Source organism: Foetidibacter luteolus, from assembly GCF_009650435.1.
Lineage (GTDB): Bacteria > Bacteroidota > Bacteroidia > Chitinophagales > Chitinophagaceae > Foetidibacter > Foetidibacter luteolus.
The window spans coordinates 1-42619 of the sequence record NZ_VVIP01000066.1; the positions used below are offsets into that span (position 1 = coordinate 1).

The following is a 42619-nucleotide window of genomic DNA, read 5'->3' on the forward strand; positions in this document are numbered from 1 at the left end:
CGTGAGTAGGGGGTAGCTTTTCATTCAACATTCATTATTCCTTGTTCCTTGTTCGATATTCATCTTTTCCCTTACTTTTGAAAGAACGGTTGCAGTGCTGTTGGCTAACCTTGCTTTTGCCCCTGATATTACGTGTATGATACAACCGTAAATACCCAATCAGCAGTAATGAATACTTCAGTTGTAGTTGTTGGAAGCTCCAATACAGATATGGTGATTACCACCAGCCGCATACCGGTACCCGGCGAAACTATTTTGGGCGGCCAGTTTGCATTACATGCAGGCGGCAAAGGCGCCAACCAGGCTGTGGCGGCGGCAAGGCTGGGTGGCCACGTTAGCTTTATTGCCAGGCTGGGCAACGATTTATTTGGCAGGCAGGCTATTGATAACTTCAAAAAAGAAAATATCAATGTGTCACACGTGTTTACAGATGCCAGCCATCCATCGGGTACAGCAATGATAATAGTTGACAGCCATGGTGAAAACTGTATTGTGGTGGCGCCCGGCGCCAATGCACACTTGTCTGTAACTGATATTGAAAACGCGGCCTATGCAATTGCCAACGCCGCTGTAATTGTAGTGCAGCTTGAGATACCCATAGAAACGGTTTGCGAAATAGCTAAACTGGCAAAGCAACGGCAGTTAAAGTTGTTACTAAACCCGGCGCCGGCCTGCGAACTGCCGGCTGAAATTTACGATGGGCTTTACATGATTACACCCAATAAGAAAGAAGCGGAAATGCTTACGGGTATAACCATCACCAATATAGAAAGTTGCCGGCAAGCTGCTGCTGTTTTTACAGGGCGTGGAGTGCAGCACATCATTATAACCATGGGGGAGGAGGGTGCTTATGTGCATACCGCTGGCGGTGGTTATATAGTACCTGCACAAAAAGTAAAAGCGGTTGATACCACAGCGGCCGGTGATGTTTTTAATGGCGCTTTGGCTGTAGCCATTGCTAATGAGGAAGATATTAAAACTGCTGTAGCTTTTGCCTGCAGGGCTTCGGCCATCTCTGTTACAAGGGCGGGGGCGCAGGCCTCGGCGCCGTACCTGCACGAAATTGATGTTAGTTAACACCATACAAACAACCTGATATGTTTATTGTACAAAGCTACCCTGTTGCGGTTTTGTTTTGCTTTATCACCATGTTGTGCTGGGGCTCCTGGGCCAACACGCAAAAGCTGGCGCAAAAAACCTGGCGGTTCGAGCTGTTTTACTGGGACTATGTGGCCGGTATTTTACTATTCTCCATCATTTCTGCATTTACCCTGGGCAGTATGGGCAGCCAGGGCAGAAGTTTTATTGCAGACCTGCAACAAGCCGACAGTGCCAACATAGGAAGTGCCTTTTTGGGTGGTATTATTTTTAACGCGGCCAATATATTGTTTTCAGCGGCTATTGCCATAGCAGGCATGTCAGTTGCTTTTCCCGTGGGTATTGGCCTTGCGCTGGTGCTGGGTGTTATGGTTAATTATGTTTCGTCGCCTGCCGCCAACCCCGCATTCTTGTTTGCCGGTGTGGCGTTTGTTGCCGTGGCTATCGTGCTTAACGCGATAGCTTACAGCAGCGCATCGAAAGGGGGCCAAAAAGTGTCTGCCAAAGGCATTGTTATTTCGCTGCTGGCAGGGTTGCTTATGTCTTTTTTTTACCGCTTCATCGCGGCTTCTATGGACCTGGATAATTTTGAACAACCTGCAGCGGGTAAAATGACGCCTTATACGGCAGTTTTTATTTTTTCAACCGGCATTTTCGCCAGCAATTTTTTGTTCAACACCATCCTTATGAAAAAGCCGCTGGATGGGCCGCCGGTATTTTACAGCACTTATTTTAAGGAAAAATTAGCCACCCATGGGGTAGGCGTATTGGGTGGTATTATATGGGGTATCGGCAATTCATTTAACCTTATAGCTGCGGGCCGTGCCGGTGCTGCTGTTTCTTACGGGTTGGGGCAGGGCGCCACGCTTATTGCGGCGTTGTGGGGTGTATTCATCTGGAAAGAATTTAAAAATGCACCGCAGAAAATTAATGTTTTGCTGGGTTGCATGTTCGCCTGTTTTATAGCAGGCCTTGCATTGATTATTTATGCGGGACTGTAAATAAACCAGCGGAAGTTTTATGGAACGGACAGTAGTATTTCAATGAAGCATCGTTGAGCAATCTTGCGTGACGAAGCAGCAAGATTGGAACACTTGTACGTCCGGTTTTTCATGGCGGCATTTAAGCGGGTACCATTCCCGCTACGGAATCATTATAAGCCTAACTTATTATCTACATCATTATGAAAAAAACACTGTTATTGCTTTGCTCGGTTTTTATAGCCGTCTTTATTGCGCAGGGCCAGCCGCAAACGCCTGTTAAAGTTATTTTCGACTCAGATATGGGCCCGGATTATGACGATGTAGGCGCTATAGCCATGCTGCATGCATTTGCGGATGAGGGCAAGGCGGAGATACTCGCTACCATTGCCAGTACCAAGTATCCCAATGTAGCAGCGGTATTCAGTGTATTGAATACCTACTTTAACCGGCCACAATTACCCATTGCCGTGCCCAAAGGCAATGCCCTGGAGTTAAAAGATTTTCAGCACTGGACTGACAGCCTGGTGGCCAACTACCCGCATTCCATTAACAGTAACGGTGAAACACCCGGCGCGGTTGAACTTTACCGAAGGATATTATCCGGCCAGCCGGATGGCAGTGTAACTATTGTAACTGTAGGCTTTCTTACCAATCTTGCCGCTTTGATGCAATCGCTGCCGGATGAATTTTCTCCACTGCCCGGCAAAGAGCTGATTGCTAAAAAAGTGAAGAAGCTGGTAAGTATGGCAGGCAGGTTTCCTTCCGGCAAAGAATTTAATGTTGACCGTGATTTTACTGCATCCAAATATGTTTTTGATAACTGGCAAACGCCGGTGATATTGAGCGGCTTTGAAATTGGCGAAAAAATAAAGTGCGGGCTGCCGCTAATAAACAATCAATCAGTTGTGCATAGCCCGGTGAAAGATGTTTTCCGCATCAGCATACCACTTGCGGAAGAAGACAAAGATGGCCGCAAAAGCTGGGATGAGACAGCGGTACTGGTAGCCGTAGAGGGCCATGAAAAATTCTACACATTACAACGTGGCAAAATGATAGTAAGCGGCAGCGATGGCAGCAATACCTGGGTAAACGATGCGAATGGCAACCATTATTACCTGGTTGAAAAAGTACCCCCGGCAGAGGTGCAGCAATTGATAGACAAGCTAATGATGCACCAGCCAGTTAAAAAGTGAAGACTTTAGCTTGTGCAGAATTTATGCAGTTGCAAAAGAATACCGCCGGATGAACTTATTGATTGCACTTAATTTACTCATTAAAAACTGCCACATGAAATTAACTCTTTACAAACTGCTCGGTACGCTTGCTTTTATTGTTGCAGGCAATATTACAACAGAAGCCCAGGATGGTACTCCTGATGCCACATTTGGCGCCAATGGCCAGGTAATAACCGATGTTGCTGGCGTAGCCGATTACGGAGCAGCTATTGCTGTGCAAACAGGTGGGAAAATTGTTTTGGGTGGCCATACAACCATTGCGAGCAAAAATTACTTTGCGTTGGTCAGATATCAGCCGGATGGAGCTATTGACAGCACTTTTGGTACAAATGGTAAAACAATTGCCGGGTTTGATGGTAATAATTTGCTGAGCTTATCTGCAATCAAGCTTCAACAGGATAGTAAGATCATTGCGTTGGGTTACCTGAATACCGGCGGCGTTGTTTTAATGCGGTTTACAGCAGATGGGGTTGTTGACTCAAGCTTTGGAACAGGCGGCAGGGTTTTAACTGATAACATTAACGGAGAAGAAACTATTTGTTACGATCTGGCTGTTCAAAGTGATGGCGGTATTATTGCGGTAGGCAATGCAGGATGTGATGTGGCGATGTTCTGTTATAAACCGAATGGAACACCTGATTCAACTTTTGGTGTTAATGGTATAAAAGTAATTGATGCCGGAGGTTGTGATAAGGCAAGTGCGATAGCTATACAGCCAGATAAAAAAATTGTAATGGCAGGTATCTGCCAGGAAGGGGCATTGGGCCATTTCCTGGTATTGCGCTGCAACATAAATGGCAGCCTTGATTCAACTTTTGGCACAAACGGCAAAACAATTAATGACATCAGGCAGTATAATGCGGCTTACTCATGCATATTGCAGCCTGATGGAAAAATTGTAGCGGGCGGATTGGCCAAGTTTATTTCCCTCGCTTCTTTTGGTATAGCCAGGTATATGCCCAATGGAACCCTGGACTCATCTTTTGGCACCAATGGCAGCACCTATGTTCAGTTGCCCGGCACCAATTATCCAAAATCTGTGGCCCTGCAAAAAGATGATAAGATCATATTTTCAGGAACAACCAACAATGGTGGTGCTTTTTCCATTGATGTTTTGCGTTATAATAGTAATGGCGTTATAGATTCAACTTTTGGCATAGATGGCCTGGCAGGTACAGTAATTGGCAGTGTTACTTTCGGGAATGCTTTAGTTATGCAGGATGATGATAAGATACTTGTGGGCGGCTATTCTTCCTTTACATCAACCGGTAACGATTTTGTAGCGGTCCGCTTTAATAACAGTATTGTATTGCCCGTAAAGTTAACCAGCTTTACAGGCGTTGCTGTTAAGCGGGCAATAGAGCTTAACTGGATGACTGCATCGGAAGTGAGCAGCAGCCACTTTATTATAGAAAAGAGGGGGTCTGCAAATAGTTTCAACGCTATCGGAAGGGTAAACAGCAGTGGTAATTCAAGCCAGGTAAGGCAATACAGTTACCTGGATGTGAAGCCAGTTAGTGGAGATAATTTTTATCGCCTGAAGCTTGTTGATAAAGATGGAAAATTTATGTACAGCAAAATAGTGACTGTTGCTTTTGGCAATGAACCTTTTATAATTGCGTACCCAAATCCTGCCAGGTGGGCTGTAAAATTAGGCGGGCTAACTGCCGGCAATTTGTTGTATTTGGTGGACATGTCTGGTAAAGTTGTTAACCAGTATACTGCAAATGGCAGTAACTATACTATCAACATTCAACACCTTAAGGCAGGCTTGTACGTTATACGGGTAATGCGAATGGGCAAATTAACAACACTTAAGATAGTAAAAGAATAATATTCAAAAGTAGGTTGGTCACCGGTAAGATAAGGTAAACAAATCTTATGCTACCCTGCGGGCAAAGCCCAATAGCAATCCTTTTGCTGAATGGCTGCCGGATGGAAATGGAAACCCCGCTGAGGGGCTGTGTGTCAGCCTCTGTGGCGGAGTTGTAATGGACAGCCGGAACTAAAGATGCACAATGTTACCACCGGTGAAAGCCCCAAAAACCATTCATGCAGTTTGCTTATTTTCTCCGGGCCATCACCAGTTCGTGAATGAATTTTAGTTTTTCTATAGCTGCATTGCTTAATACAAAAGGGTAAATATCGTGCAGGCCCATGCTGCGGTTAAGGCTGTTCATCGCCAATGTTACAGGCAGCCAGAAACTGATGATTTTGCTGAAATCTTTTATTTCGTATGGGTCTGTTTTAATATTGCTGCTGAAGCGGGCTGATATTTTGGTTTCTATATTAATACCGAAAGCGAAAGCTGTTTCTACAGTGTCAACAATGTGCATGTAGTGAGCCCAGGATTCAGCCCAATCCTCCCACGGATGGGCGCTGGCGTACGCACTGATAAAACGCAGGCTCCAATCAGGCACAGGCCCCTGGCTGTAATGGCGGTTAAGGGCTTCAGCGTAATCCTGCTGTTCATCGCCAAACAGGTTCCTGAATTTTTGGAGCGTTGCGGGGTTGGTGCTTACAAGCCTGTCCCAGTAATAATGCCCTATTTCGTGCCTGAAATGGCCAAGTACTGTACGGTAAACCTCATCCATTGATTTGCGGGCCATTTCTCTTTCTATATCATCGGCTTCGGCAATGTTGATAGTGATAAGCCCATTATCGTGGCCGGTCAGTACTTTTTCATTATCGTCCGTAAGCTCGTCAGCGACAAAATCAAAAGCAAGACCGGTTTCCGGCTCTTTTATTTTGTTGTTCAGTGGCAGTTTCATGCGCAATAAAGCATAAGCCAGCCGGTGTTTGGCAGATTCTATGGTAGCCCACCGCTGGGCATATTCGGGTTGCGTAAGGGCCGGAATGGTGCGGTTAAGATCGCAGGCTTTACAAAAAACGGATTCGCTGTCGGCAGGTACCAGCCAGTTGCACACGGCATGCTGGTGGTTGGCGCAATAGCGGTAAGTTGTTTTGTAGCTTCTGTCAACGGGGCGCAAAGCGCCGTTCTTTTCCACAGTAAGGGAAACAAGCTGTAGCGTTTCAGCAACAAAACCCAGGGACGACTGGCAGTTTCCACAAAAAGTATTCTCGAAATATACGGTCTCGCCGCATTTTTGGCATTTGAAGAGTTTCATAACATCAATTGCTGCAAATGCTTTGCCAACGGTTAAACCGCTGAGTTACGCATGTTACACGCCTTACTAAAACTATTGTGCCGATATGCCCGGCATATCTTGCCGTTTGTTAGTTCCTGTTTGGCTGGAGAAGGCGTCTAATACAAGCATGCAGCTACCTAATAATAATCCAATTGACCAAATAAAGGCCAGCAGCAATTTGGCAAGAAAAAGAAGTACACCCATAAGTAAAGATTTTCCGTGGTAACGAATATTGTTGAAAACGGTTATTCACTTAAGGATATCTGGATAAATGCTGATACTAAATACTAAGGCATTCTGTAAACCTAATTAAATGTACAGGATTCTTTAATAACAAGCGCCCAGTTTGTGCACATTTTTAGCACTCATTAAAAACCAGCTTGTTACATATAATTAACCAGGTGGTACGTTAATTTAAAAACAGCACCGGTTTCAAAATCAAGTGCTGTAAACCTGTTTCCCCTATCTTCGCACCCGAAAAGTTGTTTTTTGAATGATCAGCAGAAGAAATATCAGGGTTAAAGTGATGCAGTTAATCTACTCCCTTGAATCCACAGAGAATACCAAGAATGACCCGGTAAAAGTTTTACAACAGCAGTTTGACCAGTCTCACGGACTTTTTGTTTACCTGTTATATTTTTTAACCGAAGTAGCCCGCTATTCGGAAACAGATGCCCGGTTGCGTTCTATGAAGAACCTGCCCAGTGCCGCAGACCTTAACGTAAACACCAAAATTGCGGGCAACGAGGTACTGTGGAAGATATTGGAAAACGAGTCTTACCGCAAGGCTGTTGAAACCCATAAGCCCCAACGCTCAATTGATGCCGATTTGCTGCGCAAGATTTATCTTGAACTGGCAGCTTCTGATATTTACCGCGAATACATTGCCGTGCAGGGCAGGGATAAGAACAGCGAAAGAGATATCATCAAATTTATCTTTACGGACCTGCTGCTGCCTAACGACGATTTTATAAGCCATGTAGAAGAAATTTTTACCAACTGGGACGATGATGCCGATATGATGAACCAGTTGATGCTGAACTATCTTCAAAAACCGGGTACTTATAACCTGCAGGACATGCTGGGTGCAGATAAGTCAAAATTCGCCAAAACATTGCTGGTAACATGCCTTGAAAAAAGGGAACAACTGGCTGAACTTATTAAGCCCAAACTGAAAAACTGGGATGCCGAGCGTATCGCGGTACTGGACATGATACTGATGCAGATGGGCGTTTGCGAGTTCCTGTATTTTGAAACCATTCCAACAAAAGTTACCATTAACGAATACATAGACGTTGCTAAAGAATACAGCACCCCGCAAAGCGGCCAGTTTGTAAATGGCATACTGGATAGTATTCACAAAGAATTGCTGGCACAGAATAAAATTCACAAAACAGATTTCAAACAAAAAATATGACAGAAATTCGCGACAAATACGCGTATATGAAAACGTTTTTTGCAGTGGTAATGCTATCTGTGGCTTTATATGCATGCCAGGGTAATGCCAGTTCTTCCACCAGTACGGCACCCGCTGCCAACGCACAGCAGGCCTTGAACGATACCACCAGCTACACCACCATACAATGGATAGATTCCGTGTACAATTTTGGTACTGTAACAAAAGGCGAGCAGGTAAAAATGACCTTTAAGTTCAAAAATACCGGTAACAAACCCCTTATTATCAGCTCTGCCAAGCCCGGCTGTGGTTGTACCGTAGCAGATTTTACCAAAGAACCTGTACCGCCCGGTGGAGAAGGAGAAGTAACCGGTGTATACGACAGCAATAGAGGTATTCTTGGAACTGTTCATAAATCCATCTCCGTTACTACCAACACTAAAAACGGTGTACAGCATACACTTATCTTTACCGGCGAGGTAAAAGGCGGCGAAGAAAAAAGTAAAAGCTGATTGTTAAAAAGTTAAGTATTAAAACACATACAATGACTCAGATGAATGCCATTTTTTTAGCCGCCGGCGGCGGACAACCTGGAGCCGGGGGTAGCAGCTTTTCATTAATCATGATGGGCGCCATCATTCTTGTTTTCTGGCTGTTTATGATTCGCCCGCAGGCTAAAAAAGCTAAAGATCAAAAGAAGTATATTGACAACCTGCAGAAGGGCGATAAAGTGGTTACCATTGCCGGTATACACGGCACGGTGGCCAAAATAAACGAAGACAACACCATACAACTGGAGGTTAACCCCGGCAGCTACATCAAGCTGGAAAAAAGTGCCATCAGTTTTGAATGGAGCAATGCGGCCAACAAAGCCGTAGCTGCTGATAAAAAATAACAGGTTACAAATTTTTATTCGTCCGGAACCGGCAACGGTTCCGGATTTTTTTTTGCCTGCATATTTTACCCTACTGCATTGTAGGGCCAGCGGGGAGTGGTAAATGGGGAGTGGGAGACCGGCCAGTATATCAAACATCTTGCATTTCCCATTACATCCTACATCCCACACCGTACACCGTACATTTTTTGGGGGTGTCCCTCGTACCTCGGGTCGGGCTTTCCGCTATTACTCCGGCACAAGGCCCTGCTGCGATGGCTTCACCGGGGTAACCGCTTCAATCCCTCACCCGAAAGTGTAGCCTGTTGCAGCTTCTGCAGGCCGGTTTATATATTATTCCTTCTGCCACAGGTGGCAGGCCAACCTATGCTGCGGGAAAAGCCGCATAGCGTACAAGGCGTACAAGAGTGCGACGCAAGGGACGCCTCATGGAAGTTCCTCCAGCCGGGCCCATAATAATTGAAACAAAAAGGCAAAGCGGCAACCAAAGGGGAATATGCTAATTATGCTATTTTTGAAACTTATGAAAACACTCACTACCCCTTTGCAAATCTTGCTTCTGCTTTTCCTGTTCTTTGTTGCAGGCAGGCTTACTGCCCAAAACCTTAGTTTTACCCAGCCGGTAAATTTTGTACCACAGGCAAGAACGGACAAAGCCTTTGATATTACCAACTTCCGCGACTATTATTTTGTTGCATGGAAAGAGCCGGGCAAAACCGGTAAAATTCATGTAAGCTGCCTGGGCAAAAGGTATAGCCCCAACTTTTCCGCTACAGACCAGGTTGTTAGCGATGATGGCAGCAGCTTTGGCCCCATGCTGCGGGTAACACCGGAAAGAATTTACCTTTTCTGGATTGCCGGCGATGGTTCATTAAAGTATGCCATCAACAACAGCGATTCTACTTTTGACGTCGGCAATGTTCATAACCTGGTATTTGAAAATGGGGGCAGGCTAAGCCTTGGCGTAACAACTTCTTACTTCAATGGCAAAGTATTCATCGCTTCTCATGGCGCCGGCAAGAATGACCTGGTTTATGCCATAGCTGCGCCGGATGCACAAGGTATTTTAAAAGATGAAGGCGGGTTGCAAACCATAGCAGGTAAAACATCGGCAGATTATCCTTTTGTGGTAAGCCTTAACAACCAGGCTGTAAGGCTTAGCTGGATGGATAAAAATGGCAATGTGAGTTTTGCGGATTACGACGCACAGACCGGTAACTGGAAAGATGAAAACAGGATCGGCGATGCTAAAACTTCTGTTTCCCCGGCTATTTACAGTTTGTGGAACTCAGGTAAACTTTTTTATGTGTGGAGGGGGGCTAAAAAAGATAACCGCCTTTATTATCTCGCCGAAGATGGTGGCCCTGCCCATGGCGTTAAAAGTGTGCTGCCTGCGTATTTTAATACGGCCAACCCGGTATCTATCTGCAATGTGGATGGTAACAATTTTGTGCTGGCCTATGCCGGTGCAGACCAGAAGCTATACCTGAGTTATTTTTCCGGCTACCGTTCTGAATCCTGGATGCAGGATTTGCTGATGCCGCATAAAGCCAGTTATATGCTTAATGAAATTGTATTGCCAGGCTCTCATGATGCGGGCATGTCTGTACTTAGCGGTATTGGTGGCCAGCAGCAAAGTTCCATTAACGAGTGCAATACACTAACTCAAATGCACAATATCGGTAAGCAGTTGCAGGCGGGTTTGCGCATGTTCGATTTACGCATTGGTACTTACGACAGTGCCTATCATACAAAACACTGCTCATCAGATTGCATGGCCGATGCCATTGGCGGCGGCTATGGCGAACCTCTGAAACCCATTTTAACAGACACCCGTGAATTTCTGCACAAGAACAGGGGAGAGGTGGTGATTTTTAATTTCAGCCATTTTTGCAACAGGGAAACGCCTACCAAAGAACTGGCTGAATACGTGGTAAAAACGCTTGGGGAAGATATTGTTTTTAAAAGCAACGGAAGGGCTTTACATGAGGTTACACTAAAAGATGCAGCAGGTAAAGCGATTATTTTATTTGAGCAATATGTACACCCGGATGGTATTGTTGATTCCAGCGCTATTGCTGATGCTTCAAAAGCATTCATCAACTGGCGCAGGGCTTACGCCGCCACCAACGACCTGAATAAACTGGTAAAAGCGGAAGAAACTTTTTTTGCCGGCATAAAAGACGGCGTTAGTAATAACGACCTTATACGCCTTGACTGGCAGTTAACAGAAAGCAGCAGCGAAGCAGCTCTTGTTTGCAACGACTTTCAGTCTGACAAAACTTCTCCTATTGTAAACGGGGCCATGTTCCTTACCAACCTTATTGGCAAGCACAAAAGCATACGCGACCTTGCGCAAGCCGGTAACAACAGTTTGCCCGGCAAAGTGAACGAATGGCTTGACAACGGCACCATTAACAAAAAAAACAAACCAAATATTTTGTACGTGGATGTATCCGGCACATGGATTACGGATTATTGTATTGACTTGAATAACCACCCGGTTTATAACAGGTAACAGCTATGCAATTTCTTGTTCATTATTTCCTGCACCTGGTTTTTCCGGGTATTGTAGCTTATGCTTTTTACCGGCCCCGCTGGTTAAAAGTGTACCTGCTGCTGCTTGCTACCATGCTGGTGGATGTTGACCACCTGCTGGCTACCCCCATTTACCAGCCGTGCCGGTGCAGTATTGGCTTTCATCCGCTGCATAGTTTTATCGCCTGCGTTTTGTATGCTGTTTTGTTGTACTGGCCTAAAACAAGAATAGTAGCCCTTGGGTTGTTAATGCACATGGCTACCGATGGAATTGATTGTATATGGAACAGTTATAGTTGCGGGTAGAAAATATCGGGCAGTTTAGCTTTTAACAACCACCTGTTAGCTGGTATAGAATTATGGGCCCGGCAGCAGGAACTACGATATAGCTTCCGTTGCGTCGCACTCTTGTACGTTCTGCAATTCTATTCGCCATGGCCCAGTAACCGCATCATCACTGGCGGCAGTTATTATCCCTGTTAACGAACGGTTATTGTTTTTTTATAACATCAATAGTTTGCTCTACCATTTGCGGGGTTATGTCAAGGTGGGTAACTATACGTACCTGGTTTTCAGAAATAGCCATTACCCTTATGTCATCGTCCAGCAGTTTTGCTGCCAATTGTTTGGGTGTAAACCGGCCCTTTACTTCAAAAATCAGGATGTTGGTTTCTACCGGTAATATTTCGCCAACAAAGTCTTTTTCCCTTAACGCATCTGCCAGCAACCGGGCATGGCTGTGATCTGTGGCCAGCCTTTCCAAATGGTTATCCAGCGCATAAATACCTGCCGCCGCAATAATGCCGGCCTGGCGCATGCCGCCGCCAAATATTTTTCGTATACGCCGGGCCTTGGCAATAAAAGCTTTGCTGCCTGCCAAAACACTACCTACAGGCGCCCCAAGCCCCTTGCTAAGGCAAAGGGAAATAGAATCAAATGCCTGGCCGTATTGCAGCGTGGTTTCGCTTTTGGCTATCAGCGCATTCATTAGCCTGGCGCCATCCAGATGAAACTTCAGGTTGTTGTCTTTACACACTGCCTGTATATGTTGTATCTCCGCAAAGTGGTAGCAACTGCCACCACCACGGTTAGCTGTATTTTCCACCGATACCAGCGTGGTTACCGCTTTATGTACATCATCCGGGTTAATAGCATTTTTAACCTGCTCTGCTGTAATTCTGCCTCTGTCACCTTCCAGCAGCCGTACGGAGCAACCGGCATTAAAAGCGATGCCCCCGCCTTCGTACTGGTAAATATGCGAAAGCCGGTCGCAGATAACTTCATCACCAGGCTGCGTGTGTACTTTAATGGCTATTTGGTTGGTCATGGTGCCGCTGGGGCAAAAAATGGCTGCTTCCATGCCAAAAAGGGCGGCAACTTTTTCCTCCAGCAGGTTAACGGTGGGGTCTTCACCAAAAACATCGTCGCCGGTGGGGGCCTGCAGCATGGCCTGCAACATGCCCGGGGTGGGGGCGGTAACAGTATCGGAGCGGTAATCTATCATGCCGGCGAAGGTAATTAAAATGTAAGTTGCTGTTAATGAATGGGTAAGAATATCGAACAAGGAACAAGGAATTTTGAATGATGAAGGAAAGGCAACTTACGATTCACGACCAGCTCACGGTAGAATATCGAACAAGGAACAAGGAATTTTGAATGAGGAATTTAAAGCAAACTTGCGATTCACGACCAGCTCACGGTTCAAATATCGAACAAGGAACAAGGAATTTTGAATGAGGGAGGAAAGCAACTTGCGATTCACGATTCACTACTAGCGAAAATAATATCGAACAAGGAACAAGGAGTTTTGAATGAGAAAGGAAAGGCAACTTGCGATTCACGATTCACTACTAGCGAAAATAATATCGAACAAGGAACAAAGAGTGCTGAATGACAAAACTGTATGCCCCACTCACCATTTACTACTTACCACTTGCGAAAACCGCAATAACAACAGCATGTTACACTTTCGGGTGAGGGATTGAAGCGGCTACCCCGCTGAAGCCTTCGCAGCCCGGCCTTGTGGCGGAGTAATAGCGGAAAGCCCGGCCCGAGGTACGAGGGACACCCCAAAAAACAACTTGTGGAGCAGACTTGCGATTCATGACTTATTCACGTTCACTTGCAGTTTCTTTGCTGGCATTTAGCTTAAAAAAACCATATAACTCATTGTTTTGTCAACAATAATTATTAAATTTCGAAGTTGCGTTGTACTTTTGCAGTTGGTTTCGTATATTAAGAAACAATTTAGATTCAGTCGGCAACCTTTTGAATGTCATTTTTGTCATAGATAAGTTAAACAGCAATTGTAATTATGAGGCAGCTTAAAATTGCCACCCAGATCACTAATCGTGATTCGCAGGCGGTAGAAAAGTATCTACAGGAAATATCCAAAATTCCAATGATTACTCCTGAAGAGGAAACTACCCTTGCCCAGCGGATTAAGATGGGTGATCAAAGAGCTCTTGACAAATTGGTGCAGGCCAACCTTCGTTTCGTGGTATCTGTTGCTAAGCAGTACCAGCACCAGGGCCTTTCTCTTAGCGACCTTATTAACGAGGGTAACCTCGGCCTTATTAAAGCCGCTCAGCGGTTTGATGAAACCAAAGGTTTCAAATTCATTTCATACGCCGTATGGTGGATCCGCCAGTCCATTTTGCAGGCGTTGGCAGAGCAGGGCAGATTAGTCCGCCTGCCTCAAAACAAAATTGGCACTTACAACAAGGCTAACAAAGCTTACATGGCTTTTGAACAGGAACATGAAAGAGAACCATCTACTGAAGAGTTAGCTGAACTGCTCGAAATGAGCGAAACGGAAATCAACAATATTTTCCAGAGCAACACCCGCCATACATCCCTGGATGCACCAGTGCACGAAGCAGAGGATGTGGCCATGGGAGACCTGCTGGAAGGTAATGATGATACCGATGACGATGTGATGAAGGATTCTTTAAGGGAAGAAATCCGCCGTGTGTTAAAATCCCTTAGTCCCCGTGAAGCTGAAATTGTAAATGCCTATTTTGGGCTGGACGGAGAAAATGGTGTAACCATTGAGCAAATTGGGCAGAAGTACGACCTGACCAAAGAGCGCATCCGCCAGATTAAAGAAAGAGCTATTAAGCGTTTACAAAAGGCACGTTACAGCAACGCCCTGAAAGCTTACTTAGGGTAAGCCAACAGAAATATGAAAGTGATATGCCCTTTGCTGCAAAGCAAGGGGCATTTTTGTTGGGGTGCCTATTTGTTTTTGCAGGCACCAGAGTAAATTCTAAACAGGTTTGTAAACCGCAATCGTTATAAGGCTAATATTACTTAGTCCCCATCTTTTTGCCCCGCACCTTTTTAGAAAGGGTAAGCTTGATTTTTACCTTGCCGTCGTCCCCGCTTACAGCACGCAGCAGCACACTGGGGCCTACTTTGGCATTTACCCCCTGGTTTTTAGGTTTGTAGGTTTTATCCCTTTCTTCCAGGTTGCTAAAGGGCACCTGTAGTAACAGCTCCGTATCTTTTCCATCAAGGTCGTAAGCGCCTTCTACAAACATGGTAAGCGCCGTGGATTGTATTTCCATGCGGTTAATGTACACTTCGCTGCCGTTTATTTCAAGCTTGTCTTTAAGCTCTGCAAACCGTATGTTGGTAAGGTCTTTATTGCTGAGCACAAAATTTTTTATATTGGCCAGGGGTGCAAAGTTTACCAGTGCGCCGTTTTTTAATGAGAAATCAACTACGCCTTTCATGCCGGAAGGCACGAGCTTACCCTGGCTATTAATGCCGGTACGTATCTGTGTGGTGGTGCTGAAATTGCCCCTGAGGTTTTTACCCGTTAAATCTTTAAGCCCAAAATTATTGAAAGCATAAAAAAGCTTTTGCACATTCATGTTCTGCATGTGGGCGTTAAGAGAAGCTTCGTGGTAGTTGGCATTAATTTTACGTATGCTGCCCCTGGCATTTAAAGAGCCGTCGGCAAGGTTTACCGCAACGTTTTCAATTTCCCAGAAATGCGGCCGGAAGGAAATTGTGGAAACAAAGTTCCTGGCAGTAAGGTTGCTGTGCTTTATTTCGTTGGCTTTAATATTAATGCGTATGGTGCCGTTGGTAAGCATCTCATCTATGCTGCCTGCTGTTTTAGAAAACCTTGCTTTCGGCTTACGGCGGGCAAGTTTTTTTTCCTGTCCAAAAAGCGCATTGAAATCATTGAGATTTATCATAGGGGAGAAGAGCGTGCAGTTAATAAGTGCTGCTTCAGAAACATCGCCGGCCACAAACTTCCTGCGTACATTTTTACCTGTTACCAGCGCTTCAAAATGGTTGCTGCCGTAATCGCACGTAAACTTATCTACGCTTATGCTGTCCTGGAAAAAACCAATGGTGCCGTTACAGTTGGTAAAGGTAAAGTTGCGGGGCACATATTCAATAACGCCATCTTTTACATGAAATACACCTTCTACGTTTTCCAGCATGGATTTGTCTTTGGTAAGCGGCCCGTTGTAGCGCAGGCTTATATCTGTCGTGCCTTTTACAAAGCGTATATTATCCAGGGCCAGCTTATTGTCCAGCGCTTCAAAACTGCATTGAGAGTTTAATACAAACTGTATATGGCTGTTTTCAAGATTGGTAATCATAATATTTTTCCCGTTCAGGCGTATGCCTTCCCAGTCACCGTCAAGGTCGTAAATAACCACTCTTGAGTTGGCATCGTTACGGGCGGAATCCTTGTTTACCTCGTTCATAAAATTGCCGGAGAAACTGCTCTTGGTAAACGATATAACAGGCGTTTGCACGTTATTGTTTTTCGTATTCCAGGATACGTTTACAAAAGGCTCCCGGTTAGGCAGCAAAGAGCCTTCAATTACGCCATCCACGTTAAGCGGTTTGTCAAGCTGTACCAGTCCTATTTTCTGGCGTATAGCGGCCGTAACAATATGCAGGGCGTTGGCATAAAGCACATCTTTGGTATGCACTTCCACCTTAAAGCCCGGGTTGGCGGAAAAATCAAAATAACCGCTGATGTCATAAGGGTGTTTGTTTATTTTAAGGCTGGTTTTGTTAATGGTTAAATGTTTGGCGGAGGTGTTCATGCTTAAATCCCAGTCGGCCTCCAATACCTGGTTTTCAAGATAAGAGCCTTTGGAAAGTTTAAAACCCAGGCCGGTTTTCATCGTAATCTTTTCATTCATTTTAATAGCAATCACAGAATCTTTAGTATCCAGTTCTGCTTCAAGGTTGTTAACAAGCATTTCATGCTTTTTACCGGCAGGCTGGTCTTCAATAGTCAGCAGCAGGTTTTCTATCCGTATATCACTAATTTCCACGGTTCCTCCCTCTTTCTCATTTGTTGGCCGCGTATCCGGTTTTTTCTTCAGCTTAAAGAGGTAATTATTACTGTAGCCGCTGCTATCGGTAAAAAGGTGAAATACGCCATTCTTTACACGTATGTCGTTAACGGTTTTATGCTTACCCAGCACATTAAAAACACCAATGGTGGTAGAAATGCTTTCCGCCGATAAAAGTGGTTTGTTGTATAACGAGTCAGCCAGCGAAACCTGTAACAGCCGTACTTCTATCTTAGGAAAACGGCGCCATACACTTACATCTATGTCTTTTATTTCAGCCTTGCCCTGTAGGTTTTCCTTAAGGGCGTTATTGATAAGTGAGAGGATTTTGCTTTTCTGCCCGTTAATATAAATGCTTGCAGCGGTTAATATCAGCAGGTACAGGCCCAGTATGGACGCAGTGATAATGCCGGCCCTTTTTAAGACTTTACGGTTAACCAAGGGTAACTGTTTGAATGTTAATAAAACTTAGATGATGAAGGGTATATACTATCAAACTTAAACATTATTGCCCGGTTAATCAATTTAAAATTCGCTGGTTATCCGTTAGTTGTACAAGGTATGTAACCTGGCAGGAGCATCTCCTGCGGAAGAATTTTTATGGGCCCGGCTGAAAGACTTACTATGGGGCTTTACTTGCGTCGCACTCTTGTACGTTCTGTTCGCTACGCAGCTTTTCAGCCCGTGTAGAATAAGTATCTGCCGCGCAACAATTTAATCTGTTACCTAACGGGGGAATAACTATTGTACAGTAATGGCATTGCTATACCAGGTTTTGCCAGCTACCGATAAGCATCGTTGTTCCTCCGGTAGCAAAGTTGGGTATATCGCCAGTGGCAGCCATACCTTCCTCAGACCGAAAGGCTGCCTGTAAGGTTTCTTCGTCTTTAAAATACAGTTCAGCCATGCGGTACCAGGATGGTGTACTGCCATCGGGGCCGGGTAAAAATTTAGTAACATCAAACCTTTCAAGGTTAGGAATTTTCATAGCTATAATCGTGTGGATTTCGGTGAAGTACTTGTCGAATATGGTCGGCTCATCTGGCTGGCCGTAAAGCACCGTTACTTTAATCATAGTGTTAGATTTTAATTGATTCGGAGTGTTTAGCTGTTATGCCGCAATACAAATTAATCTAAAAAACAACGGCGGGCAAACGCTATTGTTCATTACATTTATGGATAAACAAACAAGCTGCCAATGAAATCAATTACCATCTTCTTGTTCTCTGTTGGCCTCTACACGCTTACCGCTTCCTGCGGCAACAATGCAAATACCGCTGGGGGGCCTGAACCAGCGCCGGACAGCACGCAACAACCCTCTGCAGCTACCCGTGTACAGGTGCTGGATGAAGAAGCTTTACAGTTCCTGGATTCATCCACAGCCGTAGAAGTGCTGGCTGGTGGCTTTAAATGGACGGAAGGGCCTTTATACATCAGCGATGGCAATTACCTGCTGTTTTCAGATATACCCAATAACCGCATTTGCAAATGGAAAGAGGGCGACAGCATTTCCACCTACCTGCAGCCTTCGGGCAATACCATGGGCGCTATAAAAGAGCGGGAGCCCGGTAGTAACGGCCTGCTGCTGGATGCTAAGGGCAACCTGGTACTGTGCCAGCATGGCGACAGGCGCATTGCCCGTATGACAGCGCCCATCAGCAGCCCGGCGCCACAATTTGTTACCCTTGCTGACAGTTATGAAGGCAAGCGGCTAAACAGCCCCAATGATGCAGTTTTTCACCCCAACGGCGATTTGTATTTTACTGACCCGCCTTACGGACTGGATAAGATACTGGAAGACACTGCCAAACAACTCAGCTTCCAGGGGGTGTACAGGCTTAAGCCGGGTGGAAAACCAGAACTGCTGGTGAAAGATTTGAAATTTCCGAACGGCATCGCCCTTTCGCCCGATGGGAAGTACCTGTACATAGGCAGTTCTGACGGCGATAACCCGGTATGGATGCGTTACGAATTAGGCCCGGATGGCCTGGTGAAAAACGGCCAGGTATTTTGCGATATCGCTGCTTACGATGGCAAAGGCGCCGGCGGTGCGGATGGGCTGAAAGTGAATAAAAAAGGCTACCTGTTTGCTTCCGGCCCCAAGGGGTTGTGGATCATCAATCCTTCAGGTAAAGTGATAGCCCGCATTTATACAGGACAGGCAACATCCAACTGCGGTTTTTCGCCGGATGAAAAACAATTGTTCATTACCTGCGATGACTATTTAATGCGTGTAAAGCTGAAATAAACCCGGATATAAAGGGCTGATGGCTGGGCCTGCTGCGTAGAGAACAGAACGTACAAGAGTGCGACGCAAGTAAAGCCCCATAGTAGTTCTTCCAGCCGGGCCCATAAAAATTTCTCCACATTGCCGAAGGCAAATGCTATGGCTTTTAACCTGTGAGAGAAAAACTTAATTTAGTTTCAACCAAAACATAACGAATGCTACTGAGGTTGCTACCCAATGCCGGCTTGCTGCTTTTATTGATAACAGGCATAATTGTATGTAGCTGTAACAGCAAACCGGACGCACTTTTTAAAAGACTTTCCGCTGATAAAACAGGTATTGAATTTAATAACGTAGTGGTTGAAAATGACTCTCTTAACCCCATTGATATGGAATTTTTATACAATGGCGGCGGGGTTGCTGTTGGCGATTTTAATAAGGATGGCCTTCCCGATTTATACTTTACAGCAAGCACGGTGGCTAACAAGCTCTATCAAAACGAAGGCGGCCTGCACTTTAAAGATATTACTGCCATTGCCGATGTAGAAGGGCAGGGAAGATGGGCAAACGCGGCCTCGGTTGTTGACATAAATAACGATGGCTGGCAGGATATCTACGTATCTGCAACGTTAAAGACCGACCCCTGGCAGCGCCGGAACCTGCTGTATATTAACCAGGGCCCGAACGCGGATAAAATACCGGTGTTTAAAGAAATGGCGGCTGAATACCGCCTGGCAGATACCGGCTTATCCGTACACGCCGCTTTTTTTGACTACGACAAAGATGGCGACCTGGATATGTACCTGCTTACCACCAAGCCGGCTAAGAGACAGTCCGCACAGTTTACCGGTAAAAAAGTGGTTGATTCATCTGACATTGACAAGCTCTTTCGCAACGATTGGGATGAGCAGTTGAAGCACCCCGTGTTTACAGATGTTTCCAGGCAGGCAGGCATTGTTGAAATAGGCTATGGCCTGGGTGTTTCCATTACCGATATAAACCGCGATGGCTGGCCCGATATTTATGTTACCAATGACTTTTTTACCAGCGATTGCCTGTACATTAACAACCATGATGGCACATTTACCAACAGGGTAAAGGAATATTTTAAACACACTTCTCAAAACGCCATGGGCAATGATGTTGGCGACCTTAACAACGACGGGCTGCAGGATATTATAGCCGTTGACATGAACCCGGAAGACAATTACCGCAAGAAAAAAAACATGAGCGGCAATAACTATTTCATTTACCAGAGCATGTTGTATGAAGGGTTAATGCTGCAATATGTACGCAATACGGTGCAACTGAATATGGGCCCCAGGGTTAACGGGCTGGATTCAACCGGGGCCCCGGTTTTTGGAGATATAAGCTTTGCAACCGGCATGGCGGAAACAGACTGGAGCTGGACGCCCTCCATAGCAGATTTTGATAACGATGGCAACAAGGACGTGATTATTACCAATGGCTATCCCCGGGACGTGACAGACCATGATTTCGCGGCTTTTCGTGCAAAGGTTTCCAACGTGGCCAGCAAAGAGCAGTTAATTGAACAGATACCTCAGATTAAAGTGCCCAATTATGCGTTCAGGAACAAAGGTAACCTGGGCTTTGAGAATGTTACCAACAGTTGGGGTCTTGATGAGCCATCCTTTTCTGATGGCGCCGTATATGTTGACCTTGATAATGACGGTGACCTTGATTACGTAATCAACAACATCAATGAACAGGCCTGGGTGTACGAGAACACGCTTAACCACAAAGACAAAATTGCAGGCAACTATTTAACCGTAAGCTTTAAGGGGGAGCAAAGCAACCTTAACGGCATCGGGGCCTGGGTAGAAGTGTACACCGGCGGTAATATGCAGCTATATGAAAACTATCCTTACCGTGGCTATTTGTCAACCGTTGACTGCAGGGCCTATTTTGGGTTAGATACGTTTAAAATTATCGACTCGGTTATCATACGCTGGCCTAACCAAACCAGGCAGGTATTACAGCACGTTGCCGCTAACCAGGTGCTTGAGGCTGATATTAAAAATGCCGTGCAAAAAGATGAATGGGGGTATCCCACAGTTGCAACTGAGGCCATATTCACCGATATTTCCACCAAAGCCGGCATACATTACCTGCACCAGGAAACAGACGCGATAGATTTTAACAGGGAACGTTTGTTGCCGCATAAACTATCACAGTATGGGCCCGGCATGGCAGCAGGCGATGTAGACGGTAACAGGCTGGATGATATTTTCATAGGCGGCTCCGGCGATTTTGCTGCCACGCTTTTACTGCAACAGCCCGGCGAAAAATTTATCAGCCGCCAATTGCCGCAACCGCCCGCCAAAGAGGGCCGCCGGCCGGAAAGCCTGGGCATACTGCTTTTTGATGCAGACAATGATGGCGACCTTGATGTGTATTGTGCCAATGGCAGCAACGAGTACCGGGCTGCAGAAACCGTGTACCAGGATCACCTCTTCCTGAATAATGGCAAAGGCGTTTTTGTGCTGGACAGCGCCGCATTGCCTGCAAACCTTACAAGTAAGAGCTGTGTAAAAGCTGCTGACTTTGATAATGATGGCGACCTGGACATATTTGTTGGTGGCCGTGTTTTACCCGGCAAATATCCGCAGGCAGTAAGCTCATTTATTTACCGGAACGATTCAAAAAACGGCGTAGTAAAATTCACTGATGTTACCGCTGACGTGGCAAAGGGCCTTACTAATATCGGCATGGTTTGCGATGCATTGTTTACCGATTTTGATAATGATGGCCACCTTGATTTAATTGTTGCCGGAGAATGGATGCCCATTACTTTCTTAAGAAACACCAAAGGCAAATTTGAAAATGTTACCGAACAGTCAGGCATTGGCAACGAGCAGGGCTGGTGGAACAGCATTACCGGCGGAGATTTTGACAACGACGGCGACATAGACTACATAGCCGGCAACCTCGGCGTTAATTCTTTTTACCGTGCCAGCCACCAGTATCCAGTTCGGGTGTATGGGAAAGACTTTGATAAAAATGGCAGCTTTGATGCCATACCTGTTGTTTACCTGAAAGACCAGGCCGGGCAGTTTAAACAATTTACCGCGCAAAACCGCGATGACATCATTGAACAGTTACCATCATTAAGAAAAAAATTTCTTACCTACAAGTCTTTTGGAGAAGCTGATTTTCAGCAGGTTTTTTCTGCCGATACTCTTAAAGACGCATTGGTGCTGGAGGCCAATAACTTCAATAGCTGCTATATTGAGAACAAAGGTAATGGCACATTCGGCCTGAAGGCCCTGCCGCTTATGGCGCAGCTTTCACCGGTAAATGGCATGGTGGTAGAAGACTTTAATGATGATGGCAACCTTGATGTGGCCCTGGTGGCTAACGATTATGGTACCGAAGTTACCAATGGCCGTTACGATGCCCTGAATGGCCTGGTATTACTGGGGGATGGGGCTGGCAATTTTACGCCGCAAACAATTTTGGCCAGCGGTTTTTTTGTGCCTGGTGATGCGAAGGCCCTGATAAAACTAAGGGGGGCTGACAGCAGTTATTTACTTGCCGCATCGCAAAACAGGGATGCCCTTAAAGTGTTTAGAAAAAAACAAGCCGGCCGTCAAATACCATTTTCTCAACAGGACAGTTATATGTTGCTTACCCTGCCCGGTAGCAAAGTAAGAAAGCAGGAGCATTATTACGGCAGTTCATTCCTTTCGCAATCGGCAGGCTTTGTAACTGTAAGTAAAAATATTCAGCAGGTAGAAATAGTAGGTGGTAATGGTGCTAAGAGGGTGTTGAAATAAATAAGGCATTTTACTTTTTTGTCCCAGGCACAAAAAAAGTACTTCACATCGTACATCCCACATCATACATCTAACATTGTCATGGGTGCCCCCAAGCTGCGCAAGGGGTCGGGCAGAACTGCGTTCGCAACCTTCGTCAAAGCAACATTCAGTTGCTTTTCCTCGTTTGTGCTCATACTCCGCCACAAGGCAGGGCTGGGAGGGCTTCAGCGGGGTAACCGCTGCAATCCCTCACCCGAAAGACAGTTGCCGGTTGCCAGATGCAGGTTACCGGTATGCTGATGCGAAAAAGGCTGATGATTTTTTTAGCCGATGAAGTGAGTAGAAATGTAATAAAGAATAGCGCAAGAGCTTATTACGTTCCGCCGGAACACAGGTTGCATGATGCGCTTATTCTACCTAATTCTACATTGAACAATCAATGTTAAACAGTCCTACATATTAAAAGATTGTTACTTCTGCCCATCTTCTTTACCTAAACTTAACCTGTCCGCAGGCATGCGTGTAACGTTAAAACAGAACTTTACCGCTCCAAAAAATAACCTATGAGCATATCAAAAAACTGGCGTGCCTGGTATTCCACACATTTCTCAGGCAACGCGTTGATTGTACAGGGAGAAATAAAACGCAATGGTTCATACCGCATCATCCCTGCTATTCAGCAATACAATACCGGTATTTACGACGACCGTTTTTTACACCTGCAATTACTCAATGCCGGCGCTCATGAATTTATGGAAGTACGTGAAGTGTTCTTTCCTGACTCTGCAAAAATTACTACCGTATATATCTATAACGAAGAAGGTGCAATAGAACTGGCTGTTCCTTTAACCAAAGACCCCGACCTTGAAATGGAAGATATTTTATCAGGAGAATTTTATGATGATTAATCCTTCCACAAAAAAGGGAATAGTATAATGCTTAATATAATCACCATTATATCAAAAGCAACCAGCAAAAGCAACATTTGCCAAAGGCCTGCCTGCACCACATCCGCAAATGCTATTTTAGATACTTTGGAAAGCAGCAAAAGCTCCGGGATAACAACGGGAAAGCCCATAATAGCCATCAGTGCTGCCTGTTGCTGGGCTTTGGCCGCTATAGCGGCCAAAAAGGTAAAAACAAAACTAAGCCCCATGCCGCCCAGCAGGCTTATGCCCAGGTAGGGCAAAAACTTCTCCACTGCATCACCTAAAAACAGGGTGAATACCACCAGGCTCAAAGCTGTCATCAACAGCATAAGTACGGCATTAAACAGCAGCTTGCTTAATACAAAATCCCTGGCACCGGCAATAGAGTAAAAATACAGCATGCGACCGCGGCTTTCTGCAAGAAAGCTTTTGGCAACAGCATTTATGCATACAAACAACTGCACTACCCAGAACAGTGCATTCCAGGTTTCATATTCCGGCTGGCCAAGCGTAAGATATACCACAAAAGTAGTAGATGCTATATACAACAGTATGCCGTAGAAAGTATACTGTTGCCTTACTTCCAGCAGCAGGTCTTTCTTAAACAGTGTTGCGATATGTTTAAATGATGTCGATGCCATGCGGCAGCAAAAGTAATGGCATTTGGCTTTGGAGTAACCATGTGTTTTAGCAATAAGAAATGACTAACGGTGAGTGTGTTTTTGAAGTTTCTGCCGCCGCAGGCGGCAGAAACAAGTCTATTTGGTGGGAAAAGCCGCATAGCGAACAGAACGTACAAGAGTGCGACGCAACAGACGCTTCATAGCAGTTCCTGCTGCCGGGCCCATAGTAATTGAAGATGAAGCTTAACAGCTAAACTTAAATTTTGCACCCTAAGTTGAAGAAAGTGGTCTGGGCGCCTGCTCGTGCCGGAAATAATTTTTAGACATTACGCTGGTTATGGTAAGCAGTATGCCGTTTATCTTATCCAGAAATTTTTCCAGGCGGCTGTATTGGTTGTCGTCCGGGTTTTTGTATGCCAGTTTATCTTTATCTGCCAGCTTAAGCATGGTGTACGCCTCCAGTATAAGTCGTTCATGCTCGGCCAGTGTATGGCCCTGCACGGTTTTGGGCAGGCTGGAAAGGTAGGCTTTTACACGCTCCAGTTGGTACAGCAGGGAGCGTGGGTTGTTGGGGTCCAGCAACATCAGGTCAAGCACCAGCGGCAGTTGCAAATGCGCCCTGTATTTGTAACGGTAGTTTACCAGGCATTCGTTGCTCTTCAATACGGCATCCAGCAGGTTATAGCCGGTAGTCTGTTCATCATAATCTTCTACCATTATGTGCTGCAGTTGGCTTATCAGCAAAAGGCTCTGTTCAATTTTGCGGCCGGTATCCAGCATTATCCAGCCTTGTTCGCGGCTGATGCTTTCACGGTTAAGCCCTATAAATGCCACCATAGATGTTACCAGGTTGTCTAAAGCATGCAGCATTTTGTGGTGCCCGGAGTGCCCACTGTGCGGCGCCGCTGCGGAAGCGTTTTGCCATTCTTCTTCCATAGAGCGCAGCACACGCCAGGTATCTGTTGACCAATGGTCCCGCACGGTATGCACCGTTCTGTAAAACATATAAAAGTTGTACGCCAGGCTGCCTGTTTTCTGCGTATCAAAAAGCATTTCTTTAAGTAGTGGCCAGGGGTTGTTAAAATGCTCGTTGCGTGGTACGGCAAAGCCGGGATAGGTATAAGTACATTTGGTAAGCGCTTTCAGCAAAAGGTATTCTGTTTCAATATCGCTGTCATCTTCCATCAGGCGGTTGCCTTCCAGCACAAACTGCATTACGGTGCGCTGCAGCCTTGCATTACCCAATACGCGTTCTGCATAGCGGCCTACCCAAAACAGGTTTTCGGCGGTATGGCTGGGCAATACACCGCTGCTGGCAGAGTATCTTAATGCGGGCACATGGCTTAGCTCTTTGTGTATCTGGCCCATGCTGCCGGGATCCTGGGAAATAATCCAGGTATCCTTACTTATGCCGCCTGTTTGGTTAGATATAATAAACTTGCCAGGTGCGGCCGATGTACGGGTAAGGCCGCCCGTCATGGTGGTATAGCTGCCATTGCTGCTTACAGCAAAACTTCTGAACAGGGCAGTACGGGGCTCTATTTTGCCATTTACAAAAGACGGTACAGGCGCTATGTCAACTTTTTCCTGGCCCACATATAACTGGGGGTGCGCTTTAATGCGCTTCTTTAATAAAGCCAGCTCTTCACCAGACAGTTCTGACGCATCAACAGACGTGCTGCCCTGCTGGTTTTTATACACCTGCTTAATAACCAGGGAGTGAATGTTGGCCAGCACATAATCCATTTCTTTTTTCTGGCCGCACCACCAGGATGCTATGGTGGGCAGTTTCAGCTCTTCCCCCAGTAAATGCTTGGCTATGCCACTTAAAAAAGGCAGCAGTCCGGGGTTTTCCAGCACGCTGCAGCCAAGCGGATTGGCAATGCTAACGTTGCCTTTGCGTACAGCCTGCAACAGGCCGGGTATGCCCAACTGAGAGTCTTCTTTCAGTTCCAGCGGGTCGCAGTAAATATCATCCAGCCGGCGCAGTATAATATCTACCTTTTCCAGCCCACCCAGCGTTTTAAGCCAAACATAATTGTCTTTTACCATCAGGTCGTTGCCCTGCACCAGCGCAAAACCAAGAAATGAGGATAGGTAGGAATGTTCAAAATAAGTTTCGTTGCCTGGCCCGGGTGTAAGCACCACTATGCGGGGGGTATTTTGCTGCAGGGGGGCTATGGCGTTCAATGCATCCCGCAGGCTGTTAAAATAAGTAGATAGCCTTCTTACCCTAAGGCCGTTAAACAATTCGGGCATAATGCGTGCCATGGTAAGCCTGTTCTCCAGGGCATAACCGCTGCCGGATGGGGCTTGTGTCCTGTCGTTCAGTATCCATATTTTACCATCCGTGCTGCGGGCCATATCGGCAGAGTACATGGTAAGGCTATGCTTGCCCGGCAGTTTAATACCGGTGCATTCCCTTAAAAACCCGGGGTGGTTGTATATTACATCCATTGGCACAATGCCCTGTTTTACAAGGCTGCTGCTGCCGTAAATGTCTTTTAATATCAAATCAAAAAGTGTAGCTCTTTGTATCAGCCCTGCTTCTATGGTTTTCCATTCTTCCCGGCTAATTAGGTAGGGCACCAGGTCAAGGTTCCAGGGCCGGTTAAAGCCATCCGGGTCTCCGTAAATATTGTAGGTAACGCCATTTTCTTTCAAAAACCTTAGTACGTCCTGGTTGCGGCCATTCAGTTCTTCCGGCCCCAGTTTTTCAAAAGATTGAAAAAAAGCCTGCCAGTGGGGCCGCAGGTTACCGCTGCTATCCATCAGCTCGTTGTAAGAAAAGTTGCTGTTAAAGTAATCCACCGGTAAAGATTCTGCTACAGTTGTTGAGGTCATTCAGCTAGTTTATACGAATAGTTTTATGAGCCCGGCAGATAGCAGGAATTAAGCTTCCGTTGCGTCGCACTCTTGTACTGTATCGCTTTGCCCGGCTTTTCCCACCGTGTTGCCCTGCTTCATCACAAGGTATTCCAGTTTCAGTGGTGCAGCTTTGCGGGAATTCATATCACTATTCACCAAGGTGCGGCATTTTTATCAGCAGCTTCCTGTTGCCTGCTTTAATGACCATAAAATTACAGGCTGTAAGGTAGCCATTTTAATAAGATGAAAGGCTTTGTTTTATAGAGCGGGGAGAGTACATTTCAATTTGGTGGGCCTGCTGCCTGGAGATATATAGTAGAAGAGTGCGACGCAACAGGCGATGCCATGAAACTCCTGTCGCCGGGTTACAAATAATATTGAGTAAAGTATGCGAAGCATACCATAAAAAAAGCCACTGCATGAATGCTAGCGGCCCTTGGAGTTTGGTTCATCTATAGGATTAATTCAGCTTGTTTAGTTGATTAATCAATTATATTATTAAAATGTGTAATTGTAAATACAATAACGGTATTTGGCAAACACAGAAGTAAAAAACTTAATGTGTAAGATGCAGGCTATCGGATAAACGGTTAATGTGGAAATTGGACAGGAATAAAACTATGAAAGGCGATATAACTAATAAAAACAAAAGTAAGGCATTTATCATAGATTCAAAGTATTGTGATAAGTTTTTTTAAAATTATAGCATAGGTTGTATGTACGTCTAACGTGCACTACCATATGAACCACAAGCCATGCAGTGCAGTACAAGCTTTGTGATGGCTATGGCTAAGGTCACGCATCGTTGATATTTTGGTAAAGCCTGCGTGTTTGCCTGATTGAGAAATAATATTGGTTGTCTTTGCAACTAATATGCGTTAGTGTTATTTTTGGTTTATAAAAAGCCAAGCCATGCATTTTAGTTTAAGCGAAGAGCATCTTATGATTCAAAAAGCCGCCCGGGATTTTGCCCAGAACGATTGCCTGCCGGGTGTTATAGAACGCGACGAAAAAATGATATTTCCCAAAGAGCAGGTGCTTAAACTGGCAGAGCTGGGCTTCATGGGCATGATGGTAGATCCAAAATATGGCGGCAGCGGTATGGATACCATCAGCTATGTGCTGGCTATGGAAGAAATTAGTAAGATTGATGCCAGCGTTAGTGTTTGCGTTAGCGTAAATAACAGCCTGGTATGCTGGGGCCTTGAAACCTTTGGCAATGAAGCACAGAAAGAAAAATACCTGGTACCTATAGCACAGGGCCGTAAAGATGGAGAGTTGTACATAGGCGCTTTTTTATTAAGCGAGCCCGAAGCCGGTTCTGATGCCACCAGCCAGCGCACCACTGCCGAAGATAAAGGTGATTATTACCTGTTGAATGGTACCAAGAACTGGATAACCAATGGCTCCAGCGCCAGCGTTTACCTGGTAATGGCGCAAACAGATGTGGCCAAAGGCTCACATGGCATTAACGCTTTTATTGTTGAAAAAAACTGGCCCGGCGTAACAGTTTCTGCCAAAGAAAACAAAATGGGCATACGCGGCAGCGATACGCACACCATTTTGTTTAACGATGTTAAAGTGCCCAAAGAAAACCGGATAGGAGAGGATGGTTTTGGCTTTAAGTTCGCTATGAAAACGTTGGCTGGTGGGCGCATTGGTATTGCATCCCAGGCCCTGGGCATTGCAAGTGGCTCTTACGAACTGGCGCTTAAGTATGCCAAAGAGCGTAAGGCTTTTGGCAAAGAAATTATGAAACACCAGGCCATACAGTTCAAACTGGCGGATATGGCTACCCGCATAGAAGCAGCCCGTATGCTTTGCCTTAAAGCGGCATGGGAAAAAGACCATCATCTTGACTACACTTTAAGCTCATCTATGGCTAAGGTATTTGCTTCAGAAACTGCCATGTGGGCATCCACCGAGGCTGTGCAGATTCACGGCGGTTACGGTTATGTAAAAGAATACCATGTAGAACGCCTGATGCGTGACGCCAAAATAACCCAGATATATGAGGGCACAAGTGAAGTGCAGCGCATTGTTATCGGAAGAAGTATATTGAAGTAAGCCCAGGTACGAAATACAAAGTACGAAGTACGATGCACCAAACCGGTACAATTCGTACTTCGTACTTCTAACTCTTAATTAATAATGCCATCTCTTAAACGCTTCCACCGCCGCGTACTTGGTAAGGCCAAGCGCCGCATATAAGTTGGCTGTGTTGGCATTTCTTTCTTCGGCACGTTGCCAGAATTCCCGGGCATCACTACCCTGGAAGGGCACCATATCTTTCTGGCTCTGGTGAATGAAAATGCCAAAGCGTTTTTTCATTACCTGGTCCGGGCTCATAGGTATTGTCATCTCAATATCGGCAATATCCCACTCCTGCCAGGCGCCCTTGTAAAGCCATACCCAACAATCTTTCACCCACTCATCACCAGCCTCTTTAATGCGTTTCAGGCTTTCAAACACTATGTCAAGACAAACCTTGTGCGTACCATGCGGGTCTGCAAGGTCACCGGCGCAATACACCTGGTGGGGTTTTATCTTACGTAACAGTTCCATTGTCAGTATCACATCTTCTTCGCCCATTGGCTTCTTTTCAATTGTACCGGTTTCATAAAACGGCAGGTTTTGAAAATGCCATCTACCTTCCGGCAGGCCTACATATTTACAGGTAGCTTTTGCTTCACATCTTCTTATCAGTCCTTTAATACTGCGTATTTCAGCGGTATCTCTTTCGTTTTTCTTTTTGCCGGCCAAAAACTTTTGTGCATCAGATAGTATCTGAGAGCTTTTCTGTGTATCCATGCCAAACATATCTTCAAACCCTACCGCAAAATCAAGAAAACGGGTAACAAACTCATCTGTAACCGCAATGTTACCGCTGGTCTGGTAAGCTACATGCACTTCATGCCCCTGGTCGTGCAGGCGCATAAAAGTTCCGCCCATGCTAATGATGTCGTCATCGGGGTGCGGAGAGAATATAATGCAACGTTTAGGGTAAGGCTCACTTCTTTCAGGGTGCGCAGGAATAAATGCGCCGGGTTTGCCGCCGGGCCATCCCGTAATGCTGTCACGTAGTTTATAAAACACCTGCAGGTTTATTTCGTAGGCATCTCCCTTTTCAACCAGCAGGTCGCCCAGGCCATTTTCATTATAGTCAATGGTGGTAAGGCTAAGTACGGGTTTATTCAGTTTAAGCGCCATGTTAATTACAGCGCGGTTAATCATTTCAGGTGTCCATTCAATATCGCCGGTAAGCCAGGGGCTTTTAAACCTGGTAAGTTCCGATGCGGTGTTTTCATCTACCACAAAAGTGCAGTTGTTATGCTGCTGCAGTATGCTGGCTGGCACCTGCTCAGTAACCTGTCCCTCAACGGATTTAGCTACAATCTGCGCTTTAAAGCCCCATGCCATCAGCAAAACACGCTTGGCTTTCATAATGGTACTAATGCCCATGGTAACAGCCAGCCTTGGTACTTTTGCCAGGTTTTGAAATTCTCTTGCGTTGGCAATACGTGTACTGTTGTCAAGGTTTACCACACGGGTTCTGGAAAATATGCTGGAGCCAGGCTCATTAAAACCAATATGGCCATTGTTGCCGATACCCAGTACCTGCAGGTCAATGCCGCCGGCATCTTCAATCATCTGTTCATATTCCTGGCAATGCTGTTTTATAGTTTCTTTGGGCAGTTCTCCATTGGGCAGGTGAATGTTTGCCGGCACAATATCTACATGGTCAAACAGGTGGCGGTGCATAAAGCTCCAATAGCTCTGGTATGCCTCTCTTTCAATAGGGTAGTACTCATCAAGGTTAAAAGTGATTACATTTTTAAAACTAAGGCCCTCTTCTTTGTGAAGCCTCACCAGTTCAGAATACATGCTGATGGGGGTGGAGCCGGTGGCCAGGCCCAGCACGCAGTTTTTGCCTTCCTGTTGTTTCTGTTTTATCAAGGTAGCAATTTCTGCTGCAACGAATCTGGAACCATCTTTAGGGGATGAAAAGATCTCTACCGGTATTTTTTCGAAGGAGTCAACCATTTTCATGAGCGATAAAATTTTGAGGGGCAAAAATATCGTTTACAATTGAATATCTATTGGGCAATCGTTTGTCCTTGCAACAAATTTGCAGGTGTTGTATTAACTTATGTTTGTAATTGTTTAATAAGCTTGGCGGGTATAGTAGGCAGGGCGCCCCCGCCAAAATACAGGGCGGGCCGGGCTTTCCGCTCATACTCCGCCGCAACACCCGGCGCACAAAACCTTCAGCGGGGTATCCGCTTCAATCCCTGGCGCGGTGGTGTAACCTGTTGCCTGTTATGCAGGTAAGCTGTTTGGGTAAAATTGGCTCGGCGCTTTTTTACTACGCATATTTCTTCTTAAATAAATGCTGCAAAACAAGGCCGGCTTAACCGATACCTATAAATTTGCGAACGAAGGTTAGTATAACATTCTCTAATTGCGCTTTACCATACCATGTTGTGCAATGCAATTAACATGGTACTTTGAATAACAAACAAATTCTTCCTATGGCTGCGAGAACAGATTTATTTCAGTCGCCTGACTATTACCTGGTTGATGAACTGTTAACCGAAGAACACAAAATGGTGCGTGACACAGTTCGCAATTACGTTAAGAAGGAAATATCTCCGATTATCGAAGACTATGCGCAGCGGGCTGAGTTTCCGCAGCAGATAGTAAAACAGATGGGAGAGCTGGGCTGCTTTGGGCCAACTATACCGCACGAATATGGTGGTGGCGGATTGGATTATATCAGCTATGGTTTAATGATGCAGGAACTGGAAAGAGGGGATAGTGGCGTTCGTTCAACAGCCAGTGTGCAGGGCTCGCTGGTAATGTTTCCCATTTATGCATACGGCAGCGAAGAGCAGAAAATGAAATACCTGCCAAAGCTGGCCAGCGGCGAATGGCTGGGTTGCTTTGGCTTAACAGAGCCCAACCACGGCAGCGACCCCAGCAGCATGCTTACTACCATAAAAGATGCCGGCGACCATGTTATATTGAACGGCGCTAAAATGTGGATCAGCAATGCCCCTTTTGCCCAGGTGGCAGTTGTGTGGGCAAAAGATGACAATGGCGATATACGCGGGCTGGTGGTTGAGCGGGGTATGGAAGGTTTTACAACCCCCACAACACACGGAAAATGGAGTTTGCGTGCCAGTGCCACAGGCGAGTTGGTTTTTCATGATGTGAAAGTGCCTAAGGATAATATCTTTCCAAATATTAATGGTTTAAAAGGGCCTTTAAGCTGCTTAACCAAGGCCCGCTATGGCATAGCATGGGGTACGCTTGGCGCGGCAATGGATTGTTACGATACTGCCTTGCGCTACAGCCAGGAACGCATACAGTTTGGTAAACCTATCGGGGCTTTTCAATTACAGCAAAAGAAACTGGCAGAAATGATTACCGAAATAACCAAGGCGCAGCTACTGGTATGGCGGCTGGGTGTACTGATGACAGAAGGCAGGGCTACACCGCAGCAGGTAAGTATGGCCAAACGTAACAGTTGCGAAATAGCCGCTAATATTGCCCGGGATGCAAGGCAAATGCTGGGTGGCATGGGTATAACCGGCGAATACAGCATTATGCGCCACATGATGAACATTGAAAGTGTAATAACTTATGAGGGCACACACGATGTACACCTGCTGATTACCGGTATGGATGTTACCGGGTTTAACGCTTTTAAATAACATCAAAAGTTGCACTATGAACATACAGGGCCTCGAACTGGATAAGAAGATACTGTGGGACGCTGACTTAAATGACATAGATGTTTACAAACACAAAACATGGATTGTCAGCCGCGTACTTACAAGGGGCGGCCTTGAAGATATAAGGGCCATCCTTAATTTTTACACAGACGATGAATTGAAAGAGGCGGTATTAAAATCTAAAACACTGAATGAAAAAGCAATGTATTTTGCCGCACAGTATTTGAATCTTGATGTAAAGGATTTTAAATGTTACGAACAGATACGGTCGAACCCATTCTTGTCAGCACATTAAGACAACTGATGAATGAATCTTACCTTCAGGATTTTTATCTTGTAGGTGGTACCGGGCTTGCACTACAGTTAGGGCACCGGCATTCTATAGACATTGATTTATTCACACATGTAAATTTTGACCCCCAGGTAATATCGGGTTTATTGGGAGAGACTTTTGGAGAAGCCTATGCTCAGAGAAATTTCAACAGCCTGATGTTATTTGGTTACCTGAATTCTGTTAAAGTAGACTTTGTTAATACTAAAGTCCCCCTTCTTTTTCCACTACTGAATATTGATGGTATTAGAATTGCAGATGTTAGGGATATCGCCATTTTAAAATTTCAGGCGATATTGAAGAGAGGCAGCAAAAAAGATTTTATTGATTTGTATGAGTTGCTTCAAAAATTTGAGATAGGAGAATTACTTAAGCTCTTTCAACAAAAATATCCAAATGCATCTGATGTGCAGCTACTTATGTCCATGACATATTTTGAAGATGCGGAAGAAGATATCATGCCAGTTGTTTATACTGAAAAGAGATGGGAGAAAATTAAAGATACAATTAAAAAACATGTAAATAAGTTCATACACAGCAAATGAAAATATTTCTTCTCGGTATGATGGGTTCCGGTAAAAGTTACTGGGCAAAAAAACTGGCAAAGAAACTTAAATGCGGGGCATACGACCTGGATTACCTCGTAGAAATGAACGAAGAAAAAACCATCAGCGAATTGTTCGCTGAAGATGGAGAAGCTTATTTCCGTAAAACGGAGGCTAAAATTTTGCGCTGGTTTGCTGAAAAAAAAGCATTCGTGCTGGCAACGGGCGGTGGCACCCCCTGCTTTAATGATAATGTTGAATGGATGAACCAGCACGGCATTACCATCTGGTTAAATGAACCCGTTGAAACACTGGTGGAAAGATTGAAGCCGGAAAAATCTCACCGCCCGTTAATCAGCCAGTTATCTGATGACGAACTGCATAACTTTCTAAATAAAAAATTGCTGGAACGTACTCCTTATTATGCAAGGGCCACTTACCAGTTACAGGGCAATAAAATTTCCGACAAGTCCTTCACAGAAATTATCAACAAGCATGCATAAATCTTTCATTCTTACCGCGGCGGTATTAGGCGCCTTTTCTGTTGTACTGGGCGCATTTGGTTCTCATGGGTTAAAAGACAAACTAAACCCAGATGCGCTTAATATTTTTGAAACTGCTGTTAAATACCAGTTTTATCATGTTTTCGCCTTACTGGCTGCAGGCATACTTTTTCAGTCTTTTGGTAATGGTTGGTTGCTTTGGAGCGGCAGATTATTTATAACAGGTATTGTGCTGTTCTGCGGTTCATTGTATGCACTCACTTACTTTAAAGCTACCGGTAGCAGCAGCATGAACTGGCTGGGCGCCATTACGCCATTGGGCGGTCTTGGTTTCATCGCCGGGTGGGTTACCATGGTAATAGCCCTATTGAAGAAGTGATTTCTATACCAACAAGTAACCTGTTATTATTTACAGGCATATTCCGCTTCTGACAAATTATAGATGTCCAAAAAATCTAAACCTATTTTACTCTCATCCATAAAAAATTTAACAGGTAACCCTTTGGAATTAAACGCTGTTGCCGGGTAAGGGTTGTTAACGCTGTAATCCCTGTCAATAAACATCCATACTTTGTTGGTCCGGTGTATATTGGGGTTATTGTCATACACTACATCCCAATCATTCGGGTAAATAAGATTGCCTTTTGCATCATAGGCATAAGTATTTACAGAGCCACCCCAGGGATCGCTTTGCGTGGCTTTTGAAATACGGCCAAACGCGTCATATTCATATTGCGTAACGTATAAAAAAGTATAATCTGTCGGCCGGGGACCGGTAAAATCGGCGGTTATAAAAATGTAAGCTGTATCCAGCACTACCTGGTTTTTCTTGTTGTAAGTGTAGTAATGCCAGTATTCGTAACCGGATGTTCCGCTGTAGGCGCCAATGTATTCTGTAAGCCTGTGCTGCTTATCATATTTAAAACGTCGTTCCGGGTTGCCGGTACCTATGTTCTTTACCCGGATTTTTACAGGGTTGCCCCAGGCGTTATATTCAAACCACGCAGTATCCGGCAGCAGGCCCAGTTTATCAGGCGCAGCGGTTGTAAGCCGCAGTATACGGCAATCTTTTAAATCGCCATCAGGGTGCTGATGAATGTAATCCAGTACTTTTTTGCAGGAAGAAACCATCAATAACAATAACAGCAAAATACCCGGTGTAATGGTGTAATTAATTTTCATAACGTGAGTTTTAAAGTGGCATAAAATTATCTTCCGCTTCTGGCGGCAGACTGTTCAGGTGCTCGTTCACATTTGAAAATTAACAGGGGGAGGAGGATGTTCAGGAATACCACAAAAGTATGCAGCGTTTATGGCATTGTCAATACCCTGCGGTAGTGTCAATATTCAGGCATGCCCATACCGGCGTTCGTATAAATTGACCTATAACCAGTTAATAAAAAAGTGCGGGAAAAGTTTTTTATTGTTTCCTGAAATATTGTTCTGCCGCTATCGCTATCAGCCAGCAAAGCAATGTACCAACGGCATAGCAAATAATATCAGACCATAAAAAGCCTAATCCGAACAACAATTTGCCTATCCTGGTGCTGCGTACGGCCATGGCTACAGAACCATGATATAGCTGGGATACTTCTATTAATACGCCAAGCGCAAAATTCCAGCAGGCCAGTTTCCATAGGTTTGTTTTAGCAAATATTGCTCTTAGAAAGAAAAGAAAACCGCCAGCCCAAAATACATCGCCACCATATTCAACAACAACCGGGTGAAACCAACTTTTATGGTTACGTGTAGCAAGGGCAAGCCATAAAAAGAAGACAAACAGCAGAAAATAAAAAACACGTTTTTTAAGCATAGGGCAAAAGGTTAAGCCGCAAATATAAGGTGTTGTTGGTGATTACTGCCCCATGTTGAAGCAATACTATCCCATTCGCTTACTGAAAAGTTGCAAAGAATTCCTGCAGATGAAAGTAGTGCGACGCAACGATGCTGCCACAGGGATATGTCGCCGGCCACCAAATTATTAGGGCTGAAAAACGATGAGGGCAAGGTGCCTGGCTTTACTCTTGCCCAATACAAATTCTACATGCTCAACATAAAAAAGCCCCCTGTAACTGCAGGGGGCTAATCATTATCATCAATCAAATCAGGTCAATCAGCGGTAATTATTTCACTTCTTCAAACTGTGCATCTTCTACTGTATCAGAAGAACCGCCCTGGCTACCTGCATTGGGCTGTGCCCCGCCGTTAACATCGGGGCCTGCGCCGTTTGCAGCACCTGCCGCGGCCTGCGCCTTGTAAATTTCTTCACTTGCAGCAGTCCACGCTGTGTTCATTTCAGTTAAAGCTTTTTCAACAGCATCGGCATCCTGGCTCTTATGCGCTTCTTTAAGTTTGGCTAATGCGTCCTCAATTGGCGCCTTCTTATCAGCCGGAATTTTATCGCCAAACTCTTTCAGTTGTTTTTCTGTCTGGAAAATCAGGCTGTCAGCCTGGTTAAGTTTGTCAATCTTTTCACGTGCTGCCTTATCTGTTGCTTCATTGGCTTTAGCCTCATTCTTCATCTTTTCAATTTCATCCTTGCTTAAACCGCTGCCAGCTTCAATGCGTATTTTCTGTTCTTTGCCGGTGCCTTTATCTTTAGCGCTTACGTGTAAAATACCGTTGGCGTCAATATCAAAAGTTACTTCAATCTGTGGTACGCCGCGGGGTGCTGGTGGAATATCTGCCAACTGAAAATGACCAAGGCTTTTGTTGTCTTTTGCCAGGCTTCTTTCACCCTGTAGTACATGTATTTCCACACCTGGCTGGTTATCGCTGGCGGTAGAGAACACTTCTGTTTTCTTGGTAGGTATGGTGGTGTTGCTGTTAATCATGGTTGTCATAACGCCACCCAGTGTTTCAATACCCAGGCTAAGCGGGGTTACGTCCAGTAACAATACGTCTTTTACTTCGCCGGTCAATACCGCACCTTGTATAGCAGCGCCTACGGCTACAACTTCATCGGGGTTTACACCACGGTTAGGCTTTTTGCCAAAGAACTTTTCTACTATCTCCTGCACCTTGGGTATGCGGGTGCTACCGCCTACCAGTATCACTTCATCAATTTGCGAAGCACTGTAGCCTGCATCCTTTAAAGCGCCTTCACAAGGTTTTAAACACCTTGCAAAAAGGTTATCTGCCAGTTGTTCAAATTTGGCCCTTGACAGTTTCAGTACCAGGTGCTTAGGCACGCCGTCAACAGCGGTAATGTAAGGCAGGTTAATTTCTGTTTCTGAAGATGAAGACAATTCAATCTTTGCTTTTTCTGCAGCCTCTTTCAGGCGCTGCAAAGCCATCGGGTCTTTACGCAGGTCAATAGCTTCGTTTTTCTTAAACTCGTCGGCCAGCCAGTCCATAATCACTTTATCAAAGTCGTCACCACCAAGATGGGTATCACCGTTGGTTGACTTCACTTCAAAAACGCCATCGCCCAGTTCAAGAACAGAAATGTCAAATGTGCCGCCACCAAGGTCAAACACCGCTATTTTCATATCCTGGTGTTTCTTATCCATACCGTAGGCCAAAGCCGCGGCGGTGGGTTCGTTCACTATGCGGCGTACATTTAAACCGGCAATTTCACCGGCTTCTTTAGTGGCCTGCCTTTGTGCGTCGTTAAAATAAGCAGGTACAGTAATTACCGCCTCATTCACTTCCTGTCCAAGGTAGTCTTCCGCGGTTTTTTTCATTTTCTGCAAAATCATGGCAGAAATTTCCTGCGGGGTGTATAAGCGGCCATCTATGTCAACACGAACGGTATTATTGTCACCTTTTGCCACTTTGTAACTCCAGTGGCTTATTTCTTCGGTCACTTCGTCAAACCTGCGGCCCATAAAACGTTTAACGCTCATAATGGTATTATGAGGGTTGGTAATAGCCTGGCGTTTGGCGGGGTCGCCCACTTTACGTTCGCCATTTTTAAGAAAAGCTACTACAGAAGGGGTGGTGCGGCGGCCTTCGTCGTTCGCAATAACCACCGGCTCGTTACCTTCCATAACGGCCACGCAACTGTTAGTAGTTCCTAAGTCAATTCCTATAATCTTTCCCATATAATTGATTTCCTTTAAGGTTAGTATTCAAACTTTTACTGGTTTCCTTCGACAATCATTATGCCACGAGGGGCAGAGGTGAAAAAATGGCAGAGAGAAAACCGGCATGTTGCCGCCAGGGGGATAATAATCTGGGCGCCTGCCGAAGGCACCGGGCTTTCCGCTCATACTCCGGCACAGGGCCAACGCACAAAGCTTCACCGGGGTATCCGCTTCAATCCCTGGCGCGGGCATTACGTTTTTATGTGCGCATTAGGATATGTATGAACATTTGGGGATACTGTATGTAACACACTACGGGAGCTCATCCTGGTGCGGGTCTTCACGCACCGGCTCGGTGACCAATTCATTTAATAAGCACGGCGGTTTTGACAGAATATTGAAAAAATGTCTGTCAAAACCGCCGTAAAAAATAGCTGTTAACCTGCTACCTTTTCTACAGGTAGCCCAATATTTTCAGCATGCTCTGGGCGCTTTGCTCTTTGGCATATACCCAGTCAACCAGCTTGCCGTTTTTGTCTTTTTCCACAATAATGTGTTTGGGTGATGGTATCAGGCAATGCTTAATTCCACCGTAGCCGCTAATCTGGTCCTGGTAAGCACCGGTATGAAAGAAGCCTACCACCAACGGTTCTTCTTTTTCGGCCGTTTTTTCTTCATCCTTGTCTTTCAGCTTAATATTTGCCGCCCGGTCATTTACCGAGGTTAGCTTGGGCAGAAACACTTCATTAATGTGTTCTTCAGAATCGTAGTAATCGTGGCTGTCGCAGGTAATGCCGCCCAAAACCACACGCTGGTATTCATTATCCCATTTGTTGATAGGCAACAGCAGGAATTTTTCGCCAATGCCCCAGGTATCGGGCAGGGTGGTGATGAAGGAAGAATCAATCATGTACCATATCTCACGGTCGTTCTGCACTTTCTGGCCGGTAACGCTGTAAATATGCGCCATGCTTTCGCCAACGGTAAAGCTGCCGAATTCGGTGTAAATATTAGGCATGGGCACTTTTAACCTTTTGCAGGTTTTTTTGATGTTTCCCACAATCTCATTGATCATAAACTGGTAGTCGTACTCAAAACCCAGCGAATGTTTGATGGGGAAGCCGCCGCCGATATTGATGGAATCCAGTTCCGGGCAAATTTTTTTTAGCTGGCAATACAGGTTAATAATCTTGTTTAGCTCACTCCAGTAGTAGATATCGTCTTTTATGCCCTTATTCAAAAATATATGGAGCATCTTTAACTGAAACTTATCCTCGTAGCCTTCAATCTGGTCAACGTAAAATTCCAGTATGTCTTTAGCCCGTATGCCCAGCCTGGATGTATAAAAAGGAAAGTTAGGCTCCTCTTCGGCCGCTACGCGTATGCCCAGTTTAAAGGGCTGTTTTACGCTGCGCTTGTATGCCTGCAGTTCTTCAATATTGTCAAGCACCGGTATTACATTCTTAAAACCGGTATTAATTAACCTGGCAATACGGGAAGTGTAGCTTTTTTGCTTATAACCGTTGCAGATGATGAAGATATCCTTGGTTATTTTCTTTTTCTCATACAGCCTGTTAATAATCTCAATATCGTATGCATAAGATGTTTCCAGGTGTATATCGTGTTTAAGCGCTTCCTCCACCACAAAGGAAAAGTGCGAACTCTTGGTGCAGTAGCAGTAAAAATACTTACCCTCGTATTTATGTTTTTTAAAAGCGTTGTCAAACAGCTTTTTGGCTTTGTTTATCTGCATGCCAATCTTGGGCAGATAAGTTAGCTTCATAGGCGTTCCATATTTCTTAATCAGCGCCTGGAGGTCAAGCCCGTTAAATTCAAGATAGCCGTTATCGTTAACGTTAAACCCTTCCTGCGGAAAGTGGAAAGTTTGCTTCACCAGCCCGGTGTAAGTATTGTTCATCCTTTTGGGTTAGATAAAATTGTGAACAAAGATTTTTAGGACGCAAAAATAGTTTTTTGAACAACTCGCCAAATAAAAAAAACCGGCCACAAATGCTTGTGCCGGTTTCTTTTATAATAGGCTGATAATAATTATTTAACAGACGCTACCAACGCTTTAAAGCTGGCTGGCTCGTTCATGGCCAAATCTGCCAGAACTTTGCGGTTAAGCTCAAGGCCTTTAACGTTCAGCTTGTTAATAAACTCGCTGTAGGTTAAGCCTTCTTCTCTTACTGCGGCGTTAATACGGGCAATCCACAACTGGCGGTATTCGCGTTTTTTCAGTTTGCGGCCTACGTAAGCGTAGGTTTGGCCTTTTTCAACAACGTTTTTGGCAACGGTATATACATTTTTACGTTTACCGTAAAAGCCTTTGGCGGCTTTAAGCACCCTTTTTCTTCTTGCCCTGGATGCTACGGCATTTTTTGAACGTGGCATAATTATAAGTTTGAAGCCGGAAGCACGATAATAAGAACCACCAGCTAAGTTTTAAAATTTGTTTAATTACTTGTGGCGGTTGCTTTATTTTAAACGAAGTAAACGCATAACGAAATCTTTGTTGGTATCGCCAACCACACCTTTTTTGCGAAGGCTGCGTTTGCGTTTGTTAGATTTCTTGGTTAAGATGTGTCGTTTAAAAGCTTTCTGGAAGGTGATCTCGCCTGTGCCTGTCACCTTAAAGCGCTTCTTGGCGCTGGAGTTTGTTTTTACTTTTGGCATTGTATAATCTGTAAGATTACTCCCTGCTGGCGCCCCGCCACATGCGGGAACTTGTAGAGCCTTACGGGAAATGGAGCGCAAAAGTAGGGGTTTTGGGGCAAAAAACCGCTACTTCTATTATTTTTATCCTTCTTAGCTAACAGGATGGTTTTGCTTCGCAAAATTATTTTTTTTATGGGCCCGGCGGCAGGAACACGTATGAGGCTTCCGTTGCGTCGCACACTTAGCGTCTGGATTTGCTGTTGAGCTTTTCCCGCAGGGTAGTTTTCCCTGTACAGCGCCAACCCGGCAACCTGTAGAGGCAACTGGTATACCTTAAATATTCCCCAAACCGAAAACCATACTCACAGCTAACAGCTCATTGCTCATAGCTATGAGTTATCTTTGCGCAAATTTTTTTTATGAGCCGTAAAGGAAAGGTTTTGGTAGCAATGAGTGGCGGTATTGACAGTACCGTTACGGCTCTCATGCTGAATGATGAGGGCTACGAAGTAGTGGGCATTACCATGAAAACATGGGATTATGCCACCAGTGGCGGTGGGCACAAAGAAACAGGCTGCTGTAACATTGACAGTTTTAACGACGCCCGGCAGGCTGCTGTGCAGCATGGCTTTCCGCATTTTATACTGGACATACGCGAGGAATTTGGCGATTTTGTTATCGAAAATTTTGTAGAAGAATATATGGCTGGCCGTACGCCCAACCCCTGCGTTATGTGCAATACGCACATTAAGTGGCGGGCTTTGCTTAAAAGGGCCAATGCGCTTGGTTGCGATTATATAGCTACCGGGCATTATGCCAAGGTTTCCAGGGCTGATAACGGCCGTTACATGTTAAGCAAGGCTGTGGATGAACTGAAAGACCAGAGCTATGTACTGTGGGGGCTTGACCAGGAACTGTTGAGCCGCACCATTATGCCGCTGGGTATTTACCGCAAAACACAAATAAGGCAGATGGCGCTGGATTACGGCTACCCCGAACTGGCTAAAAAAAGTGAGAGCTACGAAATTTGCTTTGTGCCTGATAATGATTACCGCGGCTTTTTAAAACGCCGGGTAGATGGGCTGGAAGCTTCTGTTGCGGGCGGCTGGTTTGTGGATAAGGCGGGCAAGAAACTGGGCCAGCACAAAGGCTATCCTTTTTATACTGTAGGCCAGAGAAAAGGGCTGGATATAGCACTGGGCAAGCCTGCTTATGTTACGGCCATACACCCGGATACAAATACCGTTGTTCTGGGCGATGAAGCCGATCTTGAACAGAATGATATGATGGTAGGAAAGCTTAACTGGGTTAAGTACGATGGCATAACGGATGGGATGGAAGCATTTACAAAAATTCGCTATAAAGACAAAGGTGCATTAAGTAACCTCTACAATGCTGATGGCGGCGGCATACGTGCCCGTTTTTACGAGAGTGTAAAAAGCATAGCACCCGGCCAGAGCGCCGTTTTTTATGATGGCGACGATGTAATAGGGGGCGGTATTATACAAAGGGGCCACCTGCTGTAAGTTTTTCACGAAACATAACTACAACCTGCTGCATCCCCAAAGGGAGTTGTCTTTTTCTTTGGTATGTATAGTGCCTGCCTGCAAAAAAGCCTGTCGCACCCAGGTACTTTGTACTTCGTAAATCGTAATTCAATCATCTGCCTGCCTGCAAAAGAAGCAGCCTGTTGCACCTTTGGGTGAGGGATTGAAGCGGTTACCCCGGTGAGGCCATCGCAGCATGGCCTTGTGCCGGAGTAA

General features: G+C 45.2%; 34 protein-coding genes. 20 read left to right on the plus strand and 14 right to left on the minus strand.

The window, feature by feature from the left end:
* Positions 1 to 168: 168 nt before the first annotated feature.
* The 4 genes from rbsK to F0364_RS21845 all read left to right on the plus strand — a co-directional run bounded on the left by rbsK (position 169) and on the right by F0364_RS21845 (position 5150).
* The gene (rbsK, locus tag F0364_RS21830) at positions 169 to 1077 is read left to right on the plus strand and encodes a ribokinase (RefSeq protein WP_153799945.1); all 909 of its coding nucleotides are present in this window, start codon (positions 169 to 171) and stop codon (positions 1075 to 1077) included.
* Positions 1078 to 1097: 20 nt separating this feature from the next.
* On the plus strand, positions 1098 to 2099 hold the full coding sequence (locus tag F0364_RS21835) for a GRP family sugar transporter (RefSeq protein WP_153799946.1): 1002 nt from the start codon (positions 1098 to 1100) through the stop codon (positions 2097 to 2099).
* Between the two features lie 182 nt (positions 2100 to 2281).
* The gene (locus tag F0364_RS21840; protein ID WP_153799947.1) at positions 2282 to 3274 is read left to right on the plus strand and encodes a nucleoside hydrolase; all 993 of its coding nucleotides are present in this window, start codon (positions 2282 to 2284) and stop codon (positions 3272 to 3274) included.
* Between the two features lie 94 nt (positions 3275 to 3368).
* Entirely contained in the window at positions 3369 to 5150 is a 1782-nt protein-coding gene (locus tag F0364_RS21845) for a T9SS type A sorting domain-containing protein (protein ID WP_207632823.1), read from the plus strand.
* A gap of 229 nt (positions 5151 to 5379) precedes the next feature.
* Here F0364_RS21845 and F0364_RS21850 read toward each other — a convergent pair whose 3' ends face one another.
* Both F0364_RS21850 and F0364_RS21855 read right to left on the minus strand, forming a co-directional pair.
* Complete coding sequence (locus F0364_RS21850) at positions 5380 to 6444, minus strand: zinc-binding metallopeptidase family protein (protein WP_153799949.1); 1065 nt, start codon at positions 6442 to 6444, stop codon at positions 5380 to 5382.
* Positions 6445 to 6516: 72 nt separating this feature from the next.
* Positions 6517 to 6669: a hypothetical protein gene (locus tag F0364_RS21855; RefSeq protein ID WP_153799950.1), complete on the minus strand. Its 153-nt coding sequence runs from the start codon at positions 6667 to 6669 to the stop codon at positions 6517 to 6519.
* Positions 6670 to 6958: 289 nt separating this feature from the next.
* Here F0364_RS21855 and nusB point away from each other — a divergent pair, with 289 nt between their 5' ends.
* The 5 genes from nusB to F0364_RS21880 all read left to right on the plus strand — a co-directional run bounded on the left by nusB (position 6959) and on the right by F0364_RS21880 (position 11600).
* Entirely contained in the window at positions 6959 to 7882 is a 924-nt protein-coding gene (nusB, locus tag F0364_RS21860) for a transcription antitermination factor NusB (protein WP_153799951.1), read from the plus strand.
* 26 nt (positions 7883 to 7908) lie between these two features.
* Positions 7909 to 8373 (plus strand): DUF1573 domain-containing protein, encoded by a 465-nt coding sequence (locus tag F0364_RS21865; RefSeq protein ID WP_207632824.1) that lies wholly within the window; start codon positions 7909 to 7911, stop codon positions 8371 to 8373.
* Between the two features lie 32 nt (positions 8374 to 8405).
* Positions 8406 to 8756, plus strand: coding sequence for a preprotein translocase subunit YajC (gene yajC, locus F0364_RS21870; protein WP_235921199.1), 351 nt, complete (start codon positions 8406 to 8408; stop codon positions 8754 to 8756).
* Positions 8757 to 9300: 544 nt separating this feature from the next.
* Complete coding sequence (locus F0364_RS21875; protein WP_153799953.1) at positions 9301 to 11274, plus strand: PI-PLC domain-containing protein; 1974 nt, start codon at positions 9301 to 9303, stop codon at positions 11272 to 11274.
* 5 nt (positions 11275 to 11279) lie between these two features.
* Entirely contained in the window at positions 11280 to 11600 is a 321-nt protein-coding gene (locus tag F0364_RS21880; RefSeq protein ID WP_153799954.1) for a DUF6122 family protein, read from the plus strand.
* Between the two features lie 184 nt (positions 11601 to 11784).
* On the opposite strand, the gene F0364_RS21885 is transcribed toward F0364_RS21880, so the two are convergent.
* Positions 11785 to 12798, minus strand: coding sequence for a threonine aldolase family protein (locus F0364_RS21885; protein WP_153799955.1), 1014 nt, complete (start codon positions 12796 to 12798; stop codon positions 11785 to 11787).
* 810 nt (positions 12799 to 13608) lie between these two features.
* On the opposite strand from F0364_RS21885, the gene F0364_RS21890 reads away from it, so the two are divergent.
* Positions 13609 to 14466 (plus strand): sigma-70 family RNA polymerase sigma factor, encoded by an 858-nt coding sequence (locus F0364_RS21890; RefSeq protein ID WP_153799956.1) that lies wholly within the window; start codon positions 13609 to 13611, stop codon positions 14464 to 14466.
* A gap of 136 nt (positions 14467 to 14602) precedes the next feature.
* Here the strand turns inward: F0364_RS21890 and F0364_RS21895 are convergent, their stop codons facing one another.
* Complete coding sequence (locus F0364_RS21895; RefSeq protein WP_153799957.1) at positions 14603 to 17068, minus strand: AsmA-like C-terminal region-containing protein; 2466 nt, start codon at positions 17066 to 17068, stop codon at positions 14603 to 14605.
* A 322-nt stretch (positions 17069 to 17390) separates the two neighbouring features.
* Positions 17391 to 17702 carry an EthD family reductase gene (locus F0364_RS21900; protein WP_153799958.1) on the minus strand — a complete coding sequence of 104 codons (312 nt, stop codon included), beginning with the start codon at positions 17700 to 17702 and terminating at the stop codon, positions 17391 to 17393.
* A 123-nt stretch (positions 17703 to 17825) separates the two neighbouring features.
* On the opposite strand from F0364_RS21900, the gene F0364_RS21905 reads away from it, so the two are divergent.
* From F0364_RS21905 to F0364_RS21915, 3 genes are all read left to right on the plus strand, one after another.
* Positions 17826 to 18875, plus strand: a complete 1050-nt coding sequence (locus F0364_RS21905) for an SMP-30/gluconolactonase/LRE family protein (RefSeq protein WP_153799959.1) — start codon at positions 17826 to 17828, stop codon at positions 18873 to 18875.
* A 194-nt stretch (positions 18876 to 19069) separates the two neighbouring features.
* Entirely contained in the window at positions 19070 to 22651 is a 3582-nt protein-coding gene (locus F0364_RS21910; protein WP_153799960.1) for a VCBS repeat-containing protein, read from the plus strand.
* 545 nt (positions 22652 to 23196) lie between these two features.
* Positions 23197 to 23541 carry a hypothetical protein gene (locus tag F0364_RS21915; RefSeq protein WP_153799961.1) on the plus strand — a complete coding sequence of 115 codons (345 nt, stop codon included), beginning with the start codon at positions 23197 to 23199 and terminating at the stop codon, positions 23539 to 23541.
* Here the strand turns inward: F0364_RS21915 and F0364_RS21920 are convergent.
* Both F0364_RS21920 and F0364_RS21925 read right to left on the minus strand, forming a co-directional pair.
* Positions 23538 to 24203 (minus strand): heme exporter protein CcmB, encoded by a 666-nt coding sequence (locus tag F0364_RS21920; protein ID WP_153799962.1) that lies wholly within the window; start codon positions 24201 to 24203, stop codon positions 23538 to 23540. The two genes, F0364_RS21915 and F0364_RS21920, sit on opposite strands and share 4 nt — an antisense overlap.
* 252 nt (positions 24204 to 24455) lie before the next feature.
* On the minus strand, positions 24456 to 27029 hold the full coding sequence (locus tag F0364_RS21925; RefSeq protein WP_153799963.1) for a circularly permuted type 2 ATP-grasp protein: 2574 nt from the start codon (positions 27027 to 27029) through the stop codon (positions 24456 to 24458).
* A gap of 936 nt (positions 27030 to 27965) precedes the next feature.
* On the opposite strand from F0364_RS21925, the gene F0364_RS21930 reads away from it, so the two are divergent.
* Positions 27966 to 29120, plus strand: a complete 1155-nt coding sequence (locus F0364_RS21930; protein ID WP_153799964.1) for an acyl-CoA dehydrogenase — start codon at positions 27966 to 27968, stop codon at positions 29118 to 29120.
* 78 nt (positions 29121 to 29198) lie between these two features.
* On the opposite strand, the gene nagB is transcribed toward F0364_RS21930, so the two are convergent.
* Positions 29199 to 31103: a glucosamine-6-phosphate deaminase gene (nagB, locus tag F0364_RS21935; protein ID WP_153799965.1), complete on the minus strand. Its 1905-nt coding sequence runs from the start codon at positions 31101 to 31103 to the stop codon at positions 29199 to 29201.
* Positions 31104 to 31585: 482 nt separating this feature from the next.
* Here nagB and F0364_RS21940 point away from each other — a divergent pair, with 482 nt between their 5' ends.
* Genes F0364_RS21940 through F0364_RS21960 form a run of 5 tightly spaced genes read left to right on the plus strand, consistent with a single transcriptional unit; the run spans position 31586 to position 34549 of the window.
* Entirely contained in the window at positions 31586 to 32770 is a 1185-nt protein-coding gene (locus tag F0364_RS21940) for an acyl-CoA dehydrogenase family protein (protein ID WP_153799966.1), read from the plus strand.
* 16 nt (positions 32771 to 32786) lie between these two features.
* Positions 32787 to 33086, plus strand: a complete 300-nt coding sequence (locus F0364_RS21945; RefSeq protein WP_153799967.1) for a DUF6922 domain-containing protein — start codon at positions 32787 to 32789, stop codon at positions 33084 to 33086.
* 8 nt (positions 33087 to 33094) lie between these two features.
* Positions 33095 to 33667, plus strand: coding sequence for a nucleotidyl transferase AbiEii/AbiGii toxin family protein (locus F0364_RS21950; RefSeq protein WP_207632825.1), 573 nt, complete (start codon positions 33095 to 33097; stop codon positions 33665 to 33667).
* A complete protein-coding gene (locus F0364_RS21955; RefSeq protein WP_153799969.1) occupies positions 33664 to 34170 on the plus strand; it encodes a shikimate kinase in 507 nt (168 codons plus the stop codon). Before F0364_RS21950 ends, F0364_RS21955 begins: the two co-directional genes overlap by 4 nt.
* Positions 34163 to 34549: a DUF423 domain-containing protein gene (locus tag F0364_RS21960; RefSeq protein ID WP_153799970.1), complete on the plus strand. Its 387-nt coding sequence runs from the start codon at positions 34163 to 34165 to the stop codon at positions 34547 to 34549. Before F0364_RS21955 ends, F0364_RS21960 begins: the two co-directional genes overlap by 8 nt.
* A gap of 26 nt (positions 34550 to 34575) precedes the next feature.
* Here F0364_RS21960 and F0364_RS21965 read toward each other — a convergent pair whose 3' ends face one another.
* The 6 genes from F0364_RS21965 to rpmI form a co-directional block, all read right to left on the minus strand.
* Positions 34576 to 35352 (minus strand): hypothetical protein, encoded by a 777-nt coding sequence (locus F0364_RS21965; RefSeq protein ID WP_153799971.1) that lies wholly within the window; start codon positions 35350 to 35352, stop codon positions 34576 to 34578.
* 238 nt (positions 35353 to 35590) lie between these two features.
* Complete coding sequence (locus F0364_RS21970) at positions 35591 to 35983, minus strand: ribosomal maturation YjgA family protein (RefSeq protein WP_207632826.1); 393 nt, start codon at positions 35981 to 35983, stop codon at positions 35591 to 35593.
* A 310-nt stretch (positions 35984 to 36293) separates the two neighbouring features.
* Positions 36294 to 38216: a molecular chaperone DnaK gene (gene dnaK / locus F0364_RS21975; protein WP_153799972.1), complete on the minus strand. Its 1923-nt coding sequence runs from the start codon at positions 38214 to 38216 to the stop codon at positions 36294 to 36296.
* 436 nt (positions 38217 to 38652) lie between these two features.
* Positions 38653 to 40116, minus strand: a complete 1464-nt coding sequence (locus tag F0364_RS21980; RefSeq protein ID WP_153799973.1) for a type III PLP-dependent enzyme domain-containing protein — start codon at positions 40114 to 40116, stop codon at positions 38653 to 38655.
* 131 nt (positions 40117 to 40247) lie between these two features.
* Complete coding sequence (rplT, locus tag F0364_RS21985) at positions 40248 to 40592, minus strand: 50S ribosomal protein L20 (protein ID WP_153799974.1); 345 nt, start codon at positions 40590 to 40592, stop codon at positions 40248 to 40250.
* An 84-nt stretch (positions 40593 to 40676) separates the two neighbouring features.
* Positions 40677 to 40955, minus strand: a complete 279-nt coding sequence (gene rpmI / locus F0364_RS21990; RefSeq protein WP_442345986.1) for a 50S ribosomal protein L35 — start codon at positions 40953 to 40955, stop codon at positions 40677 to 40679.
* Between the two features lie 320 nt (positions 40956 to 41275).
* Here rpmI and mnmA point away from each other — a divergent pair, with 320 nt between their 5' ends.
* On the plus strand, positions 41276 to 42382 hold the full coding sequence (mnmA, locus tag F0364_RS21995; RefSeq protein WP_153799975.1) for a tRNA 2-thiouridine(34) synthase MnmA: 1107 nt from the start codon (positions 41276 to 41278) through the stop codon (positions 42380 to 42382).
* Positions 42383 to 42619: the final 237 nt, after the last annotated feature.

Bases quoted from the DNA above. Each gene is read 5' to 3' on its own strand.
- rbsK (WP_153799945.1), top strand. From the start codon at position 169: ATGAATACTTCAGTTGTAGTTGTTGGAAGCTCCAATACAGATATGGTG.
- F0364_RS21835 (WP_153799946.1), top strand. From the start codon at position 1,098: ATGTTTATTGTACAAAGCTACCCTGTTGCGGTTTTGTTTTGCTTTATC.
- F0364_RS21840 (WP_153799947.1), top strand. From the start codon at position 2,282: ATGAAAAAAACACTGTTATTGCTTTGCTCGGTTTTTATAGCCGTCTTT.
- F0364_RS21845 (WP_207632823.1), top strand. From the start codon at position 3,369: ATGAAATTAACTCTTTACAAACTGCTCGGTACGCTTGCTTTTATTGTT.
- F0364_RS21850 (WP_153799949.1), bottom strand. From the start codon at position 6,444: ATGAAACTCTTCAAATGCCAAAAATGCGGCGAGACCGTATATTTCGAG.
- F0364_RS21855 (WP_153799950.1), bottom strand. From the start codon at position 6,669: ATGGGTGTACTTCTTTTTCTTGCCAAATTGCTGCTGGCCTTTATTTGG.
- nusB (WP_153799951.1), top strand. From the start codon at position 6,959: ATGATCAGCAGAAGAAATATCAGGGTTAAAGTGATGCAGTTAATCTAC.
- F0364_RS21865 (WP_207632824.1), top strand. From the start codon at position 7,909: ATGAAAACGTTTTTTGCAGTGGTAATGCTATCTGTGGCTTTATATGCA.
- yajC (WP_235921199.1), top strand. From the start codon at position 8,406: ATGACTCAGATGAATGCCATTTTTTTAGCCGCCGGCGGCGGACAACCT.
- F0364_RS21880 (WP_153799954.1), top strand. From the start codon at position 11,280: ATGCAATTTCTTGTTCATTATTTCCTGCACCTGGTTTTTCCGGGTATT.
- F0364_RS21885 (WP_153799955.1), bottom strand. From the start codon at position 12,798: ATGATAGATTACCGCTCCGATACTGTTACCGCCCCCACCCCGGGCATG.
- F0364_RS21890 (WP_153799956.1), top strand. From the start codon at position 13,609: ATGAGGCAGCTTAAAATTGCCACCCAGATCACTAATCGTGATTCGCAG.
- F0364_RS21900 (WP_153799958.1), bottom strand. From the start codon at position 17,702: ATGATTAAAGTAACGGTGCTTTACGGCCAGCCAGATGAGCCGACCATA.
- F0364_RS21905 (WP_153799959.1), top strand. From the start codon at position 17,826: ATGAAATCAATTACCATCTTCTTGTTCTCTGTTGGCCTCTACACGCTT.
- F0364_RS21910 (WP_153799960.1), top strand. From the start codon at position 19,070: ATGCTACTGAGGTTGCTACCCAATGCCGGCTTGCTGCTTTTATTGATA.
- F0364_RS21915 (WP_153799961.1), top strand. From the start codon at position 23,197: ATGAGCATATCAAAAAACTGGCGTGCCTGGTATTCCACACATTTCTCA.
- F0364_RS21920 (WP_153799962.1), bottom strand. From the start codon at position 24,203: ATGGCATCGACATCATTTAAACATATCGCAACACTGTTTAAGAAAGAC.
- F0364_RS21925 (WP_153799963.1), bottom strand. From the start codon at position 27,029: ATGACCTCAACAACTGTAGCAGAATCTTTACCGGTGGATTACTTTAAC.
- F0364_RS21930 (WP_153799964.1), top strand. From the start codon at position 27,966: ATGCATTTTAGTTTAAGCGAAGAGCATCTTATGATTCAAAAAGCCGCC.
- nagB (WP_153799965.1), bottom strand. From the start codon at position 31,103: ATGAAAATGGTTGACTCCTTCGAAAAAATACCGGTAGAGATCTTTTCA.
- F0364_RS21940 (WP_153799966.1), top strand. From the start codon at position 31,586: ATGGCTGCGAGAACAGATTTATTTCAGTCGCCTGACTATTACCTGGTT.
- F0364_RS21945 (WP_153799967.1), top strand. From the start codon at position 32,787: ATGAACATACAGGGCCTCGAACTGGATAAGAAGATACTGTGGGACGCT.
- F0364_RS21950 (WP_207632825.1), top strand. From the start codon at position 33,095: ATGAATGAATCTTACCTTCAGGATTTTTATCTTGTAGGTGGTACCGGG.
- F0364_RS21955 (WP_153799969.1), top strand. From the start codon at position 33,664: ATGAAAATATTTCTTCTCGGTATGATGGGTTCCGGTAAAAGTTACTGG.
- F0364_RS21960 (WP_153799970.1), top strand. From the start codon at position 34,163: ATGCATAAATCTTTCATTCTTACCGCGGCGGTATTAGGCGCCTTTTCT.
- F0364_RS21965 (WP_153799971.1), bottom strand. From the start codon at position 35,352: ATGAAAATTAATTACACCATTACACCGGGTATTTTGCTGTTATTGTTA.
- F0364_RS21970 (WP_207632826.1), bottom strand. From the start codon at position 35,983: ATGCTTAAAAAACGTGTTTTTTATTTTCTGCTGTTTGTCTTCTTTTTA.
- dnaK (WP_153799972.1), bottom strand. From the start codon at position 38,216: ATGGGAAAGATTATAGGAATTGACTTAGGAACTACTAACAGTTGCGTG.
- F0364_RS21980 (WP_153799973.1), bottom strand. From the start codon at position 40,116: ATGAACAATACTTACACCGGGCTGGTGAAGCAAACTTTCCACTTTCCG.
- rplT (WP_153799974.1), bottom strand. From the start codon at position 40,592: ATGCCACGTTCAAAAAATGCCGTAGCATCCAGGGCAAGAAGAAAAAGG.
- mnmA (WP_153799975.1), top strand. From the start codon at position 41,276: ATGAGCCGTAAAGGAAAGGTTTTGGTAGCAATGAGTGGCGGTATTGAC.